This window comes from Deinococcus sp. Arct2-2, assembly GCF_004801315.1.
Classification (GTDB): domain Bacteria; phylum Deinococcota; class Deinococci; order Deinococcales; family Deinococcaceae; genus Deinococcus.
The window spans coordinates 1-54,501 of the sequence record NZ_SSNW01000029.1 but is presented as its reverse complement, the minus strand read 5'-3'; the positions used below and the strand labels follow the sequence as shown (position 1 = coordinate 54,501).

The window sequence follows — 54,501 nt, the reverse complement described above, 5'->3', positions numbered from 1 at the left end:
TCGCTGATCCCGCAAGCAGGCCCCTTGAAGCTCGTGGCTTAACCCGAACTCACGTCTGATGGCAAAAATATATGCGGTCTACCCAGCCGCAGAAGTTCATATTCACGCGAAAGAGCAGGATAAATCCCTGCTGGAATCGGTAGGATTTGAGGTTAGGGATACGCAGAAGCTTTTATGTTTGGTCGAGCAATAGCTTTGTTGCCGCTTCTACGAATGCAACATCTTGTGAGACAGCTTATGCCATGCAAGCTGCTTTTTGAAAAAGAAGATATTATAAATAACGGCATAGAACAGAGTGATATAGAGATATATATCGCTTGATTCGCTCTTTCTCATCAAAAATGAAGCTGCGAATACAGCCACGAGCATAACAAGCAGAGCCAGCCCAAGTTGTAGAGTGAGTGCCTTAAAATATTTTATTTCTTGATCCCTGTTCGTTGCAATCGCCTCCCACAAAAAACCTGCTGGCAATCCCTTAAGATTACCAGCAGGTTACTAAATTTTTGTTCCTACATCAAACGCTTACTTACCGTCCTGCCCCACCCGCTCGCTGCTCAGGCGGCCTTTGCCTGTCGCGTCGTCCAGTTGCGTGGCTCCGTTCTTCCGCATGATGCTCAGGGCTTCGTCGGCGCGGGCGGTGTCAGGATCACGGGCAATAACCAGCGTGTGGCCGTCTTTGAGGGCCGCGTGGAAGCGTTCGGCCTGCACGGGCGGCACTCCCATTCGGCGCAGCAACTTCACATAGTCGCCATGATCCGAACCGGCCAAAGCACCAAACAGCCCGCCGAGGCCCGCGCCGCCCAACGCACCGAACAACATGCCGTAAATCCCGCCCATCTGATAAATGCGGGTTTCGGGAATGATGAGCAGCAGCAGCCAAATGGGGAGCGTGAGAGCCACGCCCGCCAACATGCCGCCGATTGTGCCGCGAATGACCGAGGCGCTGCCGCCGGGTGCGCCTGCTTCGGGGCCAACACCTGTGGCCTGCGCGATGTCGTCTTCCATGACCACGTCGGTGAGGGCAAAGCCGAGGTGGTCCCGGTCAAAGCCACGCGCCTTGAGAGCTTCGAGGGCGCTCTTGGCCTGTGTAGGCTCGCGGAAGACAGCAATGACACTTTCCATATGCTGTCTTTTTAGCATGAGAGCCGCCCCCGATGTGAGGGACAAAGTTCCGGGGACGTTGAGCAACCCACCGCAAGCTAGACGAACTGGGGGGAGGCGGGGGGGCAGGGGTACTTTCGGCCCTAGCACACCGCGCCGCAATTCCTATACTGGCAAGATGACTGGCGTGGTAGAAGTGGCTGTGCCGAACGTGGCCTTCGAGGGGCGGCTGCGTGAGGTATTGCGCTCCCGCGTGGAATTTATCGAACTGATCGGAGACGATCTGGTGGCGGCGGGCGGCAAGCGTACTCGGCCCCTGATTTCCTTTTTGGCCGCGCAAGTGCTGGGCGCAGAGCCGGGGCGAGCGGGCTGGAGCGACGTAGTAGACGTGGGTGTGTGCGTGGAACTCCTGCACTCGGCCAGCCTGCTGCACGATGACCTGATCGACGATGCCGACACCCGGCGCGGCAAGCCCTCCGCATTCCGGCGCTTCGGCAACGTGGTCAGCGTGATGAGCGGCGATTTTATGCTGGCCCGCCTGCTGATGCTGCTCTCTAGTTTGCCCGGTGGCGCGGCCCTCACACGGGCATTTGGGCAAACCGCCAGCGTTATTTGTGAAGGCGAGGTACTTCAATTTCAGGTGGCCGCTTATGCCGAATACGCGCTAGAGCATTATCTGGACGTAATTCACGGCAAAACGGCGGCGCTGGTGGAACTGGCCGCCAGTGCGCCCGCCCTGCTACTGAATGCCTCCGCAGCGCAGCAGCAAGCGTTGGCTACCTTTGGCCGCGAATACGGCATGGCCTTTCAGATGCAAGACGATTTGCTAGACCTTGCAGGAGAAGAAAGCAGCATCGGCAAGCCTGTAGGCGGCGACCTGCGTGAAGGCAAAGCCACGCTGCCCGTGTTGTATCTGCTGGACGGCCCCCACGCCGATGAGGTACGCGAGATTTTGGAACGCCGCGCCGCGAATGAGGGCGACGTAGCCCGCGTGCGTCAACTGGCTGCCCTAGAAGGCGCACTGGAATGCACCCGCAATGAAATTCGCCGCCGTGCAGGGCTGGCGGTGCAGGCGCTAGACACTTTGCCCGCGTGCGAGGCCCGGAATGCTTTGGCGGCGTTGGCGCAAAAAGAGATCGGGCGCAGTCACTAGGGAGCGGAGTCATTAGGGAGCGCAATCACTAGGCGAAAGGCGTCTAAGAGTCGACGGGCGAAGGGGCTTAGGAAAGGCAATCGCGTTGCTCATTCACCCCCTCCCAACCTCCCCCCTCAAGGGAGAGGGAGACAATCACAGCTCTGCCCTTATCTATTGCCCTCGCCCCTTGCGGGAGAGGGGCGCTCTGCAAGAGCGGGGTGAGGGGAAATGAGCGAAGCGATCGCCCTTGACCTTCCTTAGACCCTCGACCCTTTGACCAAGCCCCCGCCACCCCAACGCCCATCCTCTGTCCCGTCCCAATTGACCGGACAGCCTTTTTAGGGCACACTGACCCGCCGCGCTTCTCGTTTGCTAGGCGGCGGCAAGAGCTGGGTTCGCACCCACACACTTTGGAACCGCTTCAACGTTTTCGCGTGCCTGTGGCTCTTTTCTGGGACTTCCAAACTGTACTGGACACCGGGGGCAGGCAATGGGGGCAACCCCTAACCTTCACGCTTGCCCATTTGTCTATGCGTGTATGCTCTGGTTGCCTCACAATTGCACCGCCACTTTTGCCCCACACGGACTGGCTCCGGTGACCGATCACTCAGAAACCAATCCATAGTCGTCTCTCTCTACCAGCCCGTCATTTTCACCGCTCGCTCTACTCAAACCGCACTCTCACCTCTTAAGGAGAACTCTGGAATGAGGGCATCAGGACTCAATTGGCAGGGCCTCATGGAGCAACTCCAAGACGCACTGCCCTACTGCGCGGTCAGCGATCAGTCGTTGGCCTATTTCAAATACCCCAAACGCACCCTCAGCGTGAATTTGCCTGTTCGGATGGATGACGGCCAGATTCGCGTGTTCCGGGGCTACCGCACGGTTCACAGCACGGCGCGTGGCCCCAGCATGGGCGGCGTCCGGTTTAAGGCGGGCCTGAATGCCCACGAATGCGAGGTTCTGGCCGCCATCATGACCCTGAAAGCGGCAGTGGCCGACCTGCCTCTAGGCGGTGCAAAGGGGGGCGTAGACGTTGACCCCGCCACCCTGTCGCCCGGAGAACTGGAAGGCCTGACGCGGCGTTACACCAGCGAACTCGTTGACCTGATCGGCAAAAACGAAGATATCTTGGCCCCCGACGTGGGCAGCGACGCACAGGTCATGGCGTGGATTTTGGACACCTACGGCGAGAACACGGGCGAAACCGTGAGCGGCGTCGTGGTGGGCAAACCCATTCCGCTGGGCGGCAGCTACGCCAGCAAAGATGCACGGGGCCGCAGCGCCGCACTGGTGGCGGGCCGCGTGCTGAAAGAACAGGGTGAGAGTCTGAACCGCGCCCGCGCCGCCGTGTACGGATTTGGCGATGTGGGCCGCAAGGCCGCCCGCACCCTGGCCGCAGAGGGCGCACTGGTCATCGCTGTGAGTGACCAAGACGGCGGTACCTTTGCCAGCGGCGGGCTAGACCTAGAAGCCCTCGCCGCTTACCGCGAGCAGCACGGCAGCGTGCAGGGCTTTGCCACCGACATCACCGCCGACGAAGTGATTGAACTGGACGTAGACGTGCTGATGCTGGCCTACGATTACGGGGCCGTGAACGCCGGAAACGCCCACGCCGTCCGCGCCCGCTACGTGGTAGAAGCCACCAACCGCGCCGTGCTGCCCGAAGCCGAACGCTTTCTGAAGGCGCAGGGCGTGACGGTGCTGCCCGATCTGGTGGCCTCGATTGGCGGCTTGATCGTCAACTATCTGGAATGGGTGCAGGACGCCAGCAACTTCTTCTGGACGGAAACCGAAATTGAAGAAGCCATCGACTTGCGTGTAGACCGGGCGGTAGACGGCGTGCTGGAATTCATGCGGACTCGCCAAACCGATATGCGGACGGCGGCTTATGCGATGGCCCTGAACAAGCTGCACGAAGCCAGCGTGATGCGCGGGGTTTATCCATGACGCCGGGCTGCTCTGGACTGAGTTGCTCTGGGCTTGGTCTAAGGGTCTAGGGTCTGAGAGTCTAAGGGCCACCCCAGACCGCCCCTTGTCTTCTCCTTCTCCCCTTGTGGGAGAGGGGCGCTGCAAAGCAGCGGGGTGAGGGGTAATGAGCAAAGCGATTGCCCTTTCCCACCCCCGACAATCCACAACCTACATCCGCCCTCCAAAGGAGGTTTCCCACCAATGACCACTACCGAACCCAACCCCAACGCCGCCGCGCAGGACATATCCAAACTCGGCCACCACGTCATTCCCAGCTACCTTGACCCCAACGACCTTGGCCCTTACGCCATTTACTTGGAGCAGGTGGAGCGGGTCACGCCGTACTTGGGCAAGCTGGCCTACTGGGTAGAAACCCTCAAGCGGCCCAAACGCATTCTGGTTGTCGATGTGCCGATTCACCTTGACGACGGCACAGTGGCGCATTTTGAAGGGTACCGCGTGCAGCACAACACGTCTCGCGGCCCGGCCAAAGGCGGCGTGCGCTACCACCAAGACGTGACCCTCAGCGAAGTGATGGCCCTCAGCGCGTGGATGACCGTGAAGAACGCCGCCGTGAACCTGCCCTATGGCGGCGGCAAAGGCGGCATCCGCATCGATCCGCGCAAGTACAGCACTGGAGAACTGGAACGCCTGACGCGGCGCTACACCACCGAAATCGGATTGGTCATCGGGCCAGAAAAAGACATTCCCGCGCCCGACGTGAACACCAACCCGCAGACGATGGCGTGGATGATGGACACTTACTCAATGAACGTGGGCCGCACCGCGACGGGCGTGGTCACGGGCAAACCTGTGGCGCTGGGTGGCTCTTTGGGCCGCGCCGACGCCACCGGACGCGGCGTGTTCGTGACGGGCGCGGAAGCCCTCAAGAAACTAGGCATCCGCTTGGAAGGCGCACGCATCGCCATTCAGGGCTTCGGCAACGTGGGCGAAGCCGCCGCCCGCATCTTCTTTGACCACGGCGCAAAGATCGTGGCGATTCAGGACGTGACCGGAACCATCCACAGCGACGCCGGAATAGACCCGCGCACCGCGTTTGCCCACCTGAAACAAACGGGCAAAATTACGGGCCTAGCCGACACCGACGAACTGACCCGCGACGCCTTCTGGGACGTGGACTGCGACGTGCTGATTCCCGCCGCGCTGGAAAAACAGATCACGGAAGCCAACGCCGGACGCATTAAGGCCAAGCTGATCGTGGAGGGCGCGAACGGCCCCACCACGCCCGCCGCCGACGACTTGTTGGCCGAACGCGGCATCACCATCGTCCCCGACGTCCTCGCCAACGCGGGCGGCGTCACTGTGTCCTACTTCGAGTGGGTGCAGGATTTCTCGTCGTTCTTCTGGACAGAAGATGAGATCAACAAGCGCCTTGACCGGATTATGGGCGAAGCCTTCCTGAGCCTCTGGGACGTGAAGGAGCGGCACGGCGTAACCCTGCGGACGGCGGCGTATATCGTGGCCTGCACACGGGTACTGGAAGCGCGGGCGTTGCGCGGGTTGTACCCGTAAACGTTGAGTGGGAGAGCGTCTAAAGGTCTAGGGTCTAAGGCGATGTGGCGGTGAGGTTTTCGGTTGGCAGAGTATTTGAAATCAACGTCCAGCACAACATTCGCCCTTCTTAGACACTTCGACCCTAGACCCTTAGACCGCCCCCCATCTCCAATCAAATACCCCCAATCAAAGCAACCGCCACAGCACCTCGGCGGTTGTTTTTTATGCCCCTCAGCGCCTAGCCTGCCCCATGCCCTCACCTCCCCCTCCGCTGCCGCCCGTGTTGGCCGAACTCGTAGCTTACTTCGAGCCGTTTTCTACAGTTAGGCGCGACTTCCGTGGGGCCGTGACCCTGCACACGCCGGGAATAAACGTACTGGCACTGAATGCATCCTATTTGCCAGAAGACGCGGGCGATGTGCTGCCGTTGGTGCGGGCGTGGCACTTGGGGCAAGACGTGCCGCCGTTGGTGGCCTCGGTCAGTGCAGTGGTGGGGGAAGATGTAGGCGGCCTGCGCGTGGGTACGTTCGCGCCCGTGCCTGACCCCGGCTTGATCGTAGTGGAGCAGGTGTCACGGCTGCATCTGGCGACGTGGGCAGGTGTGCTGGCCGAAAGCTACGGGGCGGCAGAATGGGCCGAAACGTTGGCCCGACACTTTGCGGGGCCGCTGGAAGGCGATCCCAAGAGTGTGCTGTTGATGGCTTACGCGGGTGGAGAAGCCATCGGCTCGTTGCTGTGGCGTGACTTGGGGGGCGGCGCAGCGCATCTGTGGGGCACACTCGACCCCGCCGCCGACGCGCCCCTACTAAATGCCGCTGCCGAATTATCAGAGGGGGAGGTAAGAGTGAGCTTGCCCGACATATCACCCCTTCATCTTCAAAATGGAAAAATCGTCACCTTTACCCTGCTGCCGTGAACTATCGCGCTCCTAAGATGAGAAAGATATTGTTTTCTTAAGATCAGATTTTCTACACGTAGGCCGTTCATCCACTCCTACACAGGCTTTGCCAGAGTGTGAGAGATGAGAGCGCGAGCCTCACGCCAGCAAGAGGAGCAACGCACTCTAATAACGGCACATGCTTAAGCCTCTGCCTTTCGGCCAACCCCGGCGCTCGCCCGCTGCTCCGGCGGCTTTTCTCCTTCTTGCACTCACACTAGCGGCCTGCGGAAGTACACCCAATCCGGGGCCGACAACCAGCCAATCCCCAGCACTCAGCAGTGGTCTAAAAGCGCAGGCCAGCGCCGGAATCCTGACGGTGGGCCAAACCCGCCAACTGACCGTAACCGTGAGTGGCCGTGCCCCACAACCCGGCGAACTGACGTGGACAACGGGCAATGCGGCTGTTGCCACCGTGTCTCAAACGGGCCTCGTGACCGCCAAAGGAGCCGGAAGCACCACCATTCGCACGGCGCTGACGGCTAACCCCGGCGCGTTCATCGACTTTACGCTCACGGTGACGGCGGCTGGCACTACGCCCGCTCCGGCTCCGGCCCCCGCGCCCGGAACCTTTGCAGGGCGCGTGCTGACCCTCACCAACGCCGCTCGCGCTCAGGCCCGCACCTGCGGCACCACCAGCTTTCCCGCCGCCGCACCGCTGACCGCCAACGCGCAACTGACGCAGGCCGCGCAGGGCCACGCCGCCGATATGGCCGCCAAGAATTACTTCAGCCACACCAGTCAGGATGGCCGCACGATGGCCCAGCGCGTTTCGGCCACTGGGTACGCTTGGCGCTCCGTTGGCGAGAACATTGCTGCCGGACAGTCCACGCCCGAAGCGGTAGTCGACGGCTGGCTGAAGAGCGAAGGCCACTGCCGCAACATAATGAGCGCCAGCTTTACCGAACTCGGCGTGGGCTACGCTGTGGGCGGAAGCTACGGGCAGTACTGGGTGCAGGATTTCGGACGGCAGTAAGGCGTTGGCGTGTAACCCCCCCCGTTGCTCTGCAACGCCCCCCCTGACAAAAGCTGTTGCGCTCCCCTCAAGGGGGGCTGGCTGCGGATCAGACTGGGGGTCTACCTTCGGCGTTGGCGTGTAAACCCCCCGTTGCAGGCGCAACGCCCTCCCTTAAGGGGAGGACTAAAAGCTTTTGCGCTCCCCTCTAAGGGGGGCTGGCTGCGAAGCAGACTGGGGGGTTGTACGTTTACAGCGGCATATTTCCGTGCTTCTTATACGGCCTCTCCTCCCGTTTTTCCCGCAGCATGGCAAAGGTCTGGATCAACCTTGCGCGGGTGTCTTCCATTGGAATCACGTCGTCTATGTAGCCTTTGCTCGCCGCCACATAAGGATTGTCGAAGGCGTCTTTGTAGTCGCGGATCTTCTCGGCCCGCATCGCTTCGGGATTGTCTGTATTCTGGATGTCGCGGCGGTACACGATATTGGCCGCCCCCTCCGCGCCCATGACCGCCACAGCAGCGGTAGGCCACGCATACACCACGTCCGCGCCCATATCCCGGCTGTTCATGGCAAGGTACGCGCCTCCGTAGCTTTTGCGCGTAATCAGCGTGATTTTGGGCACGGTGGCCTCGGCGTAGGCATACAGCATTTTCGCGCCGTGCCGAATAATTCCCGCGTGTTCCTGCGCTACTCCCGGCAAGAATCCGGTCACGTCTACCAATGTCAGAATGGGGATGTTGTAGCAGTCGCAGGTGCGGATAAATCGAGCGGCCTTGTCGCTGGCGTCGATGTTCAGCGTTCCGGCCATCACCCGCGGGTTGTTGGCGACGATGCCTACGCTTTGGCCATTCAATCGGGCAAATCCGATCAGGATATTTTTGGCCCAATTCGGCTGGATTTCCAAAAACGTGCCGTCGTCCACGAGTTCATGAATAACGTCGTGCATGTCGTAGGGCCGACGCTGATCGGGCGTCACTATGTTCAGTAAGGCGTCGTTGCGGCGGTTAGCGGGATCGGATGTGGGCTGCACCGGCGCTTGCTCACGGGCGTTTTGCGGCAGATACCCTAACAGGTCACGGATGCCGCGCAGCACGGCTTCATCACCGTCGTATTCCAGATGCGCCACGCCCGATTTGCGGGTATGCACGTCCGCCCCGCCCAACTGGTCAAAGGTCACGTCTTCCCGCGTCACGCTCTTGATGACTTCTGGGCCAGTAATGAACATATAACTGCTGCCGCCACTCATCAAAATAAAGTCGGTGAGGGCCGGAGAGTACACCGCGCCGCCCGCGCAGGGGCCGAGGATGGCGCTGATTTGCGGCACTGCACCCGAGTAAATCGCGTTTCGGTAAAAAATCTCGCCGTACCCGCTGAGGCTGTCTACACCTTCCTGAATGCGTGCGCCCGCCGAATCGTTGAGGCCGATGACCGGACACCCCGTTTTGGCCGCCAAGTCCATCACCTTGGTAATTTTGGCGGCGTTCATTTTGCCTAAACTGCCGCCCAGCACCGTAAAATCTTGGCTGAACACGAAGACTTGCCGCCCGTCTATCGTGCCGCTGCCTGTGACGACGCCTTCACCCGGCGCTTCCACGCCCTGCATCAGCCGCCCGCCCTGATGCTCTACGAAGGTGCCGAGTTCCAGAAAGCTACCCGCGTCCAGCAGCGTGTGAATCCGCTCTCTGGCCGTCAGTTTGCCGCCCGCCCGCTGCTTTTTTTGACGCTCTAGGCCGCCGCCGAGTTCCACTTTGGCGCGGCGCTGCTCCATCGTGGCAATGAGTTCCTGAAGTTCGAGGGCCAGTTGAGTCATACCTCAATCTACCCAAACCCAGCTCTCCAAACGCTCGTTAGGATGTGGGGAATCGTTAGTGGTGAGCGGTCAGTAGAAGAAGCGTAGTGGGCGATGAATGCAAGTGTCGGAGCTATGGGGTGAGTTTTTTGCCCTCTCCACTGGTGGGAGAGGGGCGCTGTGGAACAGCGGGGTGAGGGGGCCACCGGGAAACCATTTCTGCCCTCTACCAAATGTACTGTTGTGTCTTGAATAATCCCTTATACTACCCATATGACTCTTATCCTAGACGATGAGGCAGCACAGGCCGACGCCGGGGAGCAACTGGCGCACTGCATCCGGCTGGAGCGGGAGGCGCGGGGGTGGTCTCAGGCGGAGTTGGCGCAGCATTCGGGCGTGTCTAAGGCCAGCATCAGCAAAATAGAACGCGGCGAGATGAGCCCGACGGCGGGAACGCTGGTGCGCTTGGCGGGGGCGTTTGGCCTGACGCTGGCGGGCTTACTGCTGCGGGCCGAGGGACACACCGGGCGCTTGGTGCGGGCCGCCGACCAACCACGTTGGCGCGATCCTGAAACCGGCTACGAGCGTCAGCAGATGTTTATGCGCCCCGATCACCCGCTGGAAGTAGTGCGGGTCACGTTGCCCCCGCATCAGCACGTCAATTTGCCCGCTTCGTCTTATGCCCGGATTCGTCAAGTGGTGGTGCTGGAAGCCGGAGCCTTGACGGTTCAGGAAGGGCCAGAACGTCACGAACTGGCTCCCGGAGACAGCCTGGCCTTCGGCCCGCCGCACGACGTGACCTTCCGCAACGACGCCGCCCAACCCTGCACCTACCTCGTCGTGTTGGCCCGGAGTTGAGATGACGAATCCTACAGCACCTTTCCAAATTCGCGCCCTGAACACTGACCCACACACGGCCGATCAACTGTGTACGCTGCTGATTCAGACCGTCGCCAACGGGGAATCGGTGAGCTTTATGCATCCGCTGGACTCCGACGCCGCCACCGCATTTTGGGCGGGTTCGCTGGCCGCCGCAAGCCGGGGCGAACGCATCGTGTTGGGCGCTTGGGAGGGCAGCACACTCATCGGCACCGTGACCCTCCTGCTGGACTTTCCACCCAATCAGCCCCACCGCGCCGAAATTGCCAAAATGATGACCCGGCTGGGCCACCGGGGGCGGGGCGTCGCCACTGCGTTGTTGCACGAGGCCGAACGCTTGGCGCAGCAGCAAGGCCGAACTTTGCTGGTGCTAGACACCGCCACAGACGGTGGCGCGGCGGGCCTGTACGAAAAAATGGGCTACACGCTGGCCGGAGAAATCCCCGATTTTGCCCTGAAACCCTACGGCGGGCTGACGGGGACTTTGTTGTATTGGAAGCGGCTGGCAGGGAGTTAGGGCGTCCAAGAGTCTAGGGTCTAAGAACGGCAAAGGCTCTGCTGGACGCTGTTCTCAAATGCCCTGCCCACCCAAAAGCTCCACTGCCCCAGCACCTTAGACCCTAGACCTTTAGACCTCCCTACTGCCCCAACTCCACCACGATCCCCTCTTCCTCACTCATCCGCACAATATTCGCCAGCGTATGAATCGGAATCTTCAAGTCGGCCAATTTCAGGCGGCCTTCTTCAAACCCCTTTTCGATAACGCAGCCGAGGCCCAAGAGTTCTGCGCCACTCGCTTCAATGATGGTATTGAGCGACCGCAGCGTGCCGCCCGATGCCAGAAAATCATCGATGACGATCACGCGGTCATCTGGCCCCAGAAACTCGCTGGACACGAACAAATCCACGACGCCGCCTTTGGTGCGGCTGATGGACTGGGCCGTATACGCAGGCTCTTTCATAGTGATGGGCTTTTTCTTGCGGGCGTACACCATCGGAATGCCCATCACCAGCGAGGTTGCCAGCGCAGGCGCGATGCCACTCACTTCGATGGTCAGGATTTTATTGGGCTTTAAGGGCGCAAAATACGCGGCAAAATGTTCGCCCATTTCACGGGTCAGGGCGGGCAAGAGTTGGTGGTTGACCAATCCGTCTACCTTGAGAAATCCACCGGGCAAAATGACCCCTTGCGCCCGAATCGCGTCTACGAGAGCTTGCATAGGAGCAATCCTACAGGCAGAGGAGCCGCCAAACGGGACAGAAGATAGACCGTGCCGCCTGCCGTCTCTGCCAATCTATTACAGTTCGTTGATCTCCGGCTTAAACCCCACTTCCCGCACATAGCGCAGATATTCCGCCTCGCTCAGCGCCTCTTTTTTGCCGCTGAGGGCCACAAAAAACGCCTCTAGCACATTGGTGGCAAAGTTGCGGCTGCCCATGCGTGGCGTGGTGGTAATCAGGCGGGCCACGCCGCGCTCTTTCATCCACACGCGGTCTGCTTCGGTGATGGTTTGGGTCAAGATGGTTTTGCCGCTCAGGTCATGCGGGGCGTAGCGTTTGGCGTAGTGGGTGTCTCCGGCGATCACGTCGGCCCACGCGTAATAGCGGGTTCCCTTGCCTGCCACACTGCTTTCCTGCTTGGCCCCGGTGGGATAAAACCAGTCTTGCGGCAGTTTGGTAATGGCGGGCAGCACCAACCGCGCCACCCGCCGCAAGGAAGCGATGGAACGCAGCGGGCGGTCGATGTTCAGGCCAAACACGATGTCGCCGTACACGATGTCCGCGCCTGCCTGTGCCAATGCCTCGGCCATCCCAAAGCGGTCTACAGCACTCACCATCAGCACTTTTTTGGTGCGCCAGTTCATCACCGAATCAAGTTGGGCAATAGCATCGCGCTCCAGCGTATTTTTTAGGCCGCTGCCGTCCAGCACAGGCGTAATTTTGGCGTTCGCCACCAGCTTTTTTACGTTGCCGAAGGTGTAGCGTTTGCCGTCTGCAATCACGTAAATGTCGGCCCCGCCCAGCCCAAAAGCGTCCACGCGGCCATCGAGTGCCCGGAACAGTTCGGCGGCCTTTTTGCTGTCGCCATCGGTGCCGATGCGCTCCAGCACGAACGGCTGCCCCAGCACCGAAATTTCTTCGCGGGCGTTGCCTTTGGTGCTGCCCAACGACACGCTGACCACATGTTTATAGCCTGAGGGTGCGGGTTTCCAGCCGGTAGGAAGGGTCATGTGAGGAATATTGTAGTCTCAAGCTCTGGGTGGTCGAGAGCGGCTGCCGAGGAGTTGGAATGTACAGAGCGGGTATGAACAGGGTCGCCCTCCACGCAAATTCCCTTAAAAGACTGAGCCTACTTGTCCTGAGTCTGTCCTCCTGCCTGCTGAGCGCACAGGCCGCCGCGCCCCGCGCCTTCGACAGTTTTGCCGGACGCTGGGCCGGAGCGTTGGAATACCAAGATTACGGTGCAGATCGGCGGGTCAAGATTCCAGTGGCCCTCAGCGTGCGGGTGGACAGTGGCACCAGCGCCACATGGAGTTTTGAGTACGACGATTTTGGCAGCACGGTCAGCAGCGTGGAAACCCACCGCTGGAAGGCAGGCACCTACGACGTGACCACTCTGGGTCAGCCCGGAGTGCAGCGGTACACTAGCCGAGATTTCCCAGCGCTGATTGGCAAAGGGTCAGGCAAGGCCGTGCTGGTGGGCAACCAACTGGAAAACGGCAAGCAAGTAGAGATTCGGCGCACGATTACCCTAAACACCATGACTGGGGGCCGCGCCAGCCTGACCACCCTCACCGAAACCCGCGCTCCGGGCGGCACGTTCGCCTTTCGCAACCGTAGCAGCTACACCCGCACGCCCTGAACCCAACACAAAAACCGCCTCCCCCGAAAGGAAAGCGGTTTGAACAAGAACCTCAGACTTGCTGGGTTTACTCTTGTTCGGTGGCGGGAACTTCGTTGCTGGACACGTCGGCCACAGGTGCAGCGGCAGCGGCAGCAGCGTCGGCTTTCTGCTGCTGGGCGCGGGCGGCGTCCTTCATTACGCGGCTGCGGTCGTTCTTGATGCGTGCAGCCTTGCCGCGCAGTTCGCGCAGGTAGTACAGCTTGGCGCGACGAACCTTGCCGCGTTCCAAGATGGTGACTTTGGCGATCAAGGGCGTGCTGTAAGGAAACACGCGCTCCACGCCTTCACCAAAGCTGATCTTGCGAACCGTGAAGCTCTTGCGGCTGCCCGATCCGTTGATGGCGATAACGACGCCTTCGAACGCTTGGTTGCGGGTGCGGGTGCCTTCCACCACTTTGGTTTCCACGCGGATGGTGTCACCGGGGCGGAAATCAGGCAAGTTGTCCTTGATGTGGGGCTGCTCGACGGAACGCAAAATAGCGCCACGGTTCACTTTTACAATAGCGGTCATGAAAACTCCTTCGGTCAGCGGACTGCCCCACAGTCCCGGTGTGCGGGCAGAGGCATTCATGAACCTACGCTGGCGGCCGATGCTGGCAGACCAAACTTTAGAAGTATAGACGGTGCGGGGGCCGGGGGCAAGCGCCGCAGCTCAGCTCTTGTCAGCCCAACTCTTATCAGCTCAGCTCTTACGGCCCGCTGCCCTGCGCCAGTTCCGCACCGCTCTCATCTACCAGCGCAAAAGCATAGGCTTTTGCCGTCAAGCGCACCCACTCTATTTTTTGGCCCACACAGGAATCGGGCACCATCAGGCGGGCGGGGGTGGGATACACGCCGTCTATGCTGTCTTGGCGGTAAGTTTCCAGCGTGCGCGAAAGATCGTTGGCACAGTTTTGTGCGGCGGCGCGGGCCATAAAGTTGTCTGGGACAGAGGCCGCAGGAGCCTCGGCCTGAGCCTGTTTCAACGTTTTGACTTGCTGCTCCAGCGCCGAAACTCGCGCCTCTAACCGCGCATTGTCGCTGCGGGCCTGCCGATCCTGACAGCCCACCAGCCCCAACGAAAGCAGCACTCCCGCGCCTATCCGAACCCAGATCACAGGCGGCAGGCTAGCGCGGGTGTGGTGGGCGGGAATGAGACAAAGGGGAGGGTTTGCCCATGTTGTGGGTGAACCCCCCCGTTGCTCACGCAACGCCCCCCTTTAAGGGAAGGACAACTGCAAGGGGAGGACAACTGCGTTTTTCGTTTTTCGCTTACGGACTAGTACCCGATCCGTCCGGGTTGATGGCTGGCATTGCAGCAGGTGCAACTTCATCCAGCCGCAACAGTTCCCGCAGTTCGGCCAATGCAGCGCGTTCCTTATCGTTCACCAATTCGCCGCCTATGCCCAAGAATCCGCCCTCTTTGGCTGCTTCGGCTGTTCGCTGAGCCACCACCATCAGCAGGTTACGATAGGCGGCAGAATCTTCGGGGCTGGCTTTGGCGCTGACCAACCACACCGCCTGCCGAATGGCTTCCATCCCTTGCTGGCGGGCTTCTTCCATATTGCGGGCGCGGTCTTGTTGGGGCAAAGTCTTGGGATCGGGCGGCGTGCCCATCAGGTCGGCGGCCATCGCTTCCAGCAGCGGCGTGCGCCCTGTCCCGCTCACTTGCTCCCGAATGGCGTCCCCAATAGCGCGGGCCTCGGCCACAATGCCCGTAATGCCGCTGGGGCTGGCCGTCACGATGATCGCTCCGGCACGTCCGGGGCCAGTCATGACCTTAAACCATTCTTCGGGCGTAAAGCTGTCTTTGAGACTCATGCGGTCAGGGTAAAGGCGACGCCGTCAGTTCTGTAGGGGCAAGGATGACGGGAGTGTAAAGGCGCGTTTAGGTCTTGATCTGTTCAAGCTGTTTGTAAGGCTCCAGCACACTTCAAGATTCACAACCAGCCTAAAATCGAATAGAGGTGACCATGCGAACAACCCGGCTTCTTCTCTGTGTCATAGCGTGCAGCAGCATAACCGCACTAGCTACTCCCAGCGTTTCAACTAGCCTGCTGACCCCCGCACAGTTCAAAGCAAAAATGGCAGTTGGTCAGGCCGTCCTCATCAATGTGCATGTGCCCGATGAAGGGGCGTTACCCAACACCAAGCTCCGGTTGCCCTTCGACACGATTGCCAGCAATCCAAGCCTGCCACGCAATAAAAGCGCCCTGATCTTGTTGTACTGCCGTTCTGGACATATGAGCGCCATTGCTAATAAGAGCCTGAAACAGCTTGGCTACACCCAGATTTATGAACTAAAAGGCGGATTCGAGGCATGGAAGGCGGCGGGCTACGCTTTAGCGCCCGGACGCTGAAGCAGCGACTTAGGGGAAATGGGGACGACGGAACGATAAAGGCGCGTTGATGTTGCTGGCTCAGCCTGCCTCTTTCGGCTCGCCAAAATCAAACTTCACACGCTCGGTTTCTTCGGCCACCACACGCTCGTCGGGCAATAACTCATGTCCGCCAAAGATGCCCCGCGCCGCCAGACCTTCGCCCCGAGGATCGCCGTACCGCTTATCGCGTTGCACCAACGGCTTGATAAAAAATGCTGCCACGATCAGGAGAACAGGCAGCACGATGAAGATCAGAATGGCCGTCATGGTCAGACGCTAGAGCCGCAGCCAGCAGAGCCTTCCGACCTGTTCTCGTCTTCGTGTAGGTGCTCGCGTGCCCACAGATCGATGGCCTGAATCACGCCCTGTAGTTCGCGTCCAGCAGGCGTCAGGGAGTACACGCTGCGGGCCAGTTTGCCGTGCGTGTCTTCGGTGCGCTTGCCGATCAGGGCCAGTGTTTCTAGGTGTTCTAGGCGCTGCGTAAGTGTGGCGCTGTTGCAGCCGCCCACCGCACGGGCCAGTTCATTAAAGCCCTTTTCGCCGTCTAGCAGCGCACGCACAATATGCAGCACCCATTTTTCTTGCAGCACACCGATGGCGCGGTAGACAGGGCAAAATCCGGTAGAGACAGAGGTGGCAGCCGCGCCACTGGGGGCAGCGACCTGCGTAGGCGCGGCAAGAGTCATGACAGTACTCTACACCTAAATGCTGGACACACTGCGGCGCAGATTACACCGCTTGACAATGTAAAGCACTTGCAATATTGTTCTTTCCATGACTGCTACAGCCACCCGCACCCTGAACGTCACCGAAGCCATCGAGACCCGCCGCAGCATCCGTAAGTTTGTGCAAGAACCCATTCCCGCCGCCGACCTGCACGAAGTCCTGCGCCTTGCCAGCCTCGCTCCTAGCGCGTGGAATGCTCAGACGTGGCGCTTTGCCGTGATCCAGAACCCAGAGCTTCAGGGCAAGCTGCAAGAAGCCGCCTACGGACAAGGCCAAATTACCAACGCGCCCGCCGTCATCGTGGTGTACAGCGACATGGAAGACACCCTGAACACCGTTGAAGAAACGGCCCACCCCGGCATGGGCGACGCAGGACGCAACGGTCAGCGCAAGACTTTCGACGGCGTGTTCGGCGCTCAGGACGTGGCCCAGCGTGGCGCGTGGGGTCTGTCACAGGCCAACATCGCCTTCGGCTTCATGATGGTTGCTGCACGTGGCCTCGGCTACGACACCGTGCCGATGCTCGGCTTCAACCCCCAACAAGTCAAAGACCTCCTCGGCCTGCCCGCCCACGTGCAGATTGCTGGCCTGCTGCCCATCGGCAAGCGCGCCGAAGAAGGCTTCCCCCATCACCGCCACAGCGTCGAGCGCATCACCAAGTTCTACTAAACCTACCTTCCACGTTGACCGCCTCCTTTGTGGGGCGGTTTTTTGGTTTCAGAGAGCAGCAAGTGACAGAATCTCCCCATGCCCCTCACCCTTAATTACCTCTCGTTTGTAGTGGCCGACATGCAGCGCAGCCTTGACTTCTACCGCACGCTGGGCTGCCCATTCCCGCAGGGGCGCACCTGAACGCAGAGGGCGAGCCGGAACAACATGTGGAAATTAATCAAAACGGCCTGCGAATTGCGTGGGAGACAGAGGAACTGGTGCGTCAGGTGTACCCCGGTTGGACTGCGCCGCCCAGAGGTCAGGCCCGCCTCAGCACGGCGCTGGAGGCCAGCACTCCGGCAGCGGTGGACGCCGCTTGCGAGCGCTTGCAAGCACAGGGCCATGAGGTGAAAGCCGCGCCCTACGATGCTTTTTGGGGCCAGCGCTACGCCACCGTAAGCGACCCGGACGGCAACAGCGTGGACATCTTTGCTTGGTTGGAAGGCCAGAGCTGATGGCCTCTGCCTGATCAGTCTCGTTTTCGCAGTGCCAGCGCCAACCCGAACAGCGCCGTATTGACCAATACGATGGTTGCGCCGGGGGCTGTGTTCAGGTAATAGCTGAGATACAGGCCCGTGACGCCGCCCAGTGTGCCGAGGAGGGCGGCCAATCCGATCATGTTGCGGAGGCTGCGCGACAGCAGGCGGGCCGAGGCGCTAGAAGTAATGAGGAGGCTGACGCTGAGGGTTGTCCCCACGAGTTGCACGGTCAGCACAACCACCAACCCGATCAGAATAAGCAGCAGACTCTCTAGGCGGCGCACCGGAAGGCCGATGGCGCGGGCCTCGGTGGGGTCGAAGGAGGCCAGCAGGAGTTCCTTTTGCATGGCGGTCAGGATGGTGCCCACCACCAACGTGACCGCCAACGCGCCCCACAAATCGGCGGGGGTGACGCCCAGCGGATTGCCGATCAGGAAATTGCTGAGGTCGGTGGTGAACGTAGGCGCACGCGACAGCATGACCACGCCCAACGCAAACATGCCCACGAACACGATGCCGATGGCACTGTCTTGCTTCAGGCCACTTTGCCGCCCCACTGCGCCAATGCCTAAGGCGGTCAGCACGGCGGCCACCAGCGCTCCCACCAACAGGTTTCCGCCCGCCAAAAATGCCCCCACGATGCCCGGAAACACGGCGTGGCTCATGGCGTCGCCAATGTAGCTGAGGCCGCGCAGCACCACCCACGCGCCCACCAGCGCACACAACACACTAACCAGCACGACGGCCAAGAGTGCCCGCACGAAGAATCCAAATTGCAGGGGGTCAGTCAGCCAGTCCATTGAGTTGCCTTGTGGGTGAGTGGGCGGGCGGTTGAGATGATCGGGGCTTGGTCTAAGGGTCTAAGGGCAAAAGCACCGGGTCGCTGGGTGTTGGCTGTTCTTAGACCCTTAGACCCTTTGCCCCTTAGACAATCTTTTCCCGCTCCCATCAAGCTTCCGCGTGGGTGTGGCCCAGATGACTGCTACTAAACGTAGCTTCTATGTTGCGCGGCGTATACACCTCGTCGGGCGTGCCGTCGGCAATGATTCGGCGGTTTACCAACACCAGATGATCGCACCAACGCCGCGCCTGCTCCAAGTCGTGTGTGACCATGACCACAGCGCGGCCCCGGTCGGCTTGCGCCCGCAACAGGCCCATCAGTTGTTCCTGCGTGGCGGCGTCCACTCCGGTCAGGGGTTCGTCCAGCAGCAGCAAATGACCGTCGCGGGCCAACATCCGGGCCAGCAGCACCCGCTGACGCTGCCCACCGCTGAGTGCGCCGATATGACGGCCCCGCAGTTCGTACACGCCCGTTTCCTTGAGGGCCGCCACCACCCGTTCCCGATCCGTTTTGCTGGGCCAGCGCAACCACCCCAACCGTCCGGTGCGGCCCATCATCGCCACATCCCAGACCGTCACGGGAAAGCCCCAGTCCAGCGTTTGCTGCTGAGGCACGTAAGAGACGCAACTTTGGGCGGTGTGGCCTGCGTCGAAGCGCACGCTGCCACCGGGATCAGGCAACAGGCCCACCATCGTTTTCAGCAACGTGCTTTTGCCCGCACCGTTGGGGCCGATGACGGCGCTGAACTGGCCCGCCTCAAAGCGCACAGTGGCGTCTTCCAGCGCCGTGTGAGAACCGTATTGCACGGTCAAATGGTCTACGCCCAGCATCCGGCCAGCATAGCGCGTGCAGAGTGATACTGCGAAGGCGGAATCAAGAGGGGCACGATCAGAGGAACTACCGCAACGCCTTGACCATCGTATCTACGTTGAAGCGCAAGGCTTTGAGGTAGCTTTCGCCCGCGCTGCCCTTTAGCCCCAGCGCATCGGTGTACAGCGGCGGGGCAATTGTAGCCCCAGTTTCGCGGGCCAGCGTTTGAGCGAGGCGGGCATTCACGGTGTTTTCAGTGAAGATGACGCGCACGCCACTCTTTTTGACCGTTTGGGCCAAGCCCGCCAACTCCCGCGCACTCGGCTCGCGCTCGGTACTCAGGCCCGGAATCACGGCCCCCACGATCTTCAGGCCGTAGCGGGCGGCCAGATAGCCGAGGGCGTCGTGGTTGGTAACAATCGTTCGGCGGGCTGCTGGAATCTTGGCAAACTGTGCTTTGGCGTAGGCGTCGGCGGCGCTGAGTTGCTTCAGGTAAGCGGCGGCGTTGTTGGCGTACACGGCTTTTCCGGCAGGGTCAAGCGCTGTCAGGGCCGCCTGCACGTTCCGCACGTACCCAGCAGCCAGCTCCGCATCCCACCACGCATGGGGATCAAACGCGCCGTGTTCTTCTGCCGCAGCGTGGTCTTCTTCCGCTCCCTCACGCAGCTTTAAGCCTTTGGTCAGCGTGACCACTTTGACTCTGGGTGCAGAGGCAGTCAGCTTGGGCAGCCAAGGTTCCAAGTTGGCTCCGTTCACGAAGAGGGCACGGCTGCCCGCCAACGCACGAATTACGGAGGTAGACGGCTGAAAAGTATGGGTATCGCTGCCCGCAGGCACGATGATATTTACAGTCACGCGGGTTCCGCCTACCACACGCACAAAATCACCGATGATAGTCGTCGTGGCGCTGACCGAAAGAGGCGCAGCCTGAGCCATTCCCAGCGTCAACGCTCCAGCAATCCAAACACCCTTCATGCCAGTTCCACGCCTGTAAACCCACCCTTAGCAAGCGTGCGGAGGGCGTGGGCGCTGAGCCACACGGTCTTTTCTATGCCCTGCTCACGGATGGTCTTCTTTTGCAAGTTGGCTTTTTGGGTGCGTTTGGTCACGCCCGTGACTTTGCGGCCCACGCCACCCGCAGCACGCGCTTTGCCCCGGCGCGTCACGGCATTCACCACAAGGTTCTTCTTTCCAGTCAGGTAGCATTCACGGCTCATATTGATACATCCTTATCATATTGAAGCGAGGGGGAATGGAGGATCAGGGTACTTTGTCGAAGCGCCCCGTCCAGCAGGGCGTCTAGTGCCGCGCCGTCCAAGTCCCGGCCAATAAACACGATTTCGCTGAAGGCTCCGTCGTCGCTCAGCCACTCTCCGGCCTGTTCCAGCGCCAGTTGGCGGCCCGTGTGGTTCCACAAGGTGGCTACGCCGTCGCCCAGATTGATCCAGCCTTTAGAGCGAATCACGTTGTGCGGGAGTCCGGTGGTCAGCGCCCGGTGAAAGGCTTCGGCATCGAAGGGTTGCTGGCGGCGGTAGATATGCGTGCCGAGGCCGTAGCTTTCCGATTCGGGCGTATGTTCTTTTTCCAGTTCTTCCATCCAAGAATCGAGTTGGCTGGCGGCCTCGAAGTCGAACAGATTCACGTTCAGCACGGCGTCAGCCTCTACCCTGCCCCGCACCGCTTCCAGCACACGGGCGCGGGGATTGGTGAGAGCCACCAGTTCGCGCAGGCTTTGCACATCCTCTGCTGAGGCCAAATCCAGCTTGTTCAGCACGATCAAGTCGGCAAATTCGATCTGCTCGGCCAACAGTTCGCCGTAACCGCGTTCCTGCTCGTCACCCGGAATGCTCTCGGAGCGGTTCCAGAGCGGGAAAAACTGCGCGGCGTCCACCACCGTCACCATTGCATCTACGTGGACGCGGCCCAGCAGATTGGGAATGGGCGCTTGGCCCGGTTCAGGCTCCCCCTGCCCATTCTCTAGGCCTAGTTCTTCGGGCGTCAGGCAAAAGCTTTGGGCAATCGGCAACGGCTCGCCAATACCCGTGGACTCAATCAAAATGTGGTCGAGTTCGCGGGTCGCCAGCAGGTCGTGAACGGCGTGCAGCAAGTCGCCGCCCAGGGTGCAGCAAATGCAGCCATTGCTGAGTTCGATGGTTTTCTCATCGGTTTTGACCACCAGCGAAGCGTCTATGTTCACCGCGCCAAATTCGTTGACGATCACGGCGATCTTGCGGCCCTCCGTTTGGGTCAGCAGATGATTGAGCAGCGTGGTTTTGCCTGCACCGAGGAAGCCGCACAGCACGGTAATGGGCACAGAGGGGGCAGAAGAACCGGGGGTGACTTGGGTCATATTTGATAATGATAAGCTATTATCAAATTTGTGGCAAGGTTCCACATTCTTCCCCGTTGCCCACTCGCCGTGCAGTTTTGGCTGTTAGGACTGGATGCAAGGCGCGGCGACTTGACGCGCTTGGGCTACCAAAAGACTCCGATGAATACAGGCAGCAGCGCCTACACACTGGACTTTATGGAGCGGCACAGTCTGATCCTGCACAGCACGGGCCTTACACTGAAGTTGCCTGAAGGCGAACTGTATTACGAGCGGCGCACCGGGCGTTTTACCCTAGACGGCCAACCGATTTTGCCCGCGTAGGGCCGCCAGTTAGCCCGCCCCTTTTTGCACGAGCACGAAGCCCGGATTCTTCGCGCACACGGCCCCGATTGGCGCACATTCCAACTGGAACAGCACGCACTGCCCGCCCCGATTCGGCGCACGCTTCCGCACTAGCAAGCTTATATGTAGGGGCTAAAAGCGCAGATTTGGCAAGCTCGGCATCACCGTGCTCAGGTCAATTCAATTGCTCCGGGTCAGTGATCGGCAGTGGGGTTTCGTCCTTCAGAAACCAGAATCCAGTGCGGTTGCGCTCTTTCAAGCCCTTGTTGACGATAGATTCGAGCTTTTTGCCGACGGCTGACCAACGGGCCACCACATCGGCCAGAGCCGAGGCTTGATCGGCGTCCAAATTGGCCCAATTGGGCCACAGTTCCGTGTGCAGCACACGCACATTTAGTTTGTGGTCAGGGTCGGCGAAGATTGCAGCGTCGGCCTCAAGCTGCACCACCATGCGCCACACGCCGCCAAACGTCGCGTTTTGCCAAAGCTGATGTACCTCTACAAAATTGGCGTCGCTGTAAAGGGTACCCGGCTCAGTTCCAGAAGGCAGAGTGTCAGGCAGAAGTGTTTCAACAGGAGGGGTGTCGGACGGCAAGCTGTTGCCTAGAGGCGCAACACCAGCACAAGCATCAGGCGGCGCAGACAAGCTCACGGCGCGGTATTTGCCCAGCCGTCTGCCCCTCGGCGCTTCTTCCTGAACAAGGAGGCCCGCTTGCAGCAACGTGGGCAGGGCGCGGCCCGCCGTGCTGCCGAGCGCCGCTTGCAAACTGCGGATGCTGTGGGAGCCGGGATATCGATGAATGTACAGCCAGACCAATTTGCTTGTTGCGGGCAATGGGCGCAGAGCATCGGGCAACAGCTTGTCCATGTGCAGATTCTTACACTTTAACTGACCCGGCAGAGTATGACGTGTAGGTCACTTGGGTCACGGTCAAGCCGAGCCGTGCAGATGGGCAGTGCAGACGAGTCGCGGGTTCCCCTCCCCAGCCCCCCCTTCTGAATCGGTTAAACTCGCGCACATGACGCAGCCCGCCTCCACCGCCGCAACACCCGAATGGTACAAGAGCGCCGTATTTTACGAACTGTCTGTGCGAACCTTCGCAGACGGCAACGGCGACGGCAAAGGCGATTTTCCGGGCCTCACCGGAAAGCTGGACTACCTGAAGAATCTGGGTGTGGACTGCCTGTGGCTGCTCCCCTTTTATCCCAGCCCACTGCGCGACGACGGCTATGACGTGGCCGACTACGTGGGCATTCACCCCGATTTGGGCACAATGGACGATTTTAAGGTGTTTCTGCGCGAAGCCCATGCACGCGGCCTGAAAGTGGTGGGCGACCTCGTGACCAACCACACCAGTTCCGACCACGCTTGGTTTCAGGCGGCGCGGCGCGGCCCGGTGCTGCCCGATGGCACACCCAACGAGTACCACGACTACTATGTCTGGAGCGACAGCGGCACCGAATACAGCGGCGCACGCATCATTTTTACCGATACCGAAACCAGCAACTGGACAAAAGACGAGCAGTGCGGGCGCTACTACTGGCACCGCTTCTTTGGCAATCAGCCCGACCTGAACTACGACAATCCCAAAGTGCAGGAAGAACTGCTGATCGCCGCCCGTTTTTGGCTGGATTTAGGGCTGGACGGCTTCCGGGTAGACGCCGTGCCGTACCTGATCGAGCGCGAGGGCACCAACTGCGAGAACTTGCCCGAAACGCACGACATTCTGAAGGGCATGCGGCGCATGGTGGACACCGAGTACCCCGGACGCCTGCTGCTGGCCGAGGCGAACCAGTGGCCCGAAGACGTGGCGGAATACTTCGGCACCGACGCTGACCCCGAATTCCACATGTGCTTCAACTTTCCGGTGATGCCGCGCCTGTACATGAGCCTGAAAAAGGAAGATACGACCAGCATCCGCGAAATTATGGACAGGATGCCCGCCATTCCCAAATTCGGGCAGTGGGCCACCTTCCTGCGCAACCACGACGAATTGACGCTGGAAATGGTGACCGACGACGAACGCTCGTTCATGTACGCAGCCTATGCGCCCGATACGCGCATGAAGATCAACGTGGGCATTCGCCGCCGCCTCGCGCCCCTGCTGGACAATGACCGCCGCCGCATAGAGCTGCTGAACACGGTACTGCTGGCCCTCCCCGGCAGCCCCATCTTGTACTACGGCGACGAGATCGGCATGGGCGACGACCTGACCCTCGCTGACCGCAACGGGGTTCGCACGCCGATGCAGTGGAACGCGGGCATGAGCGGCGGCTTTTCGACGGCCACGCCCGACCAGTGCTTCTTCCCCCCTATTGGCGACCCGGTCTACGGTTACCAGCGCGTAAATGTGAACAGTCAGGAGCGCGACCCCAGCAGCCTGCTGAAATGGACGGCCCGCCAACTCGAACTGCGCCGCGCCCACCCCGCTTTTGCTCACGGCGACCTGACGTTTGTGGATACTGGCAACCCAGCGGTACTGGCCTTCATTCGCCAGCACGAAAACGAAACCCTGCTGATCGTGAGCAACTTTGCAGGCAACGCGCAGGCCGCCACGCTTGACCTCACCGATTACGTGGGCCGAACCCCCGTTACATTGGCCGGAGCCAGCCCGTTTCCGGCAGTGGCCGAGGCCGCGTACCCAATGACGCTGGGCAAATATGATTACTACTGGATGCGGTTGAACTGATACGGCGAACGAAGAAGGTGGATCGTGGTTTATTTTTGCCCATGATCCACCTTCTTCGTTTCAACTGTTCTCTAAATCCGAATCGTCACCCGCGCCCCGTCGTCTTCCAGATGCACGGAATCTATAAAGCGCACGACCCGCGTGGCGTAGCCCATCACCAGCGTGTGGGTGCGTGCCCCGCCACCAAACCGCCGCACGCCGTTCAGCAGTTCGCCGTAGGTAATCCCGGTAGCGCTGAACACCATTTGGTTGCCGGGGGCGAGGTCATTGGTCTTGTACACGCGGCCTTCTTCTACGCCCATCGTCCTAAAGCGTTCGCGCATGGCGTCGTCTTCGGCAATGAATTTGCCTTGAATCTCGGCCCCGAGGCACTTCAGGGCCGCTGCACTCAGCACGCCTTCCGGTGCGCCGCCTGACCCCATCAGCGCGTGAACGCCCGTGCCGCGCACGCCGACGGCAAGGCTCGCCACCACATCGCCGTCCCCGATCAGCTTGACCCGTGCGCCCGCGCCGCGTACCCGGCTGATCAGGTCGGTGTGGCGCTCCCGATCCAGAATGGTAATCAGCAGGTCTTCTACATCGCGGTCTAGGCTCTGGGCAATCACGCTGAGGTTGGCCTCTACGGGCCAGTCGATGTTCACGCGGCCTGCGGCTGGGGGCGGCACCACCAATTTGTCCATGTAGCAGTCGGGCGCGTGCATAAGGCCGCCGCGCTCGCTGAGGGCGATGACCGCCAGCCCGTTGGGCAACCCCTTGGCCGTCACCACCGTCCCTTCTACCGGGTCAACCGCAATATCGACCTCGTATTTGCCCTGCCCCACCTGCTCCCCGATGTACAGCATGGGGGCCTCGTCCATCTCGCCTTCCCCGATCACAACAGTGCCGCGAATATCGAGGCTGTTGAGGAGTTGGCGCATGGCTTCTGTGCCCGCCGCGTCTACGGCGTTTTTGTCGCCCATACCTACCCAACGGCTGGCCGCCAACGCCGCGCCTTCCGTGACGCGGGCGGTTTCCAGCACCAACGCATGCTCGAAGTGGGCGTGCATACCGTCGGCTTCTCCGGCCCCACCCTGACCAGATCCACGCTGCCCCGGCTTGTGTGTCGTCATACCCTGACCGTAACACGCCAAACCCAAAAAGCCGCGCTGGGAGCGGTTCCATTGGGTGTACGTGTGTGAGGGACGGATCAGATGATGTGCGGGCAACTGGGTGGCGTCAGCAAGATTGACCAGCATAAACGCCCCTCAGCGTAAGCAAGCGGCGAGGTCTTTAGACTGACCCCATGCGCTCCCGCCCGCCGCCCAACGTGTTCCCCCCGACTGTGCCGCCTGTTCCGGCTCGCCGCCCGCCTGTGGTGCAAGCTGGCGTGGTCACTCTGGTGCTGGTGGGCGGCCTGTGGTTGCAAGAAATTACCGATCAAGTCGCGTTCGGCGGCGCTCTGGACGTGTACGGCATCCAACCGCGCAACTCGGACGCCCTCGGGCACATCTTCAGCGCACCTTTTTTGCACGGCGGCTTTGGTCATCTGCTCGCCAATACCGTGCCCGTCGCAGTATTGGCCTTCATGTCGGCCCTGCATGGGCTATGGCGTTTCTTGCTGGCAACGTTGATGATCGTGGCGTTGGGGGGCGCGTTGGTCTGGCTGTTCGGACGGGGCGGCAGTGTGCATTTGGGGGCCAGCGAACTGGTGTTCGGCTACCTCGCCTACCTGCTGGGCGCGGGGTGGTGGGAACGCTCAGCCTCGGCCATCATCGCCGCTGCGGTGGCCCTGCTGCTCTACGGCGGAGCGCTGTGGGGCGTGCTGCCCAGCAATCCGGAGATTTCGTGGGAGTCGCATTTGTTCGGATTTGTGGCAGGGGTGGTAGCGGCGGCAGTGTTGCACCGCAAAAAACGGGTAGTGGTGAGTGGGTAGTGGTCAGTGGGAGAAGCGGGGGTGGGATTGCTCTCTTGCGTCTAGGCAAACCCCCCGGTTGCTTTGCAACGGCCCCCCTCAAGGGGAGCGAAAAGACATTCCTGCCCCCACGCTCCTGCCTCAGCACCTTAGACCATCGACTTTTAGACCCTTAGACCTTCCTCACCGCCCCCGACAACTCTCCTTCCCCGCCGCAAAAACAGCACCAACGTAATCCCCGCCAGCAGCACCAACAGCAGCGACGCATGACCGCCACTGAGGAACACCAGCGGAATGACGGCGGCCAACGCCAGCGGCACGACGTAAGGCCGTCCCAGTGCAGTTACAGCCAGCGCGAGGCCCACCACTACGCCTAACAGTTGCGCCACGATTACGGGCAGATAGAAGGTCAGGACGCCGCCCAGAATCAAGCCGAGGCTGAGGCCCAGCACCGCGCCTGCTAGTGAGAGTGGCAGCAGTTTCAGGCAGCGCGATACGGCCCATGCCCCGCACAGCAGCGCGGCAAACAACACGGCCAGCGGCCCCACGAGGCCCAGTTTGCCCAACGTTTCGCGGATGCTGCCCTGCGTGAACACCACCGCTACGTCCTGCGCGGTAATCACGTCTTCCAGTTGCCAACGCAAGACCTGTGCCATGCCCAGCGCCGTGCGCGTCTGGCTGGTGGGGAATAGCGTGTAGCGCTGGAATTTGGCGGGCCGGTCTGCGTTGATGGTCAGGTCGAAGTTCTTCACGCTTTCGCGGCGTTGGCCCAGCAGATAGCTCCAGCCTTTGGCCCCCTGATGGCGGTAGGTCACATTCACTTTCACGGTCTGGCCCGCCGCCACTTCGCCCGTCCACACGCTGCCGCCCGCCAGATCGGAGGCGCGGTAGGCCTGCCCGTTCACGGTTAATTTAAAGCCGCTGAGGGTGCCACTTCCATCGGGCAGCGGGAAGGCGAAACGCAAGGTGGCCGCCTCCGTTTGGGGGTTGGTAAAGGTGTAATCGGCGTTGAAGACCGCGTTGTAGTACGTGCCACGCCCGCCCGCCGGGTCTACGAATTTCAGATCGGCCAGCACTGTGCTGGTGTCCAGATTCACGGGTTCTTCGGTTTGCAACGTTACGTCGCGGGTGTAGGTCAGGTTGCGGCCCCGGCGCGTAAAGCCTTCGCGGAAGTCCTGCACCGTTTGGCCGTCCGGGTTGCCGAAGTAAGGCAGCAGATTTTCCCACCCCCCGTTGACCTGAAGGCGGGCATAGACTTCGGCGGGCAGCGTGATAGAGCGCGTGTAGGTCGTGCTTTTCAGTAGGCTGGCGCGGGGGGCTTGCTGGGTGGTTTGGCCCCCGTCCGGGTCGGCGGCGTTGGCGTAGCGGGCCGATTGCTGCGCTCCCAAGCGGGCATCCACCGCCCGCCGCGTCACGTTCAGGGCTAATGCACCCGCGCCCACTGCCAACGCTACCAGCGCCCAGCGCCCCAGCCAAGGCAGCCGCGCTCCCAGCCAACTCAGGCCCGCCCGGAACCGTTCCCGGTCAAGCAGGCCAATGAGAATCAGGGCCAGCAGCAGGCCAGCGGCAATTATGGCCAGCGGCCTTGCTAAGGCCAATACGGAGGAAAGAGCGTCGAGCAAGGAATTCAGCGCAGTCTGAACCATAGGGAAAACCTCCGGGCGAGCGGTGGGGCAAAAGGAGCAAATTGAGGAGTAAGAAACTTACCTGAGTTGATACCTCAAAATGTGTATGACACTCATCCTCCTTTGGGTGGAGGGCGGTGGAGTTGGCAGGTGAACCCCCCCATTGCTGGGGACAACTGCTGTTGCGCTCCCCTCAAGAGGGGCTGGCTGCGAACTGGTACAGCTCCGCAGGAGAGCAGACTGGGGGGTTTACACGCGAGCTTAATTTGACTCGGAAGGTGAACCCCCCCATTGCTCCGCAATGCCCCCCTTGAGGGGAGGACAAAAGCTGTTGCGCTCCCCTTAAGGGGGGCCGGCTGCGGAGCAGACTGGAGGGTTTTTTGGCGGGAACTCTGTCAGGATGATCTATGCCCCATTCTTCCCACGTCCCTAGCTTGCCGGGAACCCTCAAGCCGATGCTGGAAATGCAGATGGGCACAGGCATTTTGGCGGCGCGGCATACCGGCGAGGAAGGAGACTGCGACGTGTTTGCACTCGATACGGCGCGGGGGCCTCACACGGTTCGGGTGTGTAGGCGCAGCATTCCCAACTTGTTTTTTGCCGAGGTGCAGGCGTTGGCCCAGCGGCGGGAAGCAGGTGAGGAAGGTGTGCCAGACGTGATCGCCTTTGCCGACGCACCTTATACGGGCTTGGGCGCACCGGGACAGGCCGCACCCGCCTTCTTGCTGTTAAAAACCAAAAATGATATGGATACTAAATCGGTTGACTTTTTAAAGTATAAGGAGGATGCTGAAGCATGACTTCCTCTCTCCCCTTGCCGCCCCAAACCCACACCGGAGCCGTGACACTGCGGGTACGCGATTTGCCTGCCCTCAGCGAGTTTTACAGCACGCTACTGGGCCTAACGCCCATTGCAGATGGGCCAACCCGTATTACGCTCGGCGCACACGGCACGCCGCTGCTGTACCTAGAAGGCGATCCCAGCTTGTCGCCCGCGCCTCTATCTCGCCCCGGTTTGTACCACACGGCGTTTTTACTGCCCAGCCGTGCCGATTTGGGGCGCTGGCTGCGGCACGCGGTGGGCCTGAACGCCTCTGGAGCGGGCCTGCGCCTCGGCACGGGCGATCATCTGGTCAGCGAGGCCATTTACCTGAACGACCCCGAAGGCAACGGCATCGAGGTCTACCGTGACCGCAACCGTGACGCGTGGGCTTGGGAAGACGGACAGGTGAAGATGGACACCAAAGCTGTGGACGTGGAAGACCTGCTGGCTGCCGCCGGGGACACGGTTTTTGAAGGCGCACCCGCCGGAACTGTCGTTGGTCATGTGCATTTGAAGGTGGGCAATGCGGCGCAGGCAGCCCAGTTTTATGCCCAAACCTTGGGGCTGGACGTGGTGGCCGACATGGGCAGCGCGGCCTTTTTGTCTTGGGGCGGTTACCACCACCACATCGGCCTGAACGAGTGGCACTCACGCGGGCAGCCCGCGCCCAGCACGCCCGCCGCCGGATTGGGGGGCATCGAGATTCTGACGCCTGACCTGAGCAGCCTGCGAACCCACCTGAGCGGGCGGGACGACGTGCAGGACGGCGGCGACGCCCTCACGCTGCATGACCCTTGGGGCAACCGCGTCACCGTGCGGGAAGTGGCGCAGCCCTAGGCCAAACAGGGCATTCCCTTTCCCTCGCCAGTCTCTAGACTGCACCTATGGGCGGCCAACTCTTTCACTTTCCACGCCTGCCGCGTGCCGAATACCTGCGCCGAGAAGGGCAAGTGCGGGCCGTGCTGCACGAGCTTTTGCCCGATACGCCCGCTGGCCCGCAGTGGTTCATTCCGCTGTACCACGCCGACAAACCCGATTTTGGAGATTTAGACGTGCTGGTGAGCCGGGACGCCCTGACCGCACCGTTTTTGGCCGAGTTCCGCGCCCGCTTGGGCATCACGCAAACGCGGTATGTGAAGGGCATCGAATCGCATGATTTCGGTGGATTTCAGTTGGATTTGATGGCGACGCCGCCCGCCGAACTGCGGACAAGGTTCGAGTTCATGAGTTGGGGCGATTTGGGCAATATTTTGGGCCGAATGATGCGCCCGCTGGGGCTGAAATGGGGTGAAAGCGGCCTGCTGTACGTGTACCGCCGCCCCGATGAGGCGCATTACCTCCGCACTTATACCGTGAGCCTGAGCATTGACGACGTGATGCAGGCCGCCGGACTGGACGCCGCGCACTGGCACGCCGGATTTGAGAATGAAGCCGCTATGTTTGCGTGGGCAGCGGGCGCTTCCCGCTTCAGCGCCCGCCCGTACCTCTCGCCGGAAGGAGATTTTGGGCGGCGCATTCTGGAACGGCCCGGTCTTCAACGCTTTGCGGAATTTTTGGAGCGGGCAGGCTGGGTGGCCCCGGCGCAGCGTGAGCCGAATCAGCCGCTTGAAGTTCTGTTCGAGTTGTTTCCCCAGTCGGGTTTGGCGGACTTTTTGGAGGCCGAAGCTGCCGCCGCCAAGCGCGATGAGGTGCGACGGAGCAAATTCAGTGGCCGCTTGGTGATGGAGTTGCGGCCCGAACTGAGCGGCAAAGTACTGGGGGCGTTCATGCAGGCGTTCACGGCCCGCCCGGACTTTTGGGACTGGGTAGACGCCGCCACCACCGATGAAATTACAGACCGCATTCGGGCGGCCCCGGCCCCGCTAAACTCGCAGACATGAGCCTGTCTTCTTCTTCCCCGTCTGCCCCTACCCCACCGGAGCGCGTGCATGTAGGCGCAGTCGCCGCCCTCCCCAACGGCAGCCAAACCGAGGTGCTGCTGGGCGGCGTGCATGTGGTGGTAGTGGGCTACGAGGGCCAGTATTACGCCCTGCGCAACAACTGCACCCACAAGGATTTCCCGCTGCTGGGCGGCGACGTGAGTATGGGCCGAATCACCTGCGCCAAGCACGGAGCTAAATTTGAGTTGGCGACAGGCAAGGCCAAAACCCTGCCCGCCGTGAAAGCCGTACAGATTTTTAAGACGCTGGTAGAAGACGGCGAAGTCTACGTGCTGGCGCTGTAAAACCTTGTTCGCAAACAGAAGCCTGCGCCCCCGGATCAGAGGCGCAGGCTTCTGTTTAGATCAAGCTTACTTCCGGTCATCCCCCGACACTTCGCTTTGCAGTTCTTCGGTCATGCCCTGCGGCAAATCGCCGGGGCGCTGGCTGACGTGGGGTGGCCCTTGTTCGCTGGGGGGCGTGTAGGCGGCGTTGGGGTCGGCGCTGCGGCGCTGAGAATCGCCTGCCAACGCCGCAGTGTTGTTCATGCCGAGGCCTGCTGAGGGGGCCACCGTGTCTAGCAGCTCGCCGCCCAAGCCTGCCACAGACTGCGCTCCGGCATACTCGGCGTCTTGCGGGGCGTGTTCCATCTGCGCGGGGTCACGGGTGGCGAGGTGGTCAAACTGCGCCGTAATTTCGTGCGGGTCTTGCATGTGAACCGGTTCGTAGGTGCTGTGATCGGCACTGCTGACACGGCTGTCTTCGGGCGTGGTGGTGTAAAACGGCTGATGTCCGTCTTTAGGATCAGGCGTCTGAAATCCCGTGCGGTGGTCGGCGGGGCGGCCATCCTCGTGTGCAACGGGTTGTCCGGCGTCATGGTCGCCATTGGGATTGGTCATACCCGTAGTGTTGCCCACAGCGGCGGAAGCTGCATTCCGGGTTTCTTGTGGCTTGACGTGGGGAGTGCTTAGAAATGTGCCCAGCAAGGCCGCCAACTCCGAGTGGCCTTCCTCCTGCGCGATGCTTGCGGCGCTGCGTCCGTCGAGGGTGTAGGCGGCGGCATCGGCTCCGGCTGCCAACATCTCCTGCACCAACGCCATGTTGCCGTGTTGGGCCGCCGCCATCAGGGGCGTGAATCCGTCTTGCTGCACAGCGTTGACATTGGCCCCATGTGCCAGAAGTAGACGTGTCAATCCCGTGTGGTTGCCCGCCACAGCGGAATGCAGGGGCTGAACATTCATGGCGTTGGTACTGACCGCGTTCACGTTGGCTCCGCGTGCCAGCAGTTCGGCGGCCACTGCCTCCCGCCCAAAAAAGGCCGCCAACCCCAGCGGGGTAAAACCATCGGCGCTGACGGCATTCACGCTGGTGGGATCGGTGTTCAGCAGCGCCCGCAAGGCGTCCAGCTCGCCTGTGGCCGCCGCCTCGAACACGGTCAGGGGTGGGCCGCCCAGTTCCGTGTGTAGCTCAACCAATGCACGCGCCACTTCCGCTTTGCCGTAATAAGTGGCAAACAGCAGCGGCGACACGCCCATCGGACTGACCGCCGAGAGCAGCGCCGGACGCGCCTGCACCAGCGCCCGCACGGTGTCCACATCGGCAGCCTGAATGGCCAGAAAGAGAGCGGTGGTTGCCTCTCTGGACAAGGACTGAGAATCGGTCATGGGAGTAGGGTAACGCGGGAGGGACAAAATAACCCCCCCGTTGCTGGCGCAACGCCCCCCCGGAGGACTTAAAAGCTCTTGCGCTCCCCTGTGAGGGGGGCTGGCTGCGAAGCAGACTGGGGGGTTTACACGCGACAGAGATTTAAGTTGGAAGGTGAACCCCCCAGTGCTGGCGCAACGCCACCCTCAAGGGGAGGACTTAAAAGCTCTTGCGCTCCCCTGTAAGGGGGGCTGGCTGCGAGGCAGACTGGGGGGTTCGCCCGCGTTACCCTACCCCCATGACCCGCCCTCAGCCGTGGCCGCGCCAAGCCTTCCCCTACCTGCATCCTACGCCCACGCGCTGGGCCGACAACGACGTGTACGGGCACATCAACAACGTTACCTACTACGCCTACTTCGATACGGCGGTGAATGCGATGCTGCTGGCACGGGGCGTGCTGGACATCCATTCCGGGTCTACGATTGGGCTGGTGGTGGAAACGGGCTGCAACTATTTTGCCGCCGCCGCGTTTCCGGAACTGCTGCAAGTGGGTGTGCGCGTGGCATCTTTAGGAACGAGTAGCGTACGTTACGAATTGGCGGTTTTTCGGAAAGACGACGACACAGCCTGCGCTCAGGGCCATTTTGTGCACGTGTACGTAGACCGGGCCACGCGGCGGCCTGTGCCCCTGCCCGCCGACTTACGGGCGGTGCTGGAGGGGTTGCGGGTCGCCTGATACGGATTCCGTATGATTCCCGTACAGTCGGAACAGCGCCCCCTGTCCGTCCATCTCCCAAAATCCGTACTTTCCTTCTCGCTCTGCTCGGATGAAAAGCCAAAATGCACGGCTTTTCATCGGAATCCGTATGATCTAAACCCAACCCAAAGATGACGGCTGGCCCGGTGCGCTAGCGTGGCCCCATGCGTGTGTGGATCGGATGCGGCGGCTACAGCAATGACGATTGGGCGGCCAGCGGCCTGATTTATGACGGGGTGAAGAAGGACGCCTACCTTGACGCCTACGCCCGGCACTTCGACGCGGTGGAACTGAACAGTTCGTTTTACGGCATTCCGGGCCTGAAGGCGTTCGAGGGAATGGCCCGCAAATCGGGCGGGCGCACGCGCTTTGCGGTGAAGGTGAACAAGGTGTTTACGCATGACCGCGCCCCCACCGACACCGATTTTGACCGAATGCTGCAAAGCCCCGCGCCGCTGGTCGAAGCGGGCCTGATGGGGCCGTATCTGGCTCAGTTTCCGTATTCGTTTCACCGCACCGCCGAGAACCGCAAATACTTATTGAACCTCGCAGAACGCTTTGCAGGACACGAACTGGCCGTAGAACTGCGCCACGCCAGTTGGGACAAACCCGAAGTGCGAGCGGCGATGGGCGAATACGGCCTGATCTGGGTCAGCCCCGACTATCCGCCCGTGGGGGGCATGCCCGAACCGCAACTGCACGCCACCACCGACGTCGGTTATCTGCGTCTACACGGACGCAATAGCGGCAATTGGTGGAACGGCGAGAGTGCCGCCGAACGCCACGATTACCTGTACAACCGCGCCGAAATGGATGAATGGGCCGAGAAAATCGCAGTGGTGACCGAGGATTTGTCGGAACTGTGGATCTTCTTCGAAAATACGACGAAAGGCCATGCCCTGAAAAATATCCCGATGCTGCGCGACGCCCTGAACGCACGCGGGATAGAGGTCAAGACGCCTGACCCGGCTGAGGATGGGGCGTTGTTCTAGGACTTAAGGCCGCGCCCGACGCTCTTCCCAAGTCTTTAACCCTGACACGATCAGAAAGGCCACCACCACCAACAGCGTCCAAGCCAGCACTTTGGCAAGGTGAACGGGCTGCCAGCCGTGCGCCTGATGGGGATACACCCACGCGCCCAACGCTGTAGCGGCATTTTCGGCAAAGTAGACGAACAATCCGATCAACGCAAAAGCCAGCCGCATGGGCAAGGCAAACGGCGCACCCTGAATGAGGAACTGAACGCGGGTGCGGCGGTAAGCCAGCAGCAGAAGCGCCGTGATTGCGTAACGCAGGTCTGGGCCGAAGTGGTGTGTAAAGAAATTCAGGTACGCGCCGCCCGCCAACGCTGCTTGAAGGCGCAAGCTGGGGAGTCCGGTCAGCGTGATCTGGAAGCGCCGCCACGCCTGCGCCATGTAGCTGCCCACGCTGGCATACATGAACCCGGCGTACAGCGGCACGCCCGCCACCTTACTCAGGGCTTCTTCGGGATAAGCCCAACTGCCGTGTGCGGTCTTGAAGACTTCTAGGCCAAAGCCCAGCAGATGAAACAAGGCGATGAGGCCCGCTTCCCGCCCTGTTTCAAAGCGGGTCAGCAGGAGCAGCACTTGCATCAGCAGGCAGCCCAGCAGCACGAAATCGTAACGGGCTACGCCCCAAGCCGCCAGCGGCAACAGGTGCGACAGGGCCAGCAACGCCACCACGCCCAGCGCCACCGTGCAGCTCGCCAATTCCTGTACCACGAACGGCCACAGCACGCGCCGCAGCAAAAGCAGGGCGGGAACCGGGGCGCGTGCAGGAAGTGCCACCGCCTCAGCATCCCCACTTCCGGGCGCTTAGGCGTCCGCCTAAAGGTTGGAGACTGCTTGCGGCCATGTTTGTTGATTCTCACCGGTGACGCAGTTCCCAACACACCTGCTGGTATTCAGCACACAGATTCCGGATTCACCACGCTTTTCCCACTGACCGAACGCTCTACTTCCCGTCAAACACAGTGGGGAACACTTGCCGCGCTCCCGCAATGGGCGGGTTTTGCACCCAGTACGGCAGCCCCGGCGTGGCGTTGCGAATCACGAAACTCCCCGGCTCACTCACGGTCATCACGGCGTTCCAGCCCTTGCGGAGCGTGAGATTATAACTGGTGTTCAGGCCCGTGCAGCGCCCGGCAACGTTGGCGGCGCGGTCACTGTACATCCACTGGCTGCGGCGGGTGGGTTCGGTGGGATGATCGGCTTGAGTCAGCAGCGCGGCCAGATTGCGGCCTGCCTGATACACCATCAGGCTTTCGGCAGTATAGGTGCGCGGCTCGCTGGGCACACTCCGCACGCCGGGGCAAAAGTCGGCGGGCTGCACAGGCGGCTTAAACGTATCCGGAATTTGGAGTTCAAAGCCGTTCCCGGCCAACGTGCCCAACCCCACGATGCGGCCCTGCGCCAAGCTGGTCAACAGAATTCGCACATTTTCGGAACCGAAGGCGCGGGCCAGCGCGGGTGCGTTACTGACTGTGCCTGCGATGCCGACGGCCAGCGCGGGGCCGCAGATGAGGGGAATCAGGCCCAAAGCCAAGAGAGAACGGAGGAGCTTCATAGGCTGATGCTAGGCGCGGCGGGTCAGGCCAGCGTTTCTGAACCTGTGGTTTTTCCGCGCTGGTGGGGGCCAACTGCACCCACCGAGTGAACTTCCTCTCCGCGTTGGCCTCATGCAAAGGGTGGACGACCCCGCCCCGGCCCTGCGCCTAAGCTGCCCCTATGCAGCCGCTCCCCGCCCGTGACCGTGACCCGGCTTCCCGGCGCACTCACCAAATCCCGCTAGAGTTGGCCCAATGAGGTTTTTCACGGGCGTTGGGGTGGTGTTGCTGGTGGGTGCGGCGGGGGCGGGCGGCCTGTGGTATGCGTGGGGCCGCGACCTGCCCAGCGTGTCTGATTTGGATGTGCTGGAATTCAGCGGCCAGACGCGGGTCTATGACCGCAACAATGCATTGATCGGCACCTTGACGCCCAGCCTGAGCAGTTCGGGCGGCGTGAACCGCGACCTGATCAAGCTCAGTCAGATCAGTCCTTGGTTGCAAGACGCGGTAGTGACCAGCGAAGATCGGCGGTTTTACAAGCACAACGGCGTGGACTTTATCGGGATCGCACGCGGACTTATTAAGGGCGTCCTGAAAAATGATCTGGAAGGCGGCAGTTCCATTACGCAGCAGGTGGTCAAAAACACGCTGCTGGCCGAACTGAACAGCGCCCGCACCGCCGAACGCAAGTTTAAGGAAGCGGTGCTGGCCTACCAACTGGAGCGCAGCTTCGACAAAAAGCAGATTCTGAACGCCTACCTGAACGTGATCTATTGGGGTGACGGGGGCCGCAGCGACATCGTGGGCGCAGAAACGGCGGCGCGGGCGTACTTCCGCAAGGGGGCCAGCGAACTGAATCTGGCCGAAAGCGTGTATTTGGCAACTATTATTCCGGCCCCCAACCGCCGCTACAAGAGTTTTCAGGCGTTCCGGCCCCTGATGAAAGACCTGTTGGGGCGCATGGTAGAAGACGCCCGGATTACGCAGGCGCAGGCCGACGCCGCGTGGCGCACGCCGATTTATCCGGCAGGCTGGCGCATCGGCTGGAATGCGGACGGCAGCCTCAGGAGCGCGGTGCTGGAAAATCCGGCCCGCTTGCAATCCAATCTGAACGATGCCGAAGCCGCACGCGGGGGCAACCGCTACCAATATCACGCCTATTTGCAGGCCGTAGAAAAGGAACTGACGCCGATCATTGGCCGCAAAGCCCTGTACGGCGGCGGCAAGATTTACACCGGAATGGACTTGCAGGCCCAGCAATCTGCCGAACGCGCCAGCCTAAGGGCCGATTTGCCGGATGGGGCCACGCTGGGCATCGCGTTGGTCAGCCCTAAAAACGGCGAAGTGTTGGCACTGGTGGGCCAAAAACTGACCGCAGACCGCCCCAGCGACTGGAACAATGCGACGCAGGCGCGGCGGCAAGTGGGCAGTTCGATTAAGCCGCTGCTGTATACGCTGGCCCTCGCTACAGGCTGGAAACAGAGCGACACCGTGCTGGACGCCCCCATTCGCGGCGACTATCAGCCCAAAAACTACGACGGGCGCTGGACGGGCCGCTACGTGACCATGCGCTACTCGCTGGATCACAGCCTGAACCTGACCACCGTGAGAACCGCTCAGGCCGTAGGCATCAAGGCGTTCGAGGCCAAATTGCGCGAACTCGGCCTGACCCCGCCGCCCACCGCAGGCCTGAGCCTGAGCATCGGCACCTTGGAAGCCAGCCCGCTGCAACTGGCTGCCGCCTACGCCAGCTTTGCCAACGGTGGCCTGTACTACGCGCCTACGCTGGTGCGCCGCGTGCAGGACACCCGCGACAAGGTGCTGTACACCCGCCCCGCACCTGTAGCCAAGCGTGTCTGGGACGCCCAAACCGCGTGGCTGGGGCTGGACATGCTGCGCGGCGTAGTCAACGATTTGGAGGCCCCTCAAGGCGGGCTGGCCGTACGTGCCCGCATTCCCGGCGTGCAAGTGGGCGGCAAAACCGGAACCACCAACGAAATTAAAGATCTGTGGTTTGCGGGCGTGACCCCCACGGTAGCCGGAGCCGTGTGGGTGGGCAAGCAGGAAGGTGGGCCGCTGCCGACGTGGGCTTACAGCGGCGAGATTCCCACTCCGATTTGGCAAGCGGCGGTGTCGGGGGCGCTGGCAGGCAAACCCAGCGCCACCTTTGCCGAACCCGGCGGGATCACTTACCGCGTGGTGCGTCAGGTGAAGATGGCTTTTCTAGACAGCACTGCCGACGCCGAACCTGTGGCCCGCGACGGCGAGGAAAGCAGCAGCGTTGGAGGCGGCTTTTTCTCGCGCCGTAGCCGACAAACCGCGCCAGCCCGGCAGACCGAAGCGCAGCCCCAATCGGTGGAGCAGCCCAAAGAACCGGATGTCATTGTTGAGCCGGAACCTGTACAGGAAGTCGCGCCTGTAGACCCTGTGCCGGAAGCTGTACCCGAAGAAGCCTTGCCTGAACCCGTCTCCGAACCCGTTCCAAGTGAACCCGTCCCTGATGGAACAGTCACGCCACAACCGACGCCCGCTGAACCGACTCAACCCGAACCGCTGCCCAGCCAACCGGAGCCTGTGCAGCCGCAACCAGCCCCAACACAGCCTGTTCAGCCCCAGACAGTTCCAGCACAGCCTATTCCAACACAGCCGACGCCCGAACCTGTCCAGCCCACAGACCCCACCGCCACCGGAACGGTCACCGAAACCCCAAGCCAGCCGGAGCCTTTGCCCACCGAAAACCCTGAACCCTTGCCCGACGATTCGTTCAACGACTTGCCTGCCGACAGCGGCGTAGTCAACGAAATTGCGCCGAGTGGGGAATGAGGGGAGTGGGGAGACCCGCACCCTATAGCCCACAGCCCTAGTCCACCGGAATCAGCGTGACCAATCCTGTTTCGGCGGGGCCGTCTATCGTCAGTACCTCAAGGCGGCAGGGCACATCCTCGCGGCCATGTTCGCGCAGCAGGTAGCTTTGGGCGGCGCGGGACATCAGGGCCAGCTTCTGCGGCGTGATGCTGGCGGCGGCCCCGCCGTAGCGCGTGCTGCTGCGGTGGCGTACTTCGGTGAAGACCAACACCGGGCCGTCCAGCGTGACCAGATCTATTTCGCGGCCCCGGATGCGGTAGTTCTGGGCTACCACTATGCGCCCCAGCCCTTGCAAATGCCGCGCTGCACGGGCTTCAGCGTCGGCTCCCTTCATAGGGCCTGAGCGTCAGTCAAGCCACAGCCCAAAGTTCCTGAAATCGGGCACGGTCAGCGCCGCCCCAGCCTGCACCAACGCTTCGGCGGGAGCCGTCGTGGTGAGGGCCACCACCGTACAGCCCGCGCCCGCCGCGCTCAGCACACCGTTCACGGCGTCTTCGTGGGCCACGCAGTCGGCGGCCTCTAGGCCCAAGCGGGCCGCTCCCAGCAGAAACGGTTCAGGGTGCGGCTTGCCCCGCGTGACATCTTCGCCCAGCACACGCGGGCCAAAGCGGTGGCCGAAGCCCAAAGCGTCCATGCCGAACGCCACATTCACGGCGTCGGCACTCGTGACCAGCGCAAACGGAATGCCCCGCCCCTCTAATGCGTCTAGATAGGCGCTCAGGCCCGCCACCTCGGTCAGTCCGCCTGCGGCCAACTGGCGGTAGCGGCCCTCTTTGGCATCATGAAAGCGCAGCGCCAGAGCGTCGTCAGGGTAGCTTCCGGTCAGCCGCTCGATGATTTCGGGGTTGCGGCCCCCGTCTACTTTGGTGTCCAAATCGTGTTCGGTCAGAGTTAAGCCCAACATCTCTAGCGCCACTTCCTGCCACGCCTGACGGTGAAAGAGATTGTTGGCGGTCAGTACGCCGTCCATATCGAACAGCACGCCTGCCGGACGGGTGGGCAAGGTCAGGCCCATTTGCCTAAGACTCACTCCGGCCCGTGCCCTAAATCGGCCAAAAGATCGCGGTAGAGGCGGCCCGCTTCCCGGCGCACGTCGTCCACGCTGGCATCTTCGGGAGCCAAGTCCAGCGCCACATCAAGGGCTTCGGCCAGCACTGCGGCGTAAATGGGCCACTGGCCCTGCGGTTCCTCGTCGGCCTCAGTGTTGTTGGCGTTATTGGCCTCTATGTTGTCGGCTCCTGTGTCCTCACTTCCTGCATCCTGCCCCGAATCTTGCCGCCCATCCAGCATCCTCAGTGCCGCTTCCGAGGCCAGCCGCTCGGCGTCTTTTTTGCTGCGGCCCTCGCCTCCTTCGCCCAGTTCCCGCCCGCCCACCAGCACCCGTACCCGAAAGGTACGCTCGTGCGCGGGGCCGTCAGACGATACCTGAAACGTGGGCGCACCCGCTCCCAGCGTGATCAGACGGGCGATCAGGTCGCCTTTAGGATTGACCTGATTCTGAGTGGGCGGCGTGCGAGCAGTCATGGGCCTCAGAGTAGCGCGTGTGTAGCTGGCCAGCAGGGCAGTAGGGGCGGGGGTGCGGCAATGGTCTAAGGGGCGAGGGTCTAAGAACGGCAATCGCTGCGCTCACGCACCCCCTCCCAGCCTCCCCCGTAAGGGGGGAGCGAAAACAAAGTTTCATGAGCCACCCTTAGACCCTCACCGCGAAACTGTCCAAATCCCGCCAAACTCTGCAAGTTGTGTATTGGTGTCGGGCGTGGCGTAAGCGCTGATGCTGCCGTCCAGATACAGGGCGTCGGGGCATTTCAGGGCGTCGCGGAAAAATATGGCGAAGCTATAAAAGTTGACTGGGCCAGCACTGATCACAAAGCGCACCCGGCCATCGCTGCACACGCCGACGCCGCTACGGGTCTTGAAACTGGTGCCGCTGCGGTTGAACTCTGGATGCAGCTTGCCGCCCGACACGAGCAATGGCCCCGACTGCGTGGCGTAGGTAGGGGCCACGTTCAGGCGGCGGAAGGCCTGCGTTTCGGTCACGCCTGCGCGGGTGCCCTTGACCCAAAACACGCCGTTAGGCAGCAAGGCAAAGTTGCCGCCGGAGCGGGCGTTGTTGAGGCCCACCAACGTGTTGCCGCTCTGAACGTGCAGCCCCAGTGGGCGCGGGCCGGGGGCATAAATGCCGCTGTTGGTGGCAAACAGCATCTTCTGACCCTGCCCTGCCAACCTTTTTTGCACGGCGTCGAAAGTCTGGTACGGCCCGCCTGTGGCCGGGTTTTTCCAGTGCAACTGGAGGCGGTCTTGCGCCAAATTGACCACCGCCACCGTGTACATCATCCCGCCCGATGTGACGCGCTGCACGCTCAGAGCGTCGGCCCGCGAACATGACGACAGCCCCAGCAGCACTGCCCCGACAATTCCCATCTGCATCATTTTTCCCGGCCTGTTCATCACCAAGCATGATGGCGGCACTGGATGAGCGCAGAGCATCACGGCGGAGGCGACGTGAGCCTTACACTGTTTTCGATGCCCGCCGTAACAGAAGTCAACCCACCCCTCACCACGCCTAGGCTGCGGCTGGAACCGCAAGTAGCCGCCCACGCCCCCGTGATGGTGGCGGCGCTGGCCGATCCGCGCAGCTATTTGTACATTCCCGGCAACCCGCCCAGCGATGCAAAAGCGTTGCAACGACGCTTTGCCCACCAAGAATCTCGCCGCTCGCCGGACGGCGCAGAGTTGTGGCTGAACTGGGTGGTGTACTGCGGTGAGGACGCGCTTGGCACCATACAGGCCACCGTTCGTCTGGCCGCCCGCACAGCAGACGTCGCCTACGTCTTTGGGCCAGCCGCGTGGGGCAAAGGCTACGCGGCAGAGGCGGTGCGGGCCATGCTGAGCTTTTTGCGGGACGGCCTGCGGGTCGAGGGGTTCGCGGCCAACATAGACACCCGCAATGCAGCTTCGCGGCGGCTGATAGAACGTCTGGGATTTATGCAGACAGACCTGATCGTGGGGGCCGATCACTTCAAGGGCAGCTCCAGTGACGAATACGTGTATAAGCTGTCTGCGTCGGCGTTTTCAGCCTCCCCGCCCATACCGCCGCTTGACTTCCCGCCCGCTGGCCTTTAGTCTCTTGTCCGCTGGTCGGCCAGTCCTGGTTGTCCCGTGAATGGTCCGGTAGTGTAGCGGTTAGCATATCTGCCTGTCACGCAGAAGGTCGCGGGTTCAAATCCCGTCCGGACCGCCAGAACAAGAGTTGGGCAAGAGTTGGAAAAAGAGAGAGTGAGGCTTAAGCCCTCGCTCTTTTTTTGTGCCCAGCGCCGTGAGGCGAATGTCTGCCCTGTGTCAGCCCGCCGCAATTGCCGTTCTTCCCCCTACTGCTGGCCGCGCTGTGCCGTATTATGCCCCCCGGTTTCGCACGGCGTCCGTTGAGTGCTGATCTGCCCCCCGGCAGGCCCGATACTCCGAACCCCGCGCACGGCGAGCCTACCCCACTGCACTTCTTGGAGGAGGACGCCCCTTGACTACGACGCCCCTAAACCCCGGACAACCCTTTACCACCGTCGACGCCGCCGAACTTTATCAGGTGCCCAACTGGAGCGGCGGTTGGTTCCGCGTGTCCGACAAAGGCCAGATGGAAGTCACGCCTGCGCCCGGTTTGCACGCGCCCCTGCGGGCCATCATCGACGAAATCGTGGAGCGCGGCGAGAGCTTGCCCGTGATCCTGCGCTTTCCGCAGGTGCTGGCCGGACGGGTCAAGCACCTCAATGAAGCCTTTGGCGCGGCCATCACCGAATACGGCTACAAAGGCCACTATCAGGGCGTATTCCCTATTAAAGTAAACCAGCGCCGCGCTGTGGTGGAAACGGTGGCTGCCGCCGGATACGACTACGCGCACGGCCTAGAGGCAGGCAGCAAAGCGGAGTTGGCGCTGTGCTTGGCCCAGCGGATGCACCCCGACGCCCTGCTGTGCTGCAACGGCTTCAAGGACGATGGGTTTATCAAACTGGCCTTGTGGGGCCGCACTTTGGGCAAAAACGTGGTTATTACGCTGGAAAAATACAGCGAACTTGACCGCGTGCTGAAACAGGCCAAAGCGTTGGGCGTGAAGCCTGCCATCGGGGTGCGCTTCAAGTTGCATGCACGCGGATCGGGGCAATGGGAAGAATCGGGCGGCGATCAGGCCAAATTCGGTCTGAACGCCTATGAGTTGCTGCGCGTAGTAGAGCGTCTGCGGGCCGAAAACATGCTGGACAGTCTGGTGATGCTGCACACCCACATCGGCTCGCAAATTACCGATATTCGCCGCGTGAAGGTGGCCGTGCGGGAAGCCACCCAGACCTACGCGGGCCTGATCGCTGCTGGCGCACAACTGAAATACCTGAACGTGGGCGGCGGCCTCGGCGTCGATTACGACGGCTCCAAAACCACCTTTTACGCGTCCATGAACTACACCGTGCGCGAGTACGCCGCCGACATCGTGTACACCGTGCAGGAAGTCTGCCGCGCCCGTCAGGTGCCCGAACCCGTGATCATCAGTGAATCGGGCCGCGCCCTGACGGCCCACCACGCCGTGCTGGTGATGCCTGTGCTGGACGTGACCGGGCCAACCCGTGATCTAGAAGACCTCGCGCCGCCCGAAGGCGACAGCCACCAGATCGTGAAGGATTTGGAAGAAGGGCTGGCAAATATCACCGCCCGCAACTACCGCGAAACCTATAACGACGCGGTGGGTGACAAGCAGACGCTGCACAACTTGTTTGACCTCGGTTACGTGACGCTGGCAGACCGCGCACGCGGCGAAGCGCTGTTCAATGCCATCCTCCGCAAGATCGCCAAAATGATTCAGCACGAAAAGTATGTGCCGGACGAACTGGAAGACCTCGAAAAAGTGCTGGCGGACAAGTTCATCTGCAACTTTTCGCTGTTTCAAAGCTTGCCCGACAACTGGGCGATTCAGGCGCTGTTTCCGATTGTGCCGGTAGACCGCCTGAACGAGCGCCCCACGCGGCAGGGCACGATTGTCGACATCACCTGCGACAGCGACGGTAAAATCGAGAAGTTTATCGACCTGCGCGATGTGAAAGCCACGCTGCCTCTGCACGAGCCGGGGGGCAAGCCGTACTACCTCGGCGTGTTCCTGATGGGCGCGTATCAGGACGTGCTGGGCAGTTCTCACAACCTGTTCGGCAAGGTCAGCGAGGCGCACATTACAGTGCGTCCGGGCGGGCGCTACCACATTGACCTGTTTGTGCGCGGCCAAAAAGCCCGCCGCATGATCGAGTCGATGGGCTACGAGGAACCTATGCTGCGCGACGCGATTGAAGATCAGGCCGACGCCGCGATTAAGGCCAAGATGCTGACGCCGGAGCAGGAAACCGAGCTGCTGGAAGACTACGGCGAGGAACTGCTGGGCTACACGTATCTGGAGTACGAAGAAGAGGGCTGAAGAGTACTGAGCAAGAGTGGGGCGGCCAGTGGGAAGGGGCCGCCCTTATTCGTCTTCCGAATCCTCAATAGGCTCTCTAGGGGTCAAGCATGGGGAAATAACGCTATGTGGGGACACGCTTTGAAGGTTCAAAAAGCGTCTGTGCGCGTTAAACCTAGTTTCAGAGGCTCACAAGTCTCTTTCCAACGCGAGCAATATCTAGTTGAGAGGAGTGACAGATATGTCCACCTTATGGTTTAGATCGCCGCAATCTAGGCTGGCTTTCTCTTCTGTCCAGTAAAACATCTGACCGGCCACTTCCTCGGAATCCCGCTGCCAAAGCTTGGTTAAGCCCTATTGCCACGTCTCACACACCTGCTCTTGAGCTTGAACACTGGGCACTGGAACGACCATTACATCCACAATAATTGAGGGTGCTTGAGGCTTAACTCTCACCTCCACCTCTGAAGGGACATCAAATACTGGGCCGCTGAACCCGTACACACCTTCGGGCAAGGGGATAGAAAGAGGGGTGAAGCCCTGACCAACCAATCTCGCCCTAACGGTCTCTACAGAGTCACCCTGTTTGAGATTTAGAAAGGGGGCCAGTGTTGGTTGGGGCGGAGTACAAGCCATGAGAGGAAGCAGTAAAAGCGGGAGCAAGAGGCGCATTCTTCCAGTATCACTGAGCATGCCAGTGCGTGAAGTAATTTAGTAGCCCCGCCCGCTCCCTTTTCCCCGCGCCGCCCTGCGCTACCCTGTAGGTTATGTCTGACGCCGCACACACTCCCGCCACCCCAGCACACACTGGGTTGGTCACACTCGAAATAGAAAAATTAGTTGCCGGGGGGCTGGGACTGGCCCGCGACGCCGATGGTGTGGTGCTGGTACGCGGAGCGCTGCCCGGAGAGCAAGTGACCGCCGCCCTGCGCGATGGCCGGGGCGTGCGCCAAGGCGTGACCCGCGAGGTTTTACGGGCCAGCCCTGACCGGGTAGACGCCACCGCGCTGCCCACCGCCGACCTTGCCCACGCGTCGTATGCCGCCCAACTGGTCTTCAAACGCGGCTTTGTAGAAGAAGCCCTGACCCGCATTGCCAAAGTGCGCCACACCGTGCAGGACACCGTACCCAGCCCCCGCGAATGGTTTTACCGCAACACGGCGCAGTATCTGGTGACGCCGGAAGGGTTTGCCTATCGCGAACGCCGGGGCACTGGCCCGCTGGTGGTGGGCGCTGACCCCCTCGTGATGCCGCAGATTCAGGCCATCATGGACAAGCTGGACACCAGTCGGCTGGCCCCCGCCACCGAAATCGCCTTCCGCGCCAGTCTGCTGACCGGCGAAGTGGTGGCTGCCGTGATCGGCGCGGGCGAAACGCGGGCCTTCCTGCGCGCCTCCGATCACCTGATGGAAGCGGGCGTGGTGGGCGTGTCGCTGGCCCAGCCTGCCGGAAAACGTTTCAGCGCGGGCGTGCGCCTGATTGCCGGGGAGTCCGAGATTCGGGAGCAATTTGGGCTGGTACAGGTCAGCGTGAGCGCCACCGGGTTTGCACAGGTGAACCCCGAAGCGGCGGGCTTGGCCTACATCCGGGCCGCAGAATTGGCCGGAAGGGGTGAACATGCCGTGGACTTGTACGGCGGCGCGGGCGCGATTGGCCGCCACCTCTCGCCCAGTTTCCGCAAAGTCACGGTGTTGGATTCCTCGCCCGAAGCCCTGTCGCGGGGCCGTCAGGATGTGGCCCTCAGCGGAGAGAAGAACGTGACCTACCGCAGCGGCGACGCGGCCCGCTTCAGCGAACTGGGCACCGATGTGATCGTGGTCGACCCGCCCCGCGCCGGACTGGAACCCGAAGCCCGCGAGCACATTCATGCCTCGACTGCTGACCGATTGGTGTACGTGTCCTGTGACCCGGCCACGTGGGCACGCGACGTAGGCGACCTGACCCGGCGCGGCTGGAAACTGGGCGCGGTCATTCCACACGACTTTTATCCCCAGACCAGCCACATCGAAATTGTGAGCGTGCTGGAAAGGTAACCGCTGGCGAGGGGGCGTCCGAGTGGTCTGGACGTGCCGCCTCTCCCCCACCGCCTGCGCCCTGTATGCTGCGGCCACAGCGGGCGGCAACTGGCGCTGAACGTGGGTCTACCACGGGGAAGCCGCCCACGCAAGACTGGATCGCACGCCTGGGTCGGACGCTTCACCGCTGCATGGTTAAGACTGTGCCGCTGGCTGGAGCGTCCGACTTTTGATGTCACATCTTGATGAAAGAGGAGAACATACATGACGGGACAGACGAAGAGACGGGCCTTGATTTCGGTGAGCGACAAGGCGGGCGTGGTGGACTTTGCGCGGGCACTGGTGGAGCGCGGCTGGGAAGTGCTGAGTACGGGCGGCACGCTGTCAGCCCTCACGGGTGCGGGCGTGGCGGCCACCGCTGTCAGCGACATCACGGGCTTTCCGGAAATTCTGGATGGGCGGGTCAAAACCCTGCACCCCAGCATTCACGGTGGCATCTTGGCGCGGCGCGATGCGGGCCATCTGGCCGAACTGGACGCGCACGGCATCGGCACGATTGATCTGGTGTGCGTGAACCTGTACCCCTTCCGCGAGACGGTGGCACGTGGGGCCGCGTTTGCCGAAGCGATTGAGAACATAGATATCGGCGGCCCCGCCATGATCCGGGCCGCCGCCAAAAACCATGCGGGCGTGCTGATCTTGGTTGATCCGGCAGATTATGAATTGGCCTTGCAGGACGAGGTGAATGAGGCAGACCGCCGCCGCTTGGCCGCCAAAGCCTACCGCCACACCAGCGAATACGACGCGGCGATCACGGCTTATTTGGACGGCACATCAGATGTTATTCCTATTCAGTTGCCGCAAACGCTGAGCCTCGAACTCTCGCGGGTGGCCGAGGTGCGTTACGGCGAAAACCCTCACCAACCCGGCGCGATCTACCGCTGGGGCGCGGCGCGGGGGCCGGTGCTGGATGCCCGCGTGGTGGCCGGAAAACCCATGAGCTTCAACAATTACGCCGATGCAGACGCGGCTTACGCCCTGTGCAGCGAACTGGCCGCGCAGGAAACCGAGGCGGGCGACCCCCGGCTGGTGTGTGTGGCCGTCAAGCACGGCAATCCCTGCGGCGTGGCGGTGGCCGACAGCGTGCAGGCCGCGTGGGAGCAGGCCCGCGACGCCGATACCCTCAGCGTCTTTGGCGGCGTGGTGGCGGTGAGTGGCCCGGTGGATTTGGCCGCAGCTCAGGCCATGCGCGGCACCTTTTTAGAAGTGCTAATCGCGCCCGACGTGACGCCGGAAGCGGTGGAGTGGTTCGCGGCCAGGAAGCCCGATCTGCGCGTGCTGATCGCGGCCTCTGCCTCCGCCGTGAGTGTGCTGGATTTGCGCCCCATCGCAGGTGGATTTGCCGTGCAGGAGCGCGACACCCGCCCTTGGGCCGACCTCTGCCCCGAAGTGGTCACCGCCCGCCAACCCACCGACACCGAATGGGCCGACCTGCGCTTTGCGTGGGGCGTGGTGAAGCACGCCCGCAGCAACGCAGTGGTGCTGGCACGCGGCGGCGTGACGGTGGGCCTAGGAGCCGGAGCCGTGAGCCGCATCTGGGCCGCCGAACGCGCCGTCGCCAATGCCGGAGAGCGGGCGGTGGGCGCGGTGCTGGCCTCGGAAGCTTTCTTCCCCTTCGACGATGTGGTGAGGCTGGCAGCGGGGGCGGGCGTGCTGAGCATCTTGCAACCGGGCGGCGCAAAACGTGACCCAGAAGTGATCGCAGCGGCCAACGAACTCGGCCTGAGCATGGTATTTACAGGATCGCGACACTTTCGGCACTAGGTTAAGTTGGGTGGCGGGAGGGCAATAGCAATCGCTGGCGCTCACTTCCCCCTCCCGCTGTTTCACAGCGCCCTCCCCCGCAAGGGGAGAGGGAGAAAGCAAACCCAAACCGTCCCCGCCCACATCCGTGTGAGGCCGTCATCCGCGCAGCGGGTGGGCCAATTCCATTTCGGAATAAACAGGCGATTCCGCTTCAGTTGAGCGAGGCAGCCAACTTGAAACTCGACAAGATGAAACCTCCTCAGCGGAGCGACCACTCCCCTGACCCCTGTGGGGGCGGGGGCTGGGGGGTGGGGGAGTTCAACGTGGGACAAGCCCCAAAAACCCCGCCCAAATCCCCCAATCAAGGAGCCAAAATGTCAACCCTCATCCTCGGCAAACCGCTGGCCGACACCGTGACCAAGGGTGTCAAGTCGGCCCTAGCCATCTGGCAGCAAGAAGGCTTCCAGCCCCATCTGGTCAGTGTGCTGGCCTCCGACGACCCAGCCTCGCGGGTGTATGTGCAGAGCAAGGCGCGGCGGGCGGGGCAACTGGGCGTGCGTTTTACGGTGCGCGACCTGGGCGCAGAATTGGGGCCAAAGCTGACGCAAGCCGCCCTGAACGCCGAACTGCGGGCGCTGTCGGAGCGGGACGACGTGCAGGGCATCGTGCTGGAATTGCCGCTGGCAGCGGGGCTAGACCCTGACCTGAGCTTGCTGCACTTGGCCCACCGCAAAGATGTAGAAGGCCTGACGCCTGCCAACCTCGCCCTCGTGACGGCGGGGCGGGAACCCGAAGCGATTTTGCCGCCCACGCCGCGCTCGGTGCGTTTCCTGCTGCGTTCGGTACTGGGCGACGACTTGCGCGGTCTGCGCGTGGCTGTGATCGGGCCGGGACGCACCGTGGGCCGCCCGCTCACGTGGATGCTGGGCAACCGGGGCATGACCGTGACCGTGTGCAACGAACATACCCGCGACCTTGCGGCGGTGCTGGCCCCACAAGACGCCATCGTGGTTGCGGTGGGCAAACCCGGATTGCTGCAGCCCCAGCAGGTGCAACCGCATCATATGGTGATAGATGCGGGAATCAACGTGACTCCCGGCGGCGTAGTCGGGGACGCAGCGCCCGAAGTGGCCGACGTGGTACGGGCCTTTACGCCTGTGCCGGGTGGAGTCGGCCCCCTGACCAGCGCCCTGATGTATCAGAACTTGGTGCGGGCCGTGAAGATGCAGCGGGGGGAGGAGGTGGAGTGAGGGGCAGAAAGGATATCTATTGACCTCGGCTGAAATTTACGACGGAAGGTAGCTGTGAAGCAGTTGTTTTGGCAGCCGGATATACCGGACGCGCTGCCAACCGACCCGAAGGCGTGCCTTCAATGCCTTCAAGGTTCGCGCACAGAAATTGCCTAAAATATGGCGCTTGATGTAGGCCCAGACGAGTTCAATTGGATTGAGCTCCGGTGCATACGGCGGGAGATAAGACACGGACAGCCGTGGTTCACCCGCAACGAAGGCCGTTTTGGGCCTTCGTTTTATGAATGCTGGCATTGTCCAACACCACCAGGAGATCGCCTGGAACGTGCGTCAAGAGGTGCTGAAAGAACCGAATCACCCCTTCGCCTGTGAAGGCCCCGTGCTGAGTCTGCTGCAGAAATTGGCCTGCACTGGTGATCGCGCCCAGGGTGGAGACCTTGTCCCAACTGGCTGTGCCGAAGACCACGGGGGTCTTCCCCCGTGGAGCCCAGGTGTGCTTCACCGTTCCTTTCAGACTGAACCCCACTTCGTCAAGAAAGACCAACGTCGCGCCCGCAGCTACTTTTTTTTCAGCTCCGGAACCGTGGTTTGAACCCAAGTCGCCACGGCGTCTGGATTCTGTTCCAGAGCGCGTTTGTCGGGCTTCTGACGCGAGAAACCCATCTGGTGCAGGATGCGACGGACATGATCCCGGTGATGCCAGATGTTGAATTGCCGACCGATGACGTTCCTGACCCGGAGCGTCGTCCAACTCACGTCCGGGAAGCCGTGAACCTGCGCCCCCTCGTTGAGAAGCCGCTTGAGGGTCTCCCGCTGCTCCGGGGAGAGCGCCGACGCTCTCCCCGGAGTGACGGTGGCCTGCAGGGCGTCTGACCCCTGCTGCCGCAGGCGTTGTCTCCAGGTGCGGAGGGTACTCATCGAGACCCCCAGGAACTCAGCCAGCTCCTTAGAACTGTACTGCTGGGCCTCGAGCAGCTGGAGGAAGTGCAGTCGACGTTCTTCAAGTTGAGCTCGCGTGAGGTGCGAGGGCCGCCAATGGTCGGTCACCCACACAGTGTACCGTCCCTCATTTCAGCCGAGATCAATAATACGGGATTAAACTGAGTACCGACTATGAGACCTGCCTCGCTCTTCCCGCATCAGACGTCCGACGAGTTGGAGTTCGCCTATCGCCAGTCCGAGCGGCCAGTGGAGCGATCCCGTTGGCACATCTTGTGGCTCAAAAGCAAAGGACTGACGATTCCAGAGATCAAAGCGGTCACGAGTTTTTCGCGCAGCACGATCAGCACGTTGATTCGGGCGTACAAAGAAGATGGGCCAGCGGTGGTGGTGGACAAACGCCGTTGGAACAAATCGGCTCCTGCACTCAGTGTGGAACAACAAGAGGTGTTGTTTGGTGTGCTCCAGAAGCCACCCGAAACGGGTGGCTTCTGGACGAGCCAGAACGTGCAAGCCTACGTCCACGAGCAGTTCAAAGTCGAGATGACGTCCGTGTGTGCTTGGGGGTATTTGAGAAAACTCGGATTTACGGTGCAAACGCCCCGTCCAACTCATGTTCAGGCGGCCACGCCGGAGGAACAGGCGATCTGGATAAAAAAGTCCAAGCGGCGCTGAGAACCGCACGTGCCGCGTACCCGGAGAAGCAGGTCCGGCTGTGGGTGCAGGATGAAGGGCGCTTTGGTCTGAAACCCGTGCTGAAGCGCCTCTGGGCGCTTCGGGGTTAGCGACCGGTCATCGCCCAGCGCCGTCGATATCAATGGCTCTATACCTACATTTTTGTCGAACCCCTCACGGGACAGAGTGATTTCCTGATCCTTCCCAGTGTCAGCGTTCCTCTGATGCAAGTCGCGCTGGACGAGTTCAGCCGGGCTGTCGATCCATACCAGCAGCAACTCATCGTCCTCTTGCTCGACCAGGCTGGTTGGCACACCAGCCAGCAACTCAAGGTGCCGCCGAATCTCTTCCTCTTGCCGTTTCCGGCGTATACGCCGGAAATGTCTGCTGCTGAACCCATGGTGACCAAACTGAAACTCCCCATTGCCAATAAGACGCTCAACACCCTTCAAGAGGTGGAGGACTTGATCGCTGCAGAGTGTGTCCGGCTCCAGCACAACCCACAAGAAGTCAAATCGCTCACCCTCTTCCCCTGGATTAAACATGTTTTGGACTCATTTTAATTTGGTATAAGAAGGGTTTCTAGGCTTGCAAAAATGCCCCCACCCTCTCCGGCAATTCGCCCGCATCCATCAGAAAAGCGTCGTGGCCGTGAATGGAATCGAGTTGCCAGTAGGTGACGCGCCGCAACTGGCCTGCATGCGCCTGCACTTCTGCCGCTGGGTACAGCACATCGCTGCTGATACCGACTACCAACACAGGCACGCCGATGCAGCCCAGTTCGGCGTCGCTGGGTTGAAAGGCGTCCATCGCGCGGGTGAGGGTCACATAAGTGCGTTCGCAAAAGCGTTCGGCCAACTTTTCGCCCTGATAACTGAGGTAGGACGTGATGGCAGGCACGCCGGGCCGCCGCGTGCTGGGGCCGCTCTGTGTGGCCGCCAAGCTGTCGGGGCTGCGGTAGCTGAGCATAGCGATCTGGCGGGCCACCTTCAGACCCTCACCCCCCGGCGCGGCGGCAATAGCGCTGCGGGCGGCGCTGTTCAGGCCGATGGCCCACGGCGAATGGCGGGCGGGTGCGCCAATAATCACGGCCCTCTCTACCAAATCGGGGCATTCCAGCAGCCATGCATAAGCCAACATGCCACCCATGCTCGCGCCGATCACGCGCACACGGCTGATGCCCAAATGCTTCAGGAGTTCACGGCCCACGCGGGCCATGTCGCGCAGGGTGAGGGCCACCGGTTCACCGCCCACCGTGGGCAGTTCGGACGGCCCACTGCTGCCCGCACAGCCGCCCAGCACGTTGGCGCACACCACGAAGTCGCGGCTGGGGTCTAACGGCTTGCCTTCACCCAAAAAGTCGGGCCACCACTCGTGAACCGCACTGGTTCCGGTGAGGGCGTGAAGCACCAGCGTGGCGTCTGGGCGGGCCTCGCCGTAGGTATGGTAGGTCACGCGCACATGGTTCATGGGCTGGCCGCAATCCAGCAGCAGCGGTTCGCGGCGAAACAGGGTGACGGTATGGCGGCGCGGCAGACATCGCTCCGGGGCGGCCTCGTCCGGTTGAAATGCTTCCGGCGGGGGCAGGAGTTCCGGGCCAAAACTCACGGCGGTCATACGCCTTCCGCGTCTACGAGGGCGGCGGCCAACGCCTGTGCAAAGTCCTCGCGGATGTCGTCTATGTGCTCTATGCCCACCGACACGCGCACCAGCCCCGGCGTGACTCCAGCGGCGGCCCGCTGTTGGTCATCCAACTGGGAATGTGTCGTGCTGGCCGGATGAATGACCAGCGTGCGGGTGTCTCCCACGTTGGCGACGTGCTGGGCCAACCCCACCGAACTGATGAAGGCCTCGCCCGCCGCACGCCCGCCGCGCAGTTCGAAAGTGAGGACTGCGCCGCCCCCACGCGGCAAATAGGTCTGGGCACGGTCATAGTGCGGGTGATTGCTGAGGCCGGGATAGGTGACGCGGGACACGTCTGGGTGGGCCGCCAGCCACACCGCCAGCGCGTGGGCATTCTGGGCGTGACGCTCGGCCCGCAGGCTCAGGGTTTCTAGGCCTTGCAGGAATTGCCACGCCTGCTGGGGAGCCAGAGTCGGCCCCAGATCGCGCAGGCCCTCGGTGCGGGCGCGGGTGATGAAGGCCACGTTGGGCAGCCCCAGCGCGTTGCCTTCGCCAAAAGCTTCCCAAAAATTCAGGCCGTGATAGCTGGGACTCGGCTCGGTCATCAGGGGGTAGCGGCCATTGCCCCAGTCGAACGTGCCGCCGTCTACGATCAGGCCGCCGATGCCGTTGCCGTGCCCGCCGATCCATTTGCTGGCCGAATGCAGCACGATATCCGCGCCGTGCTGGAGGGGCTGGCAGTAGTAACCCCCGGCCCCGAAGGTGTTGTCTACGAACACCGCCACACCCTGTGCGTGGGCGGCGGCTGCAATCGCCTCAAAGTCTGGGATATTCAGCGCCGGATTCCCGATGGTTTCTAGGTACACGGCGCGGGTGCGGTCATCGATGAGGGCAGCAAATTCTTCGGGGCGCTCGTCCTTGCTGGTAAAACGAACCTCTATGCCCAACCGCCGCAGCGTGACCCGGAATTGGTTCACCGTGCCGCCGTACAGATTGGGCGTGCTGACGATATTGTCTCCAGCCTGCGCGACATTGGTGATGGCGAGGAACTGGGCTGCATGACCGCTCGCGACGGCCAGTGCGCCTACGCCGCCTTCCAGCGCCGCGATCCGTTCTTCCAACACCGCGTTGGTGGGGTTCATGATCCGGCTGTAAATGTTGCCGAAGGCCCGCAGCCCGAACAGGTTGGCGGCGTGTTCCGGCGACTCGAACACGTAGGAATTGGTGGCGTAAATAGGCACGGCCTGAGCGCCGGTAGTGGGGTCTGGGCGCTGTCCGGCGTGGACTTGCAGGGTGTCAAAGTGCAGCTTGTTGGGGGTAGTCATTGTGCGGCCCTCCGGCCAGACAGCAAGTGTCTGAGATGGGTGGGGCGGCCTACACAGAGGCAACGCCCCTCTCTTGGGGAAAAAGAGAAGGGGCGTGTAGTAAAACAGCGCGTGACCTTCCCGGATCGTTCCCGGCGGGCGCAGTCATCGTTAACGCGCCTTTGGGCTGGCCTTGGCACCGTGACGTAATGAAGTCCGGTTGCCGCGCCGTCTACGAGCCAGTTCTCTCGGGCGCTCTGGATTGGGGTGGCTTCACGCGGAAGCTGACTTAAGGTATCAAGTCGGGACGGAGCTGACAAGAGGGGCGGGGAGGCAGTTGGCTCAGGCAGGCGCGGCGGCGCACTGTGGGCACTGCCCATACAGCGTGACCTCGTGCGCCTCTACGATGAAGCCGCCCGGATACACCGTGCCGCGCGGCAAGGCCACCGGGCAGGTGTGCAGCGTAAATACGCGCCCACAGCGGGTGCAGGAAAAATGGTGGTGGTGGCCCTTGCCGCTGGCCTCATACAGCGTTTCGCCGTCCAGCGTGACCGGGTGAATCCGGCCTTGTTCGGTCAGCAGTTTGAGGGTGCGGTACACCGTGGCAATACCTAATCCGGGCAAGTCGGACAGCGCCCGGCCATGCACATCATTCACGGCCAGCGGGCCTTCCGCGCCCTCCAGCACGTGGGCAATCACATCACGTTGACGGGTGGAGCGCGTGGCGGTCATCCCTGTATGCTAGCAGACTTGAGGTAGGCGATTGAGAAGGGGGAATCAATAGGGAGGGTGGAACGTGGGAAGGGCATAGAGAACCGAATGAAGCTCAAATGATTTCTTGAGAGACTGTCTGGAAAGGCATGGATCAGTGGGAAACTGCGATTGGCTGGGCAAAA

55 protein-coding genes, 1 tRNA gene, 1 pseudogene and 2 riboswitches are annotated in these 54,501 nt (G+C 61.7%); of the genes and pseudogenes, 29 read left to right on the top strand and 28 right to left on the bottom strand.

The genetic code is table 11. From position 1 onward, the window contains the following. Positions 1-522: 522 nt before the first annotated feature. The gene (locus tag E7T06_RS12930; protein WP_136366193.1) at positions 523-1,122 is read right to left on the bottom strand and encodes a hypothetical protein; all 600 of its coding nucleotides are present in this window, start codon (positions 1,120-1,122) and stop codon (positions 523-525) included. Between the two features lie 157 nt (positions 1,123-1,279). On the opposite strand from E7T06_RS12930, the gene E7T06_RS12925 reads away from it, so the two are divergent. The 5 genes from E7T06_RS12925 to E7T06_RS12905 all read left to right on the top strand — a co-directional run bounded on the left by E7T06_RS12925 (position 1,280) and on the right by E7T06_RS12905 (position 7,635). Further along, positions 1,280-2,254: a polyprenyl synthetase family protein gene (locus tag E7T06_RS12925; protein WP_136366192.1), complete on the top strand. Its 975-nt coding sequence runs from the start codon at positions 1,280-1,282 to the stop codon at positions 2,252-2,254. Positions 2,255-2,941: 687 nt separating this feature from the next. After that, on the top strand, positions 2,942-4,186 hold the full coding sequence (locus E7T06_RS12920; protein WP_136366191.1) for a Glu/Leu/Phe/Val dehydrogenase: 1,245 nt from the start codon (positions 2,942-2,944) through the stop codon (positions 4,184-4,186). Between the two features lie 222 nt (positions 4,187-4,408). Then, a complete protein-coding gene (locus E7T06_RS12915; RefSeq protein WP_136366190.1) occupies positions 4,409-5,740 on the top strand; it encodes a Glu/Leu/Phe/Val dehydrogenase in 1,332 nt (443 codons plus the stop codon). 232 nt (positions 5,741-5,972) lie between these two features. Beyond that, a complete protein-coding gene (locus E7T06_RS12910) occupies positions 5,973-6,638 on the top strand; it encodes a hypothetical protein (RefSeq protein WP_136366189.1) in 666 nt (221 codons plus the stop codon). 160 nt (positions 6,639-6,798) lie between these two features. After that, complete coding sequence (locus E7T06_RS12905; protein ID WP_136366188.1) at positions 6,799-7,635, top strand: CAP domain-containing protein; 837 nt, start codon at positions 6,799-6,801, stop codon at positions 7,633-7,635. Positions 7,636-7,864: 229 nt separating this feature from the next. On the opposite strand, the gene E7T06_RS12900 is transcribed toward E7T06_RS12905, so the two are convergent. Next, positions 7,865-9,427 (bottom strand): acyl-CoA carboxylase subunit beta, encoded by a 1,563-nt coding sequence (locus E7T06_RS12900; protein ID WP_136366187.1) that lies wholly within the window; start codon positions 9,425-9,427, stop codon positions 7,865-7,867. A 252-nt stretch (positions 9,428-9,679) separates the two neighbouring features. Here E7T06_RS12900 and E7T06_RS12895 point away from each other — a divergent pair, with 252 nt between their 5' ends. Then, a complete protein-coding gene (locus tag E7T06_RS12895; protein WP_136366186.1) occupies positions 9,680-10,264 on the top strand; it encodes an XRE family transcriptional regulator in 585 nt (194 codons plus the stop codon). Position 10,265: 1 nt separating this feature from the next. After that, complete coding sequence (locus E7T06_RS12890) at positions 10,266-10,802, top strand: GNAT family N-acetyltransferase (protein ID WP_136366185.1); 537 nt, start codon at positions 10,266-10,268, stop codon at positions 10,800-10,802. A gap of 121 nt (positions 10,803-10,923) precedes the next feature. On the opposite strand, the gene xpt is transcribed toward E7T06_RS12890, so the two are convergent. Together xpt and E7T06_RS12880 are read right to left on the bottom strand one after the other, a co-directional pair. After that, a complete protein-coding gene (xpt, locus tag E7T06_RS12885; protein ID WP_136366184.1) occupies positions 10,924-11,505 on the bottom strand; it encodes a xanthine phosphoribosyltransferase in 582 nt (193 codons plus the stop codon). Between the two features lie 78 nt (positions 11,506-11,583). Beyond that, positions 11,584-12,516: a quinate 5-dehydrogenase gene (locus tag E7T06_RS12880; RefSeq protein WP_168733522.1), complete on the bottom strand. Its 933-nt coding sequence runs from the start codon at positions 12,514-12,516 to the stop codon at positions 11,584-11,586. Positions 12,517-12,590: 74 nt separating this feature from the next. Here E7T06_RS12880 and E7T06_RS12875 point away from each other — a divergent pair, with 74 nt between their 5' ends. Continuing rightward, positions 12,591-13,148, top strand: a complete 558-nt coding sequence (locus E7T06_RS12875; protein WP_136366183.1) for a hypothetical protein — start codon at positions 12,591-12,593, stop codon at positions 13,146-13,148. A gap of 67 nt (positions 13,149-13,215) precedes the next feature. Here E7T06_RS12875 and rplS read toward each other — a convergent pair whose 3' ends face one another. The 3 genes from rplS to E7T06_RS12860 all read right to left on the bottom strand — a co-directional run bounded on the left by rplS (position 13,216) and on the right by E7T06_RS12860 (position 14,990). Further along, positions 13,216-13,701 carry a 50S ribosomal protein L19 gene (gene rplS, locus E7T06_RS12870; protein WP_136366182.1) on the bottom strand — a complete coding sequence of 162 codons (486 nt, stop codon included), beginning with the start codon at positions 13,699-13,701 and terminating at the stop codon, positions 13,216-13,218. A gap of 178 nt (positions 13,702-13,879) precedes the next feature. Next, positions 13,880-14,287 (bottom strand): hypothetical protein, encoded by a 408-nt coding sequence (locus tag E7T06_RS12865; protein WP_240741048.1) that lies wholly within the window; start codon positions 14,285-14,287, stop codon positions 13,880-13,882. Between the two features lie 154 nt (positions 14,288-14,441). Next, positions 14,442-14,990: a hypothetical protein gene (locus E7T06_RS12860; RefSeq protein ID WP_136366181.1), complete on the bottom strand. Its 549-nt coding sequence runs from the start codon at positions 14,988-14,990 to the stop codon at positions 14,442-14,444. Between the two features lie 263 nt (positions 14,991-15,253). Between E7T06_RS12860 and E7T06_RS12855 the strand changes: the two genes are divergently transcribed. After that, positions 15,254-15,529 carry a rhodanese-like domain-containing protein gene (locus E7T06_RS12855; RefSeq protein WP_168733521.1) on the top strand — a complete coding sequence of 92 codons (276 nt, stop codon included), beginning with the start codon at positions 15,254-15,256 and terminating at the stop codon, positions 15,527-15,529. A gap of 60 nt (positions 15,530-15,589) precedes the next feature. Here the strand turns inward: E7T06_RS12855 and E7T06_RS12850 are convergent, their stop codons facing one another. Both E7T06_RS12850 and E7T06_RS12845 read right to left on the bottom strand, forming a co-directional pair. Further along, positions 15,590-15,817: a hypothetical protein gene (locus E7T06_RS12850; protein ID WP_136366179.1), complete on the bottom strand. Its 228-nt coding sequence runs from the start codon at positions 15,815-15,817 to the stop codon at positions 15,590-15,592. Between the two features lie 2 nt (positions 15,818-15,819). Next, positions 15,820-16,236, bottom strand: a complete 417-nt coding sequence (locus tag E7T06_RS12845; RefSeq protein ID WP_240741047.1) for a helix-turn-helix domain-containing protein — start codon at positions 16,234-16,236, stop codon at positions 15,820-15,822. Between the two features lie 88 nt (positions 16,237-16,324). On the opposite strand from E7T06_RS12845, the gene E7T06_RS12840 reads away from it, so the two are divergent. Both E7T06_RS12840 and E7T06_RS12835 read left to right on the top strand, forming a co-directional pair. After that, the gene (locus tag E7T06_RS12840) at positions 16,325-16,945 is read left to right on the top strand and encodes a nitroreductase family protein (RefSeq protein ID WP_136366178.1); all 621 of its coding nucleotides are present in this window, start codon (positions 16,325-16,327) and stop codon (positions 16,943-16,945) included. Between the two features lie 209 nt (positions 16,946-17,154). Beyond that, positions 17,155-17,442 (top strand): VOC family protein, encoded by a 288-nt coding sequence (locus E7T06_RS12835; RefSeq protein ID WP_205750922.1) that lies wholly within the window; start codon positions 17,155-17,157, stop codon positions 17,440-17,442. A gap of 14 nt (positions 17,443-17,456) precedes the next feature. Here E7T06_RS12835 and E7T06_RS12830 read toward each other — a convergent pair whose 3' ends face one another. The 5 genes from E7T06_RS12830 to E7T06_RS12810 form a co-directional block, all read right to left on the bottom strand. After that, positions 17,457-18,266, bottom strand: coding sequence for a metal ABC transporter permease (locus E7T06_RS12830; protein WP_136366177.1), 810 nt, complete (start codon positions 18,264-18,266; stop codon positions 17,457-17,459). 148 nt (positions 18,267-18,414) lie between these two features. Further along, on the bottom strand, positions 18,415-19,137 hold the full coding sequence (locus E7T06_RS12825) for a metal ABC transporter ATP-binding protein (RefSeq protein WP_136366176.1): 723 nt from the start codon (positions 19,135-19,137) through the stop codon (positions 18,415-18,417). 67 nt (positions 19,138-19,204) lie between these two features. Further along, positions 19,205-20,092 (bottom strand): zinc ABC transporter substrate-binding protein, encoded by an 888-nt coding sequence (locus E7T06_RS12820; RefSeq protein WP_136366175.1) that lies wholly within the window; start codon positions 20,090-20,092, stop codon positions 19,205-19,207. Beyond that, complete coding sequence (rpmB, locus tag E7T06_RS12815; protein WP_136366174.1) at positions 20,089-20,334, bottom strand: 50S ribosomal protein L28; 246 nt, start codon at positions 20,332-20,334, stop codon at positions 20,089-20,091. The genes E7T06_RS12820 and rpmB overlap by 4 nt, the downstream gene beginning before the upstream one ends. Next, positions 20,331-21,467, bottom strand: a complete 1,137-nt coding sequence (locus E7T06_RS12810; RefSeq protein WP_136366173.1) for a GTP-binding protein — start codon at positions 21,465-21,467, stop codon at positions 20,331-20,333. The genes rpmB and E7T06_RS12810 overlap by 4 nt, the downstream gene beginning before the upstream one ends. A gap of 30 nt (positions 21,468-21,497) precedes the next feature. On the opposite strand from E7T06_RS12810, the gene E7T06_RS12805 reads away from it, so the two are divergent. After that, the gene (locus E7T06_RS12805; RefSeq protein ID WP_136366172.1) at positions 21,498-21,770 is read left to right on the top strand and encodes a hypothetical protein; all 273 of its coding nucleotides are present in this window, start codon (positions 21,498-21,500) and stop codon (positions 21,768-21,770) included. 196 nt (positions 21,771-21,966) lie between these two features. On the opposite strand, the gene E7T06_RS12800 is transcribed toward E7T06_RS12805, so the two are convergent. Further along, positions 21,967-22,659, bottom strand: coding sequence for a hypothetical protein (locus E7T06_RS12800; protein WP_136366171.1), 693 nt, complete (start codon positions 22,657-22,659; stop codon positions 21,967-21,969). A 151-nt stretch (positions 22,660-22,810) separates the two neighbouring features. Here E7T06_RS12800 and treS point away from each other — a divergent pair, with 151 nt between their 5' ends. Beyond that, positions 22,811-24,481: a maltose alpha-D-glucosyltransferase gene (gene treS / locus E7T06_RS12795; protein ID WP_136366170.1), complete on the top strand. Its 1,671-nt coding sequence runs from the start codon at positions 22,811-22,813 to the stop codon at positions 24,479-24,481. 71 nt (positions 24,482-24,552) lie between these two features. Here the strand turns inward: treS and glpX are convergent, their stop codons facing one another. Further along, positions 24,553-25,527 (bottom strand): class II fructose-bisphosphatase, encoded by a 975-nt coding sequence (gene glpX / locus E7T06_RS12790; protein ID WP_136366197.1) that lies wholly within the window; start codon positions 25,525-25,527, stop codon positions 24,553-24,555. A gap of 236 nt (positions 25,528-25,763) precedes the next feature. Here glpX and E7T06_RS12785 point away from each other — a divergent pair, with 236 nt between their 5' ends. Further along, on the top strand, positions 25,764-26,393 hold the full coding sequence (locus E7T06_RS12785) for a rhomboid family intramembrane serine protease (RefSeq protein ID WP_136366169.1): 630 nt from the start codon (positions 25,764-25,766) through the stop codon (positions 26,391-26,393). 143 nt (positions 26,394-26,536) lie between these two features. On the opposite strand, the gene E7T06_RS12780 is transcribed toward E7T06_RS12785, so the two are convergent. Beyond that, a complete protein-coding gene (locus tag E7T06_RS12780) occupies positions 26,537-28,018 on the bottom strand; it encodes a hypothetical protein (protein WP_136366168.1) in 1,482 nt (493 codons plus the stop codon). 386 nt (positions 28,019-28,404) lie between these two features. On the opposite strand from E7T06_RS12780, the gene E7T06_RS12775 reads away from it, so the two are divergent. From E7T06_RS12775 to E7T06_RS12760, 4 genes are read left to right on the top strand one after another with little or no spacing between them, the layout of a single operon-like run. Then, the gene (locus E7T06_RS12775) at positions 28,405-28,797 is read left to right on the top strand and encodes a hypothetical protein (RefSeq protein ID WP_136366167.1); all 393 of its coding nucleotides are present in this window, start codon (positions 28,405-28,407) and stop codon (positions 28,795-28,797) included. Beyond that, the gene (locus E7T06_RS12770) at positions 28,794-29,657 is read left to right on the top strand and encodes a VOC family protein (RefSeq protein ID WP_136366166.1); all 864 of its coding nucleotides are present in this window, start codon (positions 28,794-28,796) and stop codon (positions 29,655-29,657) included. The genes E7T06_RS12775 and E7T06_RS12770 overlap by 4 nt, the downstream gene beginning before the upstream one ends. 47 nt (positions 29,658-29,704) lie before the next feature. Beyond that, entirely contained in the window at positions 29,705-30,700 is a 996-nt protein-coding gene (locus E7T06_RS12765; RefSeq protein WP_136366165.1) for a hypothetical protein, read from the top strand. After that, positions 30,697-31,044, top strand: coding sequence for a Rieske 2Fe-2S domain-containing protein (locus E7T06_RS12760; RefSeq protein WP_136366164.1), 348 nt, complete (start codon positions 30,697-30,699; stop codon positions 31,042-31,044). Before E7T06_RS12765 ends, E7T06_RS12760 begins: the two co-directional genes overlap by 4 nt. A gap of 66 nt (positions 31,045-31,110) precedes the next feature. Here E7T06_RS12760 and E7T06_RS12755 read toward each other — a convergent pair whose 3' ends face one another. After that, positions 31,111-32,403 (bottom strand): ankyrin repeat domain-containing protein, encoded by a 1,293-nt coding sequence (locus tag E7T06_RS12755; protein WP_240741046.1) that lies wholly within the window; start codon positions 32,401-32,403, stop codon positions 31,111-31,113. Positions 32,404-32,681: 278 nt separating this feature from the next. On the opposite strand from E7T06_RS12755, the gene E7T06_RS12750 reads away from it, so the two are divergent. Together E7T06_RS12750 and E7T06_RS12745 are read left to right on the top strand one after the other, a co-directional pair. Next, the gene (locus E7T06_RS12750) at positions 32,682-33,119 is read left to right on the top strand and encodes a thioesterase family protein (protein WP_136366163.1); all 438 of its coding nucleotides are present in this window, start codon (positions 32,682-32,684) and stop codon (positions 33,117-33,119) included. A 185-nt stretch (positions 33,120-33,304) separates the two neighbouring features. After that, complete coding sequence (locus E7T06_RS12745) at positions 33,305-34,132, top strand: DUF72 domain-containing protein (protein ID WP_136366162.1); 828 nt, start codon at positions 33,305-33,307, stop codon at positions 34,130-34,132. A gap of 3 nt (positions 34,133-34,135) precedes the next feature. Here the strand turns inward: E7T06_RS12745 and E7T06_RS12740 are convergent, their stop codons facing one another. Both E7T06_RS12740 and E7T06_RS12735 read right to left on the bottom strand, forming a co-directional pair. Next, positions 34,136-34,948 carry a DUF817 domain-containing protein gene (locus tag E7T06_RS12740; RefSeq protein ID WP_136366161.1) on the bottom strand — a complete coding sequence of 271 codons (813 nt, stop codon included), beginning with the start codon at positions 34,946-34,948 and terminating at the stop codon, positions 34,136-34,138. A gap of 166 nt (positions 34,949-35,114) precedes the next feature. Next, positions 35,115-35,726 carry a hypothetical protein gene (locus E7T06_RS12735; RefSeq protein WP_136366160.1) on the bottom strand — a complete coding sequence of 204 codons (612 nt, stop codon included), beginning with the start codon at positions 35,724-35,726 and terminating at the stop codon, positions 35,115-35,117. Between the two features lie 235 nt (positions 35,727-35,961). Here E7T06_RS12735 and E7T06_RS12730 point away from each other — a divergent pair, with 235 nt between their 5' ends. Continuing rightward, entirely contained in the window at positions 35,962-38,529 is a 2,568-nt protein-coding gene (locus E7T06_RS12730) for a transglycosylase domain-containing protein (RefSeq protein ID WP_136366159.1), read from the top strand. 37 nt (positions 38,530-38,566) lie between these two features. On the opposite strand, the gene E7T06_RS12725 is transcribed toward E7T06_RS12730, so the two are convergent. From E7T06_RS12725 to E7T06_RS12710, 4 genes are all read right to left on the bottom strand, one after another. Continuing rightward, a complete protein-coding gene (locus E7T06_RS12725) occupies positions 38,567-38,905 on the bottom strand; it encodes a YraN family protein (RefSeq protein ID WP_136366158.1) in 339 nt (112 codons plus the stop codon). Between the two features lie 12 nt (positions 38,906-38,917). Continuing rightward, the gene (locus E7T06_RS12720) at positions 38,918-39,586 is read right to left on the bottom strand and encodes an HAD family phosphatase (RefSeq protein ID WP_136366157.1); all 669 of its coding nucleotides are present in this window, start codon (positions 39,584-39,586) and stop codon (positions 38,918-38,920) included. 11 nt (positions 39,587-39,597) lie between these two features. Next, positions 39,598-40,095: a putative dsRNA-binding protein gene (locus E7T06_RS12715; RefSeq protein ID WP_136366156.1), complete on the bottom strand. Its 498-nt coding sequence runs from the start codon at positions 40,093-40,095 to the stop codon at positions 39,598-39,600. Positions 40,096-40,269: 174 nt separating this feature from the next. Next, positions 40,270-41,019 carry a phosphodiester glycosidase family protein gene (locus E7T06_RS12710; RefSeq protein ID WP_240741045.1) on the bottom strand — a complete coding sequence of 250 codons (750 nt, stop codon included), beginning with the start codon at positions 41,017-41,019 and terminating at the stop codon, positions 40,270-40,272. Between the two features lie 75 nt (positions 41,020-41,094). Here E7T06_RS12710 and E7T06_RS12705 point away from each other — a divergent pair, with 75 nt between their 5' ends. The 6 genes from E7T06_RS12705 (at position 41,095) to E7T06_RS12680 (ending at position 49,064) form a co-directional block, all read left to right on the top strand. After that, positions 41,095-41,694, top strand: coding sequence for a GNAT family N-acetyltransferase (locus E7T06_RS12705; RefSeq protein WP_168733520.1), 600 nt, complete (start codon positions 41,095-41,097; stop codon positions 41,692-41,694). Positions 41,695-41,736: 42 nt separating this feature from the next. After that, positions 41,737-41,812, top strand: a tRNA-Asp gene (locus E7T06_RS12700). Positions 41,813-42,085: 273 nt separating this feature from the next. Then, entirely contained in the window at positions 42,086-44,014 is a 1,929-nt protein-coding gene (gene speA, locus E7T06_RS12695) for a biosynthetic arginine decarboxylase (RefSeq protein WP_136366154.1), read from the top strand. 746 nt (positions 44,015-44,760) lie between these two features. Beyond that, positions 44,761-46,026: a class I SAM-dependent RNA methyltransferase gene (locus E7T06_RS12690; protein ID WP_136366153.1), complete on the top strand. Its 1,266-nt coding sequence runs from the start codon at positions 44,761-44,763 to the stop codon at positions 46,024-46,026. Positions 46,027-46,102: 76 nt separating this feature from the next. Then, positions 46,103-46,188: riboswitch (ZMP/ZTP riboswitch) on the top strand. An 84-nt stretch (positions 46,189-46,272) separates the two neighbouring features. Beyond that, positions 46,273-47,832 carry a bifunctional phosphoribosylaminoimidazolecarboxamide formyltransferase/IMP cyclohydrolase gene (gene purH / locus E7T06_RS12685; protein ID WP_136366152.1) on the top strand — a complete coding sequence of 520 codons (1,560 nt, stop codon included), beginning with the start codon at positions 46,273-46,275 and terminating at the stop codon, positions 47,830-47,832. 356 nt (positions 47,833-48,188) lie between these two features. Next, positions 48,189-49,064 (top strand): bifunctional 5,10-methylenetetrahydrofolate dehydrogenase/5,10-methenyltetrahydrofolate cyclohydrolase, encoded by an 876-nt coding sequence (locus E7T06_RS12680; protein ID WP_136366151.1) that lies wholly within the window; start codon positions 48,189-48,191, stop codon positions 49,062-49,064. A 36-nt stretch (positions 49,065-49,100) separates the two neighbouring features. On the opposite strand, the pseudogene E7T06_RS21500 reads toward E7T06_RS12680, so the two are convergent. Further along, positions 49,101-50,111, bottom strand: a pseudogene (locus E7T06_RS21500) (IS630 family transposase). 66 nt (positions 50,112-50,177) lie between these two features. Between E7T06_RS21500 and E7T06_RS12670 the strand changes: the two are divergent. Both E7T06_RS12670 and E7T06_RS12665 read left to right on the top strand, forming a co-directional pair. Continuing rightward, positions 50,178-50,678: a winged helix-turn-helix domain-containing protein gene (locus tag E7T06_RS12670; protein WP_136366150.1), complete on the top strand. Its 501-nt coding sequence runs from the start codon at positions 50,178-50,180 to the stop codon at positions 50,676-50,678. Between the two features lie 224 nt (positions 50,679-50,902). Further along, on the top strand, positions 50,903-51,241 hold the full coding sequence (locus tag E7T06_RS12665) for a hypothetical protein (RefSeq protein WP_136366149.1): 339 nt from the start codon (positions 50,903-50,905) through the stop codon (positions 51,239-51,241). Positions 51,242-51,260: 19 nt separating this feature from the next. Here E7T06_RS12665 and E7T06_RS12660 read toward each other — a convergent pair whose 3' ends face one another. The 3 genes from E7T06_RS12660 to E7T06_RS12650 all read right to left on the bottom strand — a co-directional run bounded on the left by E7T06_RS12660 (position 51,261) and on the right by E7T06_RS12650 (position 54,337). Continuing rightward, on the bottom strand, positions 51,261-52,295 hold the full coding sequence (locus tag E7T06_RS12660) for an alpha/beta fold hydrolase family protein (RefSeq protein WP_136366148.1): 1,035 nt from the start codon (positions 52,293-52,295) through the stop codon (positions 51,261-51,263). Further along, positions 52,292-53,626: an O-acetylhomoserine aminocarboxypropyltransferase/cysteine synthase gene (locus tag E7T06_RS12655; protein WP_205750920.1), complete on the bottom strand. Its 1,335-nt coding sequence runs from the start codon at positions 53,624-53,626 to the stop codon at positions 52,292-52,294. Before E7T06_RS12655 ends, E7T06_RS12660 begins: the two co-directional genes overlap by 4 nt. 141 nt (positions 53,627-53,767) lie before the next feature. Then, a riboswitch (SAM riboswitch) is annotated at positions 53,768-53,870 on the bottom strand. A gap of 77 nt (positions 53,871-53,947) precedes the next feature. Continuing rightward, positions 53,948-54,337: a Fur family transcriptional regulator gene (locus E7T06_RS12650; protein ID WP_136366147.1), complete on the bottom strand. Its 390-nt coding sequence runs from the start codon at positions 54,335-54,337 to the stop codon at positions 53,948-53,950. Positions 54,338-54,501: the final 164 nt, after the last annotated feature.

Coding starts and splice junctions, on each gene's coding strand:
- E7T06_RS12930 (WP_136366193.1), bottom strand. CDS start 1,122: ATGGAAAGTGTCATTGCTGTCTTCCGCGAGCCTACACAGGCCAAGAGC.
- E7T06_RS12925 (WP_136366192.1), top strand. CDS start 1,280: ATGACTGGCGTGGTAGAAGTGGCTGTGCCGAACGTGGCCTTCGAGGGG.
- E7T06_RS12920 (WP_136366191.1), top strand. CDS start 2,942: ATGAGGGCATCAGGACTCAATTGGCAGGGCCTCATGGAGCAACTCCAA.
- E7T06_RS12915 (WP_136366190.1), top strand. CDS start 4,409: ATGACCACTACCGAACCCAACCCCAACGCCGCCGCGCAGGACATATCC.
- E7T06_RS12910 (WP_136366189.1), top strand. CDS start 5,973: ATGCCCTCACCTCCCCCTCCGCTGCCGCCCGTGTTGGCCGAACTCGTA.
- E7T06_RS12905 (WP_136366188.1), top strand. CDS start 6,799: ATGCTTAAGCCTCTGCCTTTCGGCCAACCCCGGCGCTCGCCCGCTGCT.
- E7T06_RS12900 (WP_136366187.1), bottom strand. CDS start 9,427: ATGACTCAACTGGCCCTCGAACTTCAGGAACTCATTGCCACGATGGAG.
- E7T06_RS12895 (WP_136366186.1), top strand. CDS start 9,680: ATGACTCTTATCCTAGACGATGAGGCAGCACAGGCCGACGCCGGGGAG.
- E7T06_RS12890 (WP_136366185.1), top strand. CDS start 10,266: ATGACGAATCCTACAGCACCTTTCCAAATTCGCGCCCTGAACACTGAC.
- xpt (WP_136366184.1), bottom strand. CDS start 11,505: ATGCAAGCTCTCGTAGACGCGATTCGGGCGCAAGGGGTCATTTTGCCC.
- E7T06_RS12880 (WP_168733522.1), bottom strand. CDS start 12,516: ATGACCCTTCCTACCGGCTGGAAACCCGCACCCTCAGGCTATAAACAT.
- E7T06_RS12875 (WP_136366183.1), top strand. CDS start 12,591: ATGAACAGGGTCGCCCTCCACGCAAATTCCCTTAAAAGACTGAGCCTA.
- rplS (WP_136366182.1), bottom strand. CDS start 13,701: ATGACCGCTATTGTAAAAGTGAACCGTGGCGCTATTTTGCGTTCCGTC.
- E7T06_RS12860 (WP_136366181.1), bottom strand. CDS start 14,990: ATGAGTCTCAAAGACAGCTTTACGCCCGAAGAATGGTTTAAGGTCATG.
- E7T06_RS12855 (WP_168733521.1), top strand. CDS start 15,254: ATGGCAGTTGGTCAGGCCGTCCTCATCAATGTGCATGTGCCCGATGAA.
- E7T06_RS12850 (WP_136366179.1), bottom strand. CDS start 15,817: ATGACGGCCATTCTGATCTTCATCGTGCTGCCTGTTCTCCTGATCGTG.
- E7T06_RS12845 (WP_240741047.1), bottom strand. CDS start 16,236: ATGACTCTTGCCGCGCCTACGCAGGTCGCTGCCCCCAGTGGCGCGGCT.
- E7T06_RS12840 (WP_136366178.1), top strand. CDS start 16,325: ATGACTGCTACAGCCACCCGCACCCTGAACGTCACCGAAGCCATCGAG.
- E7T06_RS12830 (WP_136366177.1), bottom strand. CDS start 18,266: ATGGACTGGCTGACTGACCCCCTGCAATTTGGATTCTTCGTGCGGGCA.
- E7T06_RS12825 (WP_136366176.1), bottom strand. CDS start 19,137: ATGCTGGGCGTAGACCATTTGACCGTGCAATACGGTTCTCACACGGCG.
- E7T06_RS12820 (WP_136366175.1), bottom strand. CDS start 20,092: ATGAAGGGTGTTTGGATTGCTGGAGCGTTGACGCTGGGAATGGCTCAG.
- rpmB (WP_136366174.1), bottom strand. CDS start 20,334: ATGAGCCGTGAATGCTACCTGACTGGAAAGAAGAACCTTGTGGTGAAT.
- E7T06_RS12810 (WP_136366173.1), bottom strand. CDS start 21,467: ATGACCCAAGTCACCCCCGGTTCTTCTGCCCCCTCTGTGCCCATTACC.
- E7T06_RS12800 (WP_136366171.1), bottom strand. CDS start 22,659: ATGGACAAGCTGTTGCCCGATGCTCTGCGCCCATTGCCCGCAACAAGC.
- treS (WP_136366170.1), top strand. CDS start 22,811: ATGACGCAGCCCGCCTCCACCGCCGCAACACCCGAATGGTACAAGAGC.
- glpX (WP_136366197.1), bottom strand. CDS start 25,527: ATGCACGCCCACTTCGAGCATGCGTTGGTGCTGGAAACCGCCCGCGTC.
- E7T06_RS12785 (WP_136366169.1), top strand. CDS start 25,764: ATGCGCTCCCGCCCGCCGCCCAACGTGTTCCCCCCGACTGTGCCGCCT.
- E7T06_RS12780 (WP_136366168.1), bottom strand. CDS start 28,018: ATGGTTCAGACTGCGCTGAATTCCTTGCTCGACGCTCTTTCCTCCGTA.
- E7T06_RS12775 (WP_136366167.1), top strand. CDS start 28,405: ATGCCCCATTCTTCCCACGTCCCTAGCTTGCCGGGAACCCTCAAGCCG.
- E7T06_RS12770 (WP_136366166.1), top strand. CDS start 28,794: ATGACTTCCTCTCTCCCCTTGCCGCCCCAAACCCACACCGGAGCCGTG.
- E7T06_RS12765 (WP_136366165.1), top strand. CDS start 29,705: ATGGGCGGCCAACTCTTTCACTTTCCACGCCTGCCGCGTGCCGAATAC.
- E7T06_RS12760 (WP_136366164.1), top strand. CDS start 30,697: ATGAGCCTGTCTTCTTCTTCCCCGTCTGCCCCTACCCCACCGGAGCGC.
- E7T06_RS12755 (WP_240741046.1), bottom strand. CDS start 32,403: ATGACCGATTCTCAGTCCTTGTCCAGAGAGGCAACCACCGCTCTCTTT.
- E7T06_RS12750 (WP_136366163.1), top strand. CDS start 32,682: ATGACCCGCCCTCAGCCGTGGCCGCGCCAAGCCTTCCCCTACCTGCAT.
- E7T06_RS12745 (WP_136366162.1), top strand. CDS start 33,305: ATGCGTGTGTGGATCGGATGCGGCGGCTACAGCAATGACGATTGGGCG.
- E7T06_RS12735 (WP_136366160.1), bottom strand. CDS start 35,726: ATGAAGCTCCTCCGTTCTCTCTTGGCTTTGGGCCTGATTCCCCTCATC.
- E7T06_RS12730 (WP_136366159.1), top strand. CDS start 35,962: ATGAGGTTTTTCACGGGCGTTGGGGTGGTGTTGCTGGTGGGTGCGGCG.
- E7T06_RS12725 (WP_136366158.1), bottom strand. CDS start 38,905: ATGAAGGGAGCCGACGCTGAAGCCCGTGCAGCGCGGCATTTGCAAGGG.
- E7T06_RS12720 (WP_136366157.1), bottom strand. CDS start 39,586: ATGGGCCTGACCTTGCCCACCCGTCCGGCAGGCGTGCTGTTCGATATG.
- E7T06_RS12715 (WP_136366156.1), bottom strand. CDS start 40,095: ATGACTGCTCGCACGCCGCCCACTCAGAATCAGGTCAATCCTAAAGGC.
- E7T06_RS12710 (WP_240741045.1), bottom strand. CDS start 41,019: ATGAACAGGCCGGGAAAAATGATGCAGATGGGAATTGTCGGGGCAGTG.
- E7T06_RS12705 (WP_168733520.1), top strand. CDS start 41,095: ATGCCCGCCGTAACAGAAGTCAACCCACCCCTCACCACGCCTAGGCTG.
- E7T06_RS12690 (WP_136366153.1), top strand. CDS start 44,761: ATGTCTGACGCCGCACACACTCCCGCCACCCCAGCACACACTGGGTTG.
- purH (WP_136366152.1), top strand. CDS start 46,273: ATGACGGGACAGACGAAGAGACGGGCCTTGATTTCGGTGAGCGACAAG.
- E7T06_RS12680 (WP_136366151.1), top strand. CDS start 48,189: ATGTCAACCCTCATCCTCGGCAAACCGCTGGCCGACACCGTGACCAAG.
- E7T06_RS12670 (WP_136366150.1), top strand. CDS start 50,178: ATGAGACCTGCCTCGCTCTTCCCGCATCAGACGTCCGACGAGTTGGAG.
- E7T06_RS12665 (WP_136366149.1), top strand. CDS start 50,903: ATGCAAGTCGCGCTGGACGAGTTCAGCCGGGCTGTCGATCCATACCAG.
- E7T06_RS12660 (WP_136366148.1), bottom strand. CDS start 52,295: ATGACCGCCGTGAGTTTTGGCCCGGAACTCCTGCCCCCGCCGGAAGCA.
- E7T06_RS12655 (WP_205750920.1), bottom strand. CDS start 53,626: ATGACTACCCCCAACAAGCTGCACTTTGACACCCTGCAAGTCCACGCC.
- E7T06_RS12650 (WP_136366147.1), bottom strand. CDS start 54,337: ATGACCGCCACGCGCTCCACCCGTCAACGTGATGTGATTGCCCACGTG.